The following is a 56,377-nucleotide window of genomic DNA, read 5'->3' as shown; positions in this document are numbered from 1 at the left end:
TCGCCGCCGTGCTGCCGCAGATCGCGGACGGCTACCAGGCGACGGACCGCTCGGTGCAGAACCTGTTCTGAGCCAAGCTCCGAAACCACGGCGGGCCAGGCACCTTCGGGTGCCGGCCCGCCGTTTTCGTTTTATGGGAAGAAATTCCGCGGTGCGCACGGGGTGCGCGACGCGGGTCAGTGCGGAGCGCCGACGGAATATTCCGGCTTGTCGTTGAGCACCCGCACGGTGACCTTCTTCGGCTGCCCGCCGACCTGCACCGTGCAGTCGAAGGTGGTGCCGTTCTCGATCGCCTGCCCCGACGGGCACGCGACGTTCTTCACGTCCGGCTCGCCGTAGTTCTCGTTCAGCACCCGGGAAACGCCGTCCTGCAACGACTTCTGGTCCAGCGTGTCCCCGCTGAACACTCCGGTCGCCCACGCGATCCCGCCCGCGGCGGCCAGCACCACGACGACCGCCCCGCCGATCAGGAACGGTTTCTTCGACCGCGGTTTCGCCGGCTTGGCCGAGGAAAACGCGCCGAGCCCGCCGTACTCGGACGGCTGGAACCCGCCGCCGTAAGCACTTCCGGACGGCTGTTGTGCCGGTTGTCCCGGCTGGGCCGGAGCCTGCTGGCCGGGTCCGGCGTAAGGCTGCTGTCCTTGCGGCTGGACCGGAGTGGGCTGGCTCTGCTGGCCGCCATAAGGCTGTGCTGGCTGCTGACCGTAAGGCTGGGCCGGGTAGCCCTGCTGCGGATACTGCGGCGGTGGAAACTGTTGCTGCGCAGGCGGTTGTGCCCACTGCCCGCCGGCAGGCTGACCGCCCTGCCAGCCGGAACCGTCCGCTCCGGACGGATAACCCGGCTGCTGCGGCGCGTTCGTCCCCGGCTGCCACCACTGCGGCTGCTGGTCGGGAGGCTGGGTCATCGGAGGTCACCTCGGGGGTCGATGGGCGCGGAAGCCGGCGGAAGGAGGCGCATCAACGCCCCTGCAGTTCGCCGAGCCGGCGGTAGAAGTCCTGCTTGGCCGCGCTGTCCGCGAGCACGGTGACCTGCGAGGCGTCCGGGACCGTCGGCAGGTCCGACGTGGTGGCCTCGCCGGTGAACTTGAACTCGTAGCGCAGTTCGACCTTGTGGCCGTCGCCCTCGAACTTGGCCGCCATCGTGAAGGCGGCGAGCGAACCGTCCTTCCGCAGGGTGATCGTGCTCGGCACGACGGCCTTGCGCAGTTCCGGGCCGACCTTGCCGAGGAGCTTGTCCGGCAGCAGTTCGACGCGGCGGTCGAGGAAGATCGAGAACGGCACGTTGACGGTGAGCTGTTCGGTGCCGTCCGCGGAACTCTTCGCGCCGCGCAAAGCCTTCTTGTCCGCCTTGTACGAGCTGTCGACCGCGTCGCCCATCTTGCACGCGATCTGCACCCCGCCCCACGCGCACGGCTGCACGAGCCCGGCCTCCGGCTTGGGCATCGACACCCACGGCGTCGGCGCGAGCGTCTTGTAGGCCGGGCCGAGGTAGAGGTACTCGACGGTGCCGTCGGCCGGGGTGAACGAGTCGAGGAACTCGTTGGGGTTCTTCTGCGACCGGTTGTGCACGATGCGGCTCTCGGGGCTGCCGGTGCGCGCGGAGGTGACGATGTTGTGCAGGTACTTGTCGTCGAACTTGAAGTACCGGTCCGCCGAGTTGGTCACGTTGCGCGGTTCGACGATCGTGTCCGCGAGCTTCGACATGGCCTTCTCGAACTTCCCGCCGACGTACGCGGCGGCCTGGTCGCCGTCGGGCACCGCGGTTCCGGCGCGGGCCTGGCCGCACGCCGTCGCGAGTGCCAGCACGGCGACGGCGGCGCACACCGTCCGTACGGGTCGGGTCGTCCTCGCTCGTGTCTTCAACTGCTGTCCCCAGGTGCTCGTCGTGCTCGCGCGGCCGCGCGCCCGAATCGTCTCATCCCGACCCGACGCGCGCGGCGGTGTGGTGGTTCCGGCCAACCCATCGGGTACGCTGTGACCGGCCGACGAGGCGTCTTCGCACCCCCGCTGCAGAGCAGGGGGGACCACAGGGGTATCTTCATATGTCGTTGTGCGTTGCGGCGCGTCAGCGCTCGGCCCGCACATTACCCACACGCAATGACGACGAGGTAGACCCTTGCCCACGTACAGCCCCAAGCCCGGCGACGTCACTCGTGCCTGGCACGTGATCGACGCCGAGGATGTCGTGCTCGGACGGCTCGCGACCGAGGTCGCCACGCTGCTGCGCGGCAAGCACAAGCCGACCTACGCCCCGCACGTGGACACCGGTGACTTCGTCATCATCGTCAACGCCGAGAAGGTCGCTCTCACCGGTAACAAGCGCGAGCAGAAGTTCGCGTACCGGCACAGCGGCTACCCCGGCGGCCTGCGGAAGCGCTCCTTCGGCGAGCTGCTCGACACCAAGCCCGAGCACCTCGTGGAGAAGGTGGTCAAGGGCATGCTGCCGAAGAACAAGCTCGGCCGCGCCATGGCCAAGAAGCTGAAGGTGTACGCCGGCCCGCAGCACCCGCACGCCGCGCAGCAGCCGCAGGCGCGCGAGATCACCAAGATCGCGCAGGTCGCGCAGTGAGTGAGGAACAGTTGACCAGCACCGAGACCGAGGTCGTCGCTTCGACCGAGACCCCCGCCGAGGCCGTGGCGACCAGCGAGTCCGCCGCCGCCCCGCGCCCGTCGCGTGCCGCCGGTGGCAACGCGCAGACGGTCGGCCGCCGCAAGGAGGCCGTGGTCCGCGTCCGCGTCGTGCCGGGTACCGGTGAGTTCAAGCTCAACGGCAAGTCGCTTGAGCAGTACTTCCCGAACAAGGTGCACCAGCAGCTCATCCGCGAGCCGCTCGTCACCGTCGAGAAGCCGGACTCCTTCGACATCTTCGCCAACCTCAAGGGCGGCGGGATCTCGGGCCAGGCGGGCGCGCTGCGTCTCGCCATCGCCCGTGCGCTGGTCGAGGTTGACGCCGACGACCGCCCGGCCCTGAAGAAGGCCGGCTTCCTGACCCGTGACGCGCGCGCCACGGAGCGGAAGAAGTACGGCCTCAAGAAGGCCCGCAAGGCTCCGCAGTACAGCAAGCGCTGATTTTTCAGCAGGCGCAGCAACCCCGGAAGCGCCCATCCGTCCATCGGATGGGCGCTTCCGGCGTTTTCCGGGACCGTTGACGCGTTCTCTTCCGCCGACGCGACTGTCTTGGGGTAGGGCAGGGGATCGCTCCTGCCCGGTCCGGCGCTAGGTTTGTCGAGGCCGGGCGCGCCCCGAGGCTGGTGAATCAAGACAAGGAGGTCGAGATGGCTCGACTGTTCGGCACCGACGGGGTACGCGGTCTGGCCAATGCCGACCTGACCCCGGAGCTGGCCCTGTCGGTCGCGGCGAGCGCCGCCCGAGTGCTGGCGGCGCACGACCGTTCGCACCGCCCGGTGGCCGTGGTCGGCCGCGACCCGCGCGCCAGCGGCGAGATGCTGGAGGCCGCCGTGGTGGCGGGCCTCGCCTCGGCCGGTGCGGACGTCCTGCGGCTCGGAGTGCTGCCGACCCCCGCCGTCGCGTACCTCGTTGGCGCGCTCGACGCGGACCTCGGCGTGATGATCTCCGCCTCGCACAACCCCATGCCGGACAACGGCATCAAGCTTTTCGCCGCCGGCGGGCACAAGCTGCCGGACAGCATCGAGGACGAGATCGAGTCCGGCCTCGACGCGACCGGCGTCACCCGCCCGACCGGCGACGGTGTCGGTCGCGTCACCGACGTTCCGGACGCGCTCGAGAAGTACATCGAGCACCTGGTCGCCGCGACGCCGCACCCGCTGACCGGCCTGAAGGTCGTGGTGGACTGCGCGAACGGCGCGTCGTCCGCGGCCGCGCCGGAGGCGTACCGCCGGGCCGGCGCCGAGGTCGTGGCCCTGCACGCGGAGCCGGACGGCATCAACATCAACGACAGCTGTGGCTCAAACCACCCCGACCTGCTGCGCGCGGCGGTCGTCGAACACGGTGCCGACCTCGGCATCGGCCACGACGGAGACGCCGACCGCTGCGTGGCCGTCGACGCCGCCGGCGAGCTGGTGGACGGCGACCAGATCATGGCCGTCCTGGCGCTGGCGCTGGCCGAGGAGGGCGCGCTGGTGAAGGACACCCTGGTCGCGACCGTGATGAGCAACCTCGGCCTGCACCTGGCGATGAAGGCGCACGGCATCAACGTCGTCACGACTGCGGTGGGTGACCGGTACGTGCTGGAGGAACTGCGCGCCTCGGGCCTGGCCCTCGGCGGCGAACAGTCCGGCCACGTGGTGCTCCCCGCGCACGCCACGACCGGCGACGGCCTGCTGACCGCGATGCGGCTGATGTCCCGGATGGCCGCCACGGGCAAGCCGCTGGCGGAGCTGTCCGCCGTGATGAACCGGCTGCCGCAGGTGCTGGTCAACGTCCCGGTGGCGGACAAGGCGGCGGTCGCCGGGTCCGCCGAGGTCCGCGACGCGGTCGGCGAGGTCGAAGCGGAACTCGGCGAGGAGGGGCGGGTCCTGCTGCGCCCCTCGGGCACCGAGCAGCTCGTGCGGGTGATGGTGGAAGCCCCGGCCCACGCGACCGCGCAGGCCGCGGCGGATCGGCTCGCCGGGGTGGTGTCCGCGGTCTCCTGACCGAAATCTGGTGAATACTCTGCGCCACCGGTGATCCGGCGGGTAGATTCCGCGATGCGGGATCAACCGGGGGAGGGGCGATGTACGACCAGAGTGAGGTGCCTCCGCATTTCGCCAGAAGCCTGGCGGCGATGGAAGAGGTGCGCGCCCAGTACAGCGCCGACCACGAGCGGGCGATCGCGGACGACGAGGCAAGGCAGGCGGCGTTCGCGAAGCTCGTCGAGGACCACCGCGCCCAGGACGAACAGTCGCAAGCCGACCGCGAGGCCGCGCTCGCCGCTGCCGCCGCCGAGGGAACCGGGGAAGACCGGGCCGCGTCGGAAGAAGCAGAACGGACAGCCCAGCGGGTGGCCAAACAGGTCGCCGAGGACGACGCGGCCGCCGCGATGTTCCGGGTCGAAGACGACACCGAACCGCCCGCGCCGGCCGCACCAGCACCAGCCGCTCCGCAGGCGGCGCCTCCTCCGCCCGCTTCGGCCGCCCGGCACCGGGCATGGGAGGACGACGACTTCTCGGCCACCAACTGGATCGACGCAGAGTAGCCGCGGGCGCGAGGGGAGAGGGCGACGATGGCGAAATTCCACATTGAGCCGGAGCAGGTCAAGAAGGTCGCGAACGACGTCTCGACGATGAGCACCTCGTTCAAGGAGATCAAGACTTACACCGCGCAGTCCCAGCTGGCGGCGGCGCATTTCGGCAAGATCCCCGGGCTGTCCGAGGCAGCGGGCGCGTATGTCGCGAAGATGCAGGCGCTCGGCGACTCCGCGGCGAAGGGCAGCACCTTTCTCGGCGGTTTCGCCGAACGGCTCAACACCTCGGTGACCTTGCACAGCGAGAACGAGCAAGAGAACGCCTGGGGCGTCACGAACGCCGGCAAGGGAGCCTGACCGTGACTCCTCCGGCGGACCAGGGCACGGGTCGTCTCGGCGACACGATCATCGCCCCGCTGCAGCCTCCCGCGGACGTCCGTCTCGACGACACGTCCGACAACATTCTCAAGCCGCTGGCCGGTTTCCGGGAAAAGATGACCGGGAAACTCGTGCAGCCGTACACCCGGTGGATGGGGCATCCGTCGCGGAACCTCGGCCTGCGGTTCGCCCCGCCGTACGGCCAGGGCGACGAAGAGAACCGGATGCTGAACGAACTCGGCGGGTTCGGCTTCGGCTACTTCTGGGGCGCGCAGGGCCGCGCGGCGAACCTCGGCAAGGCGGCGAAGGCCGCGCAGGACGACACCGCACAGGTCAAACAGGGCCTCGCCGCGGCGTGGCAGGGCAAGGCCGCCGATTCGGCCGCCGAAAAGCTGGACGACTTCAGCAAGGCGTCCGGCGAATACCTCGGCACGGTGAACGGGTTCAGCCAGCTGTTGCAGCAGTTGTGGCAGACGGTGCGCAAGCCGATCGTCGATTTGGGACAGCTGCCCGAAAACGGCGGACAGGCGCCCAAGAAATTCCTGGACTCGCACAAGCCCGAGGACACCGACGGTCTGCTGATGTTCATGGACCGGCTCGACGAGGCGATCAAGTGGGGCAGGCAGAAGTCGTCCGAGGCAGGGATCGGGGACATGAGCCTCCCCCACGTCGGGAACGCTCGAAACAGTTCGGAAGTGGCGCGCAGCCAAGATGACGGCACCGGGCCGATCAACGCGCAGGACATCCGGGGCATGTCGGTCGACCTGGACACCGGCTACGACTCCAAGTGGTCTGACATGTTCTGCCGTCAGATGGACGAGTACTGCCAGCAGTACTCGGACGCGATGGAGTGCTTCCGGCAGTACATCCGCAACGCGCACACCGCGGCGACGAACGGGCTCCGCGCGTTCTCCGACGGCCTGAACGTGCCGACGGATCCGTTCGGCCGACTGCAGCTCGGTGCCGACAAGGGCACCGGCGGGCGCGACACCGGCAAGGGCGGCGGCGGAGACAGCAAGCCGCGCTCCTCCGGCGGCGGTGGCGATACGAAGCCGCAGGAGGCCACCGTGCCTCCGCAGGTCGGCCCGCCCCCGGCCGCGCAGCCGGATCCGAACCAGAATCCGGTCACGCACAAGCCGCTCGAGGTGGATCCGGAGACCGGGCAGCCGTATCCGATCGACCCGAAGACCGGGGAAGCGGTCAAGACCGAGCACGAGGCGCCGGACACCGTGACGGTCCAGCACGGCGATCACAAGATCACCATGTCGGAGCCGGACGACCACGGGAAGATGGCGGTCTCGGTCGGCGACGGGACTGGGCACGACAAGGCGTACCAGCTCGATTTCGGCGACCAGCCCGACAAGGCTCCCGGCGGGCACAGCGACCCGGCCGCGCGTGACGAGGATCCCGCTGGCAAGCCGCACGACGCCCCGGTCCAGAAGCAGCCGGACGGCACCTCGCCGACGACCGACCCGAACCAGGTGCACCGTCCTGGCCCGGACGGCAAGATCCACATCGAGGACGGCAACCTCAAGATCACCGCCGAGCGGCCGAGCGGGCCGGACGGTCCGACGGTGGTCACGGTGGACGACGGATCCGGCGAGCCGACCAAGTACACCCTCGACGACCACGGCAAGATCGACCCGGCCACCGGCAAGCCGATCGACGGAGTGACCGCGCAGCAGCACGGTGGCGGCGCAGCGAGCCCGGCGGCGCACCCGAACGAGCTGCCCGTCGACCAGGTCCGCGACGGTCGGCATGTCGCGGCGGACGCTGCCCAGACTGGACAGCAAGCCACTGGCGACGCAGCGCACGCCGGGCAGCAGGTCACTGGCGACGCAACCCACACCGGGCAGCAAGCCACCGGCGACCATGGGCAGGCCGCTGCTGCCGCACACGGTCAGCCGGTGCAAGCTCACGTGGATCAAGCGGCCGTCGCACACGGTCAGGCAACCGCGCAACCAGCCGCGGACGGCCACGACCAAACCACCGGCGATCAGGCCGGCCGCCACCACGCCCAGCCAGTCGCCGCACAGGCGGACGCGGCGACCCCAGCCCACGGCACGCCCATCGCGAACGGCCCGGACGAATCCACCACCGCACAGTCGGTCCTGGACCCGTTCAGCAGCGATCCCGGGCTCGGCCATGTCCCGACGGACCCGGGGCTCGGGGATCCGGCAGTCCCGGCTGGCTGGCAGCAGGACGAATCCGCGCATCCGTCCGAACTCGGCACCGCGCCCACTACCACCGATCAGCAGCAGGGCCAGTCGATGGGCATGATGGGCAGCCCGCCGATGGGCGGCGGGCAGGGCAACTCCGGCGACCAGGAACGCGGGACCAGCGGTTACCGGGTCGACGGCGGGCTGTTCGGCACCGCGCCGGGCGGCAGCCGGATCAGCGGGTCGCTCGCCGAGGAGGACGAAGGGCGGCGCTGATCAGGCGGCCGGTTCCTCGTCCTCCGGCACGTCGATCGGCGCGCGCTTCACGTCCGCGTCCAGCAGCGGCAGGTACTTTTCGGTACCGGTCAAATGGGTCAGGAAGAACGCCGTAAACAGCGCTTTCGTCAGCTGCTGAGTCGCGCGCTGCGGTTTGCCCTGCAGCAGCAGCTGGCTCCAGTGCCTGCCTTCGGTCACCGCCAGATGCGACGACTTCGCCAGCGTCCGCAACTGCACCGGACCGGCCCACGACTGCGCGATCGCGTCCGCGTGGCCGACCGCCGGGGCGACCAGGTCGCCGTCGACCGCCAGGTGCAGGCCGGGGGCGCTGATCACCTTCGCGGCTTCCGTCGCGGGCGGGAACGTCTGCGCCGCGGCCACCGTGGCGACCGCGCGGACCTTCGGGCGGGCGTCGTCGCCGGCTCCGGCGGACTGGGCGGCTGCCAGCACCGCCGAACCGCCGCCGGTGGAGTGGCCGGCCAGGCCCAGCTTGCCCGGGTCGACGCTGATGCCGTCCGGGCCGAGGCGGACCGTGGTGATGACGTCGAGCGTGGTCAGCAGGTCGCCGGCCAGCAGGCGGTGCGACGGCAGCGGGCCGAGCTGGGTCGCGGGGGCCGCGGCGACCACGCCCCAGCTCGCGAGGTGGTGCAGCAGCTGCCGGTAGCGGGTGGCCGGCTGCATCCAGCCGTGCCCGAACGCGATCGCGGGCAGGCCTAGACCTTGGCGCGGGGTGAACACGACGCCGGGCAGTCCGACCAGGGCGAGGTTGCCGCGCAAAACCTCGTGGGGTCCCGGGTGGGACAGCTCCGTGAGCAGCTGCTTGGGCTTGCTGGCCATGCGCGTGACCTTACTGCCCGTGCCCCATCGCGGCCCGGCGCGCCACCCCGAGCTGTTTAGGGGTCCGCCGCCACACCGCGCCGATACCCGGTCAACGGTTGTCCGGACGGCCGCTCGCCCAGCTCAGCGGCACTGAAAACCCCGCTCTAGGGACCGGAGTAGGGGACTGGACTTGTCTCGTTACGCTAGTTCGCGTGTGTGGAATCGTGGGATACGTCGGACACCGCCCGGCTCTGGACGTCGTGCTCGGTGGGCTCCGCCGCATGGAATACCGGGGCTACGACTCGGCGGGCGTGGCGGTGCTGGACGGCGCCGGCGCGCTGACTGTCGAGCGCAAGGCCGGCCGTCTGGCCAACCTGGAAGCCCGGCTCGACGAGGTCGGCCGCGACGCGTTCGAGGGCACCGCCGGCATGGGCCACACCCGCTGGGCCACGCACGGGGCCCCGATCGACCGCAACTCGCATCCGCACCGGGACACCACCGGTCGCGTCGCGGTGGTGCACAACGGGATCATCGAGAACTTCGCCGCGTTGCGCGCGGAGCTTGAGGCCGCGGGTATCGAGATGGCCAGCGACACCGACACCGAAACCGCCGCGCACCTGGTTTCCCGCGCCTACACCGAGGGCGACACCAAGGGCGACCTGCCGGCCAGCGTCGCCGCGGTCTGCCGACGGCTGGAGGGCGCGTTCACCCTCGTCGTGACGCACGCCGACGAGCCGGAGACGATCGTCGCCGCGCGCCGGTCGTCGCCGCTGGTGGTCGGGGTCGGCGAGGGCGAGCACTTCGTCGCTTCCGACGTCGCCGCGTTCATCGAGCACACCCGCGAGGCCGTCGAGCTGGGCCAGGACCAGCTGGTTGTCATTACTCGCGAGGGCTACCAGGTCACCGACTTCCACGGCGACGCCGCGCAGGCCAAGCCGTTCACCGTCGACTGGGACCTCTCCGCCGCGGAAAAGGGCGGCCACGAGTACTTCATGCTCAAGGAGATCGAGGAGCAGCCGGAGGCGCTGGCGAACACGCTGCGCGGGCACTTCGAGGCCGGCCGGATCATCCTCGACGAGCAGCGCATTTCCGACCAGGACCTGCGGGACGTCGACAAGGTCTTCGTCGTCGCCTGCGGTTCGGCGTATCACTCCGGCCTCGTCGCCAAGTACGCCATCGAGCACTGGTGCCGGCTGCCGGTCGAGGTGGAGCTGGCGTCGGAGTTCCGCTACCGCGACCCGGTCCTCGACCGTGACACGCTCGTCGTCGCCGTCTCCCAGTCCGGCGAGACCGCGGACACCCTCGAAGCCGTGCGGCACGCGCGCGAGCAGAAGGCCCGCGTGCTGGCGGTCTGCAACACCAACGGCGCGCAGATCCCGCGCGAGTCCGACGCGGTGCTGTACACGCACGCCGGGCCGGAGATCGGGGTCGCCTCGACCAAGGCGTTCCTCGCGCAGATCGCCGCGAACTACCTCGTCGGCCTGGCGCTGGCGCAGGCGCGCGGCACGAAGTACCCGGACGAGGTCGCCCGCGAGTTCGGCGAACTGGAAGCCATGCCGGCAGCCGTGCAGAAGGTGCTGTCCACTGTGGACCAGACGCGCGAGATCGCGCGGCGGATCTCCGATTCCCGGGCGGTGCTGTTCCTCGGCCGGCACGTCGGGTTCCCGGTGGCGCTGGAAGGCGCGCTGAAGCTGAAGGAACTCGCGTACATGCACGCGGAGGGCTTCGCGGCGGGTGAGCTGAAGCACGGTCCGATCGCGCTGATCGAAGAGGGCCTGCCGGTCGTCGTCGTGATGCCGTCGCCGAAGGGCCGCGCGGTGCTGCACTCGAAGCTGGTGTCGAACATCAGCGAGATCCAGGCGCGGGGCGCGCGCACGATCGTGATCGCCGAGGAGGGCGACGAGACCGTGCGCCCGTTCGCGGACGAGCTGATCGAGGTGCCCGCGGTGCCGACGCTGCTGCAGCCGCTGGTCTCCACGGTGCCGCTGCAGGTGCTGGCCGCCGAGATCGCGAGTTCGCGCGGGTACGACATCGACAAGCCGCGTAACCTGGCGAAGTCCGTCACTGTCGAGTAGCCGGGGGCCGCCGTGCAAGGAATCTGGACTACACAACGGATTCGCGCGGCGGAAGACCTGCTGCTCGCGCGCACTCCCGACGGCGAGCTGATGCGCCGGGCCTCCTTCGGCCTTGCCGCCCAGATCGCCGGGCTGCTGGCCGAGGAGACCGGCGGCGTCTCCGGCCGCCGGGTAGTGCTGCTGGTCGGTTCAGGCAACAACGGCGGCGATGCCTTGTGGGCTGGCGTTTTCCTGCGTCGGCGCGGAGTAGCCGTAGCTGCGGTATTGCTGAATCCGGAGAAGGCGCATCCGGCCGGATTGGCCGCACTGCGCCGATCCGGTGGTCTGGTCGTGTCCGTGGTGGACAGTCCACAGTGGATTGCCCGAGCTGACGTCGTCGTCGACGGCATTGTCGGCATCTCCGCCCGTGGTCCGCTGCGTCCGGAAGCGGCGAAGCTGGTCGCGCAGGTCGAAGCGCCGGTCGTGGCGGTGGATCTGCCGAGCGGCGTCGACCCGGACACCGGCGCGGTCGAGGGTCCGCACGTCACCGCCGCGCGCACCGTCACGTTCGGCGCGCTCAAGCCCGTGCACGCGCTGGCCCCGCAGGAATGCGGCGAGGTCGTACTGGTGGACATCGGTTTGCGGCCGTGGCTGGAAGAACCGGACCTACAGCGCCTGGAGCTGGCCGACGTCGCCGAGGTGTGGCCGATTCCCGGCCCGGAGGACGACAAATACACCCAAGGCGTCGTTGGAATCGCGGCCGGATCGGCGACGTACCCGGGAGCCGCAGTGCTCGCGTCCGGCTCAGCGGTGCGGGCGACGGCGGGCATGGTCCGCTACGCCGGACACGCCGCGGATGTCGTGCGTTCGCGCTGGCCGGAGATCGTCGCGACCGGCTCGGTCACCGATGCGGGACGGGTGCAGGCGTGGGTCGTCGGGCCGGGCATCGGCACTGGCGGGGAAGGCCGGGAGATCCTGCGGCACATCCTCGGTCAGGGCGTCCCGGTGTGTGCGGATGCCGACGCCACCACGATCATCGCGCACACCCCCGAAGTCCTCGACGCCCGAGACCCGGACACGCCGCTCGTGCTCACCCCGCACGCCGGCGAGTACGAACGCCTGATGGGCCGCCGCCCGGGCACGGACCGAGTCGCGGCGGCGCGGGACGCGGCGAAGAAGTACGACGCTGTCGTGCTGCTGAAAGGCCACTGCACGGTCATCGCCGCTCCGGACGGCCGCGTCGCCGTGAACACTCCGCGCGGATCGTGGCTGGCCACTGCGGGTTCCGGCGACGTGCTCACTGGTCTGGTCGGCTCGCTGCTGGCCGCGCGGCTTGACCCATGGCTGGCCGCCGCGGCTGCCGCTCAGGTGCATTCGCTGGCGGGCGCGCTCGCCGCCGAGGAGGTGCCGACGTCAGCGTCCGGTCTGGTCGACGCCATCCCCGCCGCGCTTCGGCTGATCCGCGCCGCTTCCCGCTGACCAGGCCCCGCCCCAATGTGGCATTGGGTGCTCCATCCATGCCCCCGCCACCACCCTCAACGGAGGCGCTGCGCGCCGCTGGCTCCCTCAACGCACCCAATGTGGCGTTCGGTGCATCTCACGCACCCAATGCCACATTGGGGCGCTTTGAAGGTGACCCAGGAGTTATCGAGTTACGTGTTAACTCGGCTCGGGATATCTGGTAAGAACGACATGTGAGTCGAGACACGCCAGGACGGCCGAAGACGCGCCCGTCCGATGCCGCGGTGGAGCAGCGGCGGCACGAGATCCTCGATTACGTCATTGACCAGGGCGAAGTCCGGATCGACGACCTCACCGCCCGGTTCGGCGTCAGCCTTATGACGATGCACCGCGACCTCGACGACCTCGCCGACAAGCGGCTGCTGCGGAAGCTGCGCGGGAAGGTCGAGGCCTATCCGGCGCTCACCATGGAGACCGCGAGCCGGTTCACGCTGCACTCGGTCGAGAAGGAAGCGCTCGCCGATCTCGCGATTCAGCAGGTCGAGCCAGGCCAGACGGTGTTCGTGGACGACTCCACCACGCTGTTTCCGCTGGTCGAGCGGCTGGCCCAGCTCGAACGCCTCACCGTCATCACCAACTCGCTGCAGGCAGCGCGGCTGCTGGGCAGCGGGGTCGAGGTCGTGCTCGCCGGCGGCCATTACGACCCCGAATACGACTCCTGCTCCGGTCCCGACGTGCTCGCGCTGCTCGAACGCATTCGTGTGGACATCGCGTTCGTTTCGGTGAGCGCGGTCGCGGTGGGCAGGCTGTTCCACCCGGTCCGCGACTACGCCGAGCTGAAGAAGGCCGTGCTGCGCGCCGCGAACCGCAATGTGCTCGTGCTCGACCACTCGAAGTTCGGCCGCACCGCGACGTACGCGCACGGCACCGTCGGCGATTACGACCTCCTGATCACCAGCGAAGCCACTCCGACTGAGGAGATCGAGGCGGCGCTGAACGAGGGAACGGCGGTCGAGGCCGCGGAGTACGTCGAGGAGGGGCAGCCCTATGACAGCTGAGCTGGTGGCCGGGGTCGATTCGTCGACCCAGTCGACCAAGGTCGTGGTCTGCGACGCGCGCACGGGCGAGATCGTGCGCACCGGCCGGGCACCGCACCCGGACGGCACGGAGGTCGACCCCGCAGCGTGGGCGCAAGCGTTTGCGGACGCCACTCGCGACGTCCTCAACGGGGTCAAGGCCATCGGCGTCGGCGGTCAGCAGCACGGCATGGTCACCGTCGACGAGGCAGGCGAGGTGGTCCGGCCCGCGTTGCTGTGGAACGACACCCGCTCCGCGCAGGCGGCCAAGGACCTGACCGACGAACTGGGCGGACCTGGCGTGTGGGCGAAGTCGGTCGGGCTGGTGCCGGTCGCCAGCTTCACCGTCACGAAGCTCCGCTGGCTCGCCGAGCACGAGCCGGAGAACGCCGACCGTGTTGCCCGTGTCCTGCTGCCGCACGACTGGCTCACCTGGCGGCTGCTCGGCCGTCCGGAAACCGCGGTGACCGACCGTGGCGACGCCTCCGGCACCGGCTACTTCTCGCCGACGGACAACGCTTATCGCCCCGACGTCCTCGCGCACGCGTTCGGCGGCCGCACCCCGGACCTGCCGACGGTCCTCGGCCCGTCCGACGTCGCCGGGCACACCAGCGACGGCATGCTCGTGTCCGCGGGCACCGGCGACAACATGGCCGCCGCGCTCGCGCTCGAACTGGCCCCGGGCGACGCGGTGATCTCGATCGGCACCAGCGGCACGGTTTTCGGGGTCACCGAGACCGGCGCGGCCGACGCGAGCGGCCTGGTCGCCGGATTCGCCGACGCCACCGGCCGGTTTCTCCCGCTGACCGCCGCCCTCAACGCGGCCCGCGTGCTCACCGCGGGCGCGGCGATGCTCGGCGTCGACCTGGCCGAATTCGACCGGCTCGCGCTGTCCGCCGAACCGGGCGCGGGCGGGCTCACGCTGCTGCCGTACCTCGACGGCGAGCGCACCCCGAACCTGCCCGGCGCGACCGGTTCGCTGCATGGTCTGACCAGGGCGAACATGACGCCGGAGAACGTCGCGCGGGCGACCGTCGAGGGCATGGTGTGCGGGTTGGCCGCCGGGCTCGACGCGGTGCGCGCGCAGGGCATGGCCGTGAAGCGCGTGCTGCTCATCGGCGGTGGCGCGCAGTCCGCCGCGGTGCGGGCGATCGCGCCGATCGTGCTCGGCCTGCCCGTGGTGATTCCCGAGGTCGGCGAGTACGTCGCGCTGGGGGCAGCCCGGCAGGCTGCCTGGGCGCTCGCGGGCACCGCCGAGCCGCCGGTGTGGCACGGAACCGAAAACCGGCTCGAACTGGACGAGCCGACCGGGGCGCCGCGCGCCGCGGGCCTGGAGATCCAGCAACGCCACCTCGAGGCGCGCGAGGCCGCGCACGGGGTTTCCGCGAAATTGGGAGAGGACTGACCGATGGCCAGCATCACCTACGACAAGGCGACCCGGCGCTACTCCGGGACCGAGCGTCCCGCGGTCGACGCGCTGGAACTGGAGATCGCCGACGGCGAGTTCCTGGTGCTGGTCGGGCCGTCGGGCTCGGGCAAGTCCACCGCGCTGCGGATGCTCGCGGGCCTGGAGGACATCGACGAGGGCGCGGTCTGGATCGGCGACCGCGACGTCACGCAGCTGCCGCCGCGTTCGCGCGACATCGCCATGGTGTTCCAGAACTACGCGCTGTACCCGCACATGACGGTCGCGCAGAACATGGGCTTCGCGCTGAAGATCGCCGGTCGGCCCGCGTCGGAGATCAAGCAGAAGGTGCTCGACGCGGCGAAGCTGCTGGACATCGAGCAGTACCTGGACCGCAAGCCGAAGGCGCTTTCCGGCGGTCAGCGGCAGCGCGTCGCGATGGGCCGCGCGATCGTGCGTGAGCCGCAGGTCTTCCTGATGGACGAGCCGCTGTCGAACCTCGACGCGAAGCTGCGCGTCTCGACCCGTACGCAGATCGCCGCGCTGCAGCGCCGGCTCGGCGTCACCACCGTGTACGTGACCCACGACCAGGTCGAGGCCATGACGATGGGTGACCGCGTCGCGGTGCTGTCGGACGGTCTGCTGCAGCAGTGCGACACCCCGCGCGCGCTGTACGACCGGCCCGCAAACGTTTTCGTCGCGGGCTTCATCGGCTCGCCGGCGATGAACCTGGTCGCCGCGAAGCTCACCGCGGACGGTGCCGAGGTCGGCGGCGTGCAGGTGCCGCTCAAGCCCGAGGTCCGGTCCGCGGCCGACGGCGACACGGTCACCATCGGCTTCCGCCCGGAGTCGCTGGAGGTCACCACCGACACCGACGGCGCGCTGCCGATCAAGGTCGAGCTGGTCGAGGAGCTGGGCTCGGACGCGTACGTCTACGGCAAGCTCGGCACCAGCGTCGAGGAGACCGCCGAGGGGTCGTCACGCAACGTGGTCGCGCGCGTCGACCCGCGGACGCCGCCGGGCATGGGCGACACCCTGCACCTGCGGATCCGCCCGGACGAGCTGCACGTGTTCTCCGGCACGTCCGGCCTGCGTCTCTCTTGAGCCGATACTGCGCCGACTATTGCCAATCCGACCACAGCCACGGCCGAATGGCTTCGTAGCAGCGGTTACGTGCCGCTGTGGGGTCGGCCTACTTTTGGCCGGATTGGCAACGTGGGAAACTGGCAGTCGTTATGACTGCCAGTTCTCCGCACGCCGAGACCGTGGTCGATCTCGGCGCAGTGCGCCACAACGTTTCCTTGCTGGCCGCCCGGGCACCCGGCGCGGCTGTGATGTGCGTGGTCAAAGGCGACGCGTACGGCCACGGCGCGGTGCCTGTCGGCCGCGCCGCGGTCGAGGCCGGGGCGACCTGGCTCGGCACCTGCTCGCTGCAGGAGGCTCTCGACCTGCGGGCCGCGGGCCTGTCCGGACGGCTCTTCAGCTGGCTGGACGTGCCGGAGCTGGATTTCGTCCCCGGCATCGAGGCGGACATCGACCTCGGCGTCAGCTCCCTCGGCGAGCTGACCCGGGTCGCTGCCGCGGCGGAACGCACCGGGAAGCACGCCCGCGTGCACCTCAAGATCGACACCGGGCTGGCGCGCAACGGCTGCCCGCCGTCGGCCTGGCCAGAGCTGGTCGAGGCGGCGGCCAAGGCACGCGGCGTCGAGGTGGTGGCCGTCTGGTCGCACCTGGCGTGCGCGGACGAGCTGGGGCACGCGTCGATCGACGCCCAGGCGAAGCTGTTCGACGAGGCGTACGACGCGGCCCGCGCCGCCGGTCTCGACCCGATCCGGCACCTGGCCAACTCCGCGGCCACGCTCACCCGGCCCGACCTGCACTTCGACCTGGTCCGCCCGGGCATCGCGATGTACGGCCTCAACCCGGTCCCCACCGACGACGACCTGCGTCCGGCGATGACGTTCCGCTCCAGCGTGGTCCTCACGAAGCCGCTGGCCGCCGGGGAGTCCGTCTCCTACGGGCACACCTGGACCGCGCAGGAGGACACCACGCTCGCGCTCGTGCCCGCCGGATACGCCGACGGGGTGCCGCGCACGCTGTCCGGCCGGATGGATGTCTGGCTCGGCGGGCGGCGGCGTCCGGTGGTCGGGCGGATCTGCATGGACCAGCTCGTGGTCAACGTCGGCAACGAGGACGTGCCCCGGGTAGGCGACGAGGTCGTGCTGTTCGGCTCGGGCCGGTCCGGCGAGCCGACCGCGCGCGAGTGGGCGGACAAGCTCGGCACCATCGACTACGAGATCGTCACCTCGATGTACCGGCCGCGCGTACGCCGTCGGTACGTGGGGGAGCGGGCGTGACTCCCTCCGCACGGCTGTGGGCGATCGTCGGCGGAGTCGGAGCAGTGGTCACGGGCGCGGCAGCGGCAGTTGTCGCGTCGCAGCAACGCAAACCGACCGAGGACCCGTTCGTCGACGAGCCGCTGGGCGAGCTGAAGCCGGACCGGACGTCCACTGTCGCGGCTGAAGACGGTACGCCGCTGTCGGTCGAGGAGATCGACCCTGAGGACGGCGAAGCGCCCGAGCTGACTCTCGTCGGAGTACACGGCTTCGCGCTTTCGCGGCGCTCCTGGCACTTCCAGCGTCGCGACGTCGCTTCGCTGCGGCTGCCGCGCGTACGGCAGGTCTACTACGACCATCGCGGCCACGGCCTGTCCGGAGTCGCGTCTACCGAGTCGTCAACGATCGAACAGCTCGCGCACGACCTCGACAGCGTGCTGCGCGCGATGGTGCCCGAGGGACCGATTGTCCTCATGGGACATTCCATGGGCGGCATGGTGATCATGGAGCTGGCCGCGCAACGGCCAGACCTCTTCGAGGACCGCGTGTGCGGCGTCGCCTTCATCGCGACCGCGGCGGGCGAAGTGGGCGCACACGGGTTGCCGAGGCCGTTGCTGTCCAAGTACAACCCGCTCACGCGCGGCGTCGGCGAGCTGGCTGGATGGCAACCCGGGTTGGTGGAGTTCGTGCGCGCGGCCGGCGGTCAGCTGACCCGGCAGGCGGTGCGCCGGCTTGCGTTCGGCAGCCGCGACGTCTCGCCGCGGCTGGTCGACTTCATGCTGGAAATGCTGGCTGTCACACCGGTACGCGGACTGATCAACTTCGTGGACACTCTCGGCAGCCACAATCGCTACGCTGTGCTGGCCGGGCTGAAGCACGCGCAGGTGCTGGTCATCGGCGGAGACTCGGACCGCTTCACGCCGTTCGCGCACGCCGAGCGGATCGCCGCCGAGCTGCCGGACGCCGAGCTGGTGCGCGTGCGCGGAGCCGGGCACATGGTGCAGCTCGAACAGCCCGAGCTGGTGAACAGCCATCTCATCGACCTGCTGCAGCGCTGTGGTGGCAGCGCCGCGCCGAACCGGCGAAACTGGTGGTGGACAAGGTGATTCTGGAAACCCCCGACGACACGATGGCCTTCGGGCGGACGCTCGGCGCGGCGCTGCGCGCGGGCGACCTGGTGCTGTTGGACGGTCCGCTCGGGGCCGGGAAGACGACGCTGACCCGCGGCATCGCGGACGGTCTCGGCGTCGGCGGCCGGGTCAGCTCGCCGACCTTCGTGCTCGCACGAGTGCACGCCGCGGGCGGGGCCGGGGTGCCGCTGATCCACGTGGACGCGTACCGCCTCGGCGGCGATCTGACGCAGCTGGACGACCTCGACCTGGACACTGACCTGGAGTCGTCCGCGGTGGTCGTCGAATGGGGCGAGGGCAGCGCAGAGCGGCTGTCGGAGGATCACCTGGTGGTCCGCCTGACCCGGCACGACGACGACACCCGGACCGTCGTGCTGGAGCCGCACGGCTCCTGGACCGACCGCGTGAACGAGCTGCAAGCGGCCTGAAAGCGCTGAAGGGCCCCTTGAACGAATCAAGGGGCCCTTCGCGGCTTCTAGACGGTTGCTAGCCGGCCTTGGCCGCCGCCTCCTCCGAAGTGGACAACGACGGAGCCGAGCCAGGCAACGGCTTCTTCGCGGTCTCCTTCAGCTTCACCAGCGTGATCACGCCGACCACGCCGGCGATCATCAGGTAATACCCAGGCCACTTGAGATCCCCGGTGGCCAGCACCAGCGCGCTCATCACCAGCGACACCGTCCCCGCGAACGCGGACACGAAGATGTTGAACGAGATCGACAGCCCGCCGTACCGGACCTCGGTCGGGAACAGCGCGGGCAGCGTGGACGGGCAGGTCGAGGAGAAGCAGATCAGCAGAAGTCCCATCAGGACGAGGCCGAGCAGCACCGAAATCAGCGAGCCGCTCTTGAGCAGCAGCACCATCGGAAGGCCGAGCACGATCAGCCCGCCCGCGCCGACCCACAGGATCGGCTTGCGGCCGTAGCGGTCGCTGAGCTTGCCGAGGAACGGGATCAGCAGCACGCCCAGCCACAGCACGCCGATCTGCAGCCATTCCGCCGCGGTGGCCGAGATGGCCTGCCCGCCGTTCGCGGACATCGTGCGGTCGTCCTTCAGGTAGGTCGGCATGTAGCTGGTGAGCATGTAGTTGGTGACGTTCCAGGTCACCACGAGCCCGCCGGCCAGCAGCATCGTCGGCCAGTACTTCGCGAAGATCGTGCGGACCACGTGCTTGGCCTCGGCGTCCTCGCGCTTGCCGGACTCGTCCAGCAGCTGCTGGAACGCCGGGGTCTCCTCGAGCTTCGTCCGCAGGTAGACCCCGACGATGCCGAGCGGAAGCGCCACCATGAACGGGATCCGCCAGCCCCAGGTGTCCATGAAGGCCGGAGTCGAAACCAGCGGCAGCACCGACGACACGGTCGCGCCGAGCGCGTAGCCGATGAAGGTGCCGAACTCCAGGAAGCTGCCGAAGTAGCCGCGGCGGCGGTCCGGGCTGTACTCGGCGATGAACGTCATCGCGCCCGCGTATTCGCCGCCGGTCGAGAAGCCCTGCAGGACCCGCGCGCAGACCAGCAGGATCGGCGCGGCCAGCCCGATCGACGAGTACGACGGGATCAGTCCGATGAGGAAGGTGCCGGTCGCCATCAGGATCACCGTCACCGCGAGCACCTTGGTCCGGCCGATCTTGTCGCCGAGCGGACCGAAGAACAGGCCGCCGAGCGGACGCACCAGGAACGCCACCGCGAAGGTCGCGAAGGTCGCGAGCTGGGCGAGCGCCGGATTGCCGGGCGGGAAGAACTGGGCCTCGATGGTCGTGGAGAGGTAGCCGTAGACCCCGAAATCGAACCACTCGGTGATGTTGCCGACCGCGGCCGCGCCGACCGCCCGGCGCATTGTCGCGTCGTCCGTGACCGTGGCGCCGCCCGACGGCCCCCTCCCGTCTGCTGCCTCTGTCACATCGCTCCTTTCGCGTTTTCCAGGACTCACTGCGCAGAGCCCCCGACATCACCTACCGCGATCGGACTGAAGCCTAACGTGATACGTCTCACTCCCGCACGGGGGTAGCGGAGGTAACGCGGAGCGGGGACGATGCGTTGTAGCAGGTAGATACCTGTTAAACCCCATCAACCCGCACGCGTCGGCCAGCGGATCATCCGGATTCGCCGACGGCTTTTTGACGCGCGCAACCCGTGAGGAGGAGCCGCAATGACGGCAGTATTCGTGGCCATCGCAAGCTGTGCAACCGCGGGAGTCGCTGTCGCGGCTACCCTCGCGTCCTACGCGCAGCGCAAGTGGCGGGTCCGGGCCGAGGCCTGACCGCTACTCCGGTTTGACAATCCCGGCTGCCAGGCCGAGGCCGACCAGATCCTGCGGGCGCAACCGCAGCTGGTCGGCCACGGCCGGCACGTCGGTCATCGGGCGCTTCAGGATCGCCGCCGCCGCTTCCGGTGAAGTGACCGAGAAGTAGGCGTCCGGGGCGATCCAGGTCGCGCCCGCGGCGGCGAACGCCAGCGCGCCACCGGAACCGCCTTCGCCGATCACGAGTGTCGTGACCGGCACGGCGGCGGTGGCGATCGCCTCGAACAACTCCGCGATCGCTGGTCCGACGCCGCCTTCTTCCGCTTCCGCGTCGTTTGCCGCGCCGGGAGTGTCCACAAGCGTCAACACGGGAATCCCTAGCCGGGACGCCAGCCGCACGAGCCGCGCCGCAGTGCGGAAGCCTGCGGGACGCGTCGCGGTGCCGCACTGTGCTGCGTACGCGATAGTGCGGCCTTCTCGCCAGCCGAAGCCGCATTGCACGCCTTCATCGACGTGACCGGCGCGGTCGCCTTGTACGTTCTCTCGCCAGTCGAAGTACGCGTCGAGGTACTCGGGGGCGCGGGCTCGCTTGGACGCCCGCGCCGTCCGTACAGCGTCCCAGCCGGTTTCAGGCAGCGCGGCGTCGCGACGGGCTGCGGGCGGGGGCGCGGGTTCTGTCGACGGCGAAGCCAGCAGCTGCAGCCAGCGCGCGAGTACGTCACCTAGCTCTTCTGTCGCAACGAGACGGTCGACCTGTCCCCACTCCAGCTTCGCCTCGACGCTGTACGCCTCAGCTGGCGAAGTGGCTGGCCGTACACGGGAACCCGCGAAGCCGACCTGTGCGTTCGGCAGTCCTAATACGACGTCGGAACCGGCACCGAGCGTTGCCCAGCCGCCGCCGGTCGACGGGTCGCGCAGGACGGAGATTTGCGGCACGCCTGCCGCGCGTGCGTCTGCCGAGGCGCGCGCGATGCGTTGGAGCTGAGAAAGCGCGCGCATGCCGTGCTGCATCCGGCTGCCGCCAGTCGCGACCAGCGACACCACGGGCAGCCCACGCTCTTTCGCGTGCGCGAAGGCAGCCTCGACACGATCGCCGGTCTGCTGTCCGATCGAACCGCCGAGGAACCCGAACTCCCAGGCGATCAGCACCGTGGGCACGTCGCCGATCCGCGCTTCCCCGACGATCACCGACTCGGTCTCGCCGGTGCGCGCCGCAGCCGCCGCCCGCGCCTCCAGATATCCCGGCCAGACGAGCGGATCGTCCGCCGGAGTGTCCGCCCGCGGCAGGTCGGTGAACCCAGCGGAGAGGCCGGTCAGCAGCTCGCGCGCGGTGGTGCTCATCCCAGCGCTCGCTTCATGACTTTGCCCATGTCGTTGCGCGGCAACGCATCCAGGTACCGCACGACGCGCGGCCGCTTGTGCGGAGCGAGCAGCTTGGACACGTGGTCGGCGAGTTCCTCGACCGTCGGGCGCGCGCCGTCCGGGACGACCCAGGCGACGATCCGCTCGCCGAGGTCGTCGTCCGGTTCGCCGGTCACCGCCACCTCGGCGACGTTCGGGTGCTCCAGCAGTGCGTTCTCGATCTCGCCGGCACCGATCTTGTAGCCGCCGCTCTTGATCAGGTCGGTGGCCTTGCGGCCGACGATCCGGACGTAGCCGTCGGGGTCGCGGGTGGCCATGTCGCCGGTGCGGAACCAGCCGCCGTCGAGCGCGGCGGCCGTCGCGTCCGGCCGGTTGAGGTACTCGGTGAACAGATTCGGCCCGCGGACCTGGATCTCGCCGACCGCTTCCGGGTCGCTGACTTCGGCCCCGGCCTCGTCGACCAGCCGCAGCTCAACCCCGCCGAGCGGAACTCCGACCGAGCCTGGCTTGCGCTCGCCGTCAGCGCGGACGCTGGTGTTCATCAGCGTCTCCGTCATGCCGTAGCGCTCGACGACCTGCTGCCCGGTCGCGGCGGTGATCCGCTGGTGGTCGTGCACCGGCAGCGCGGCCGAGCCGGACACCAGCAGCCGCGCGGTCTTGAGCGCGGTGGCGAGGGCTTCGTCGGTCGCGACCGCTTCGGCGATCCGGTGGTACATCGTCGGAACGCCGAAGAGCATCGTCGCGCCGTTCGCGAGCTCCTCGGTGACGCCTTCGAGGGAGAACCGGCCAAGGTGGCGCACCGTTCCGCCGCGCCGCAACGGACCGAGGATGCCGAGGATCAGGCCGTGCACGTGGAACAGCGGCAGCCCGTGGACGAGCACGTCGTCAGCCGTCCATTGCCAGGCGTCCTCAAGCGCGTCGAGCGTGCTCGAGATCGCGCGGCGGGGCAGCACGACGCCCTTGGGCGGGCCGGTCGTGCCGGAGGTGTAGACGACAAACGCGGGGGCTTCAGCGTCCGGCTCGCTGGCTGGCGGCGTCCCTTCGCCCGTCAGCGGAATGTCGCGACGCGGCAGATCAAGCGCGGCCGGCAGCTCGATGCCCGGTTCGGCGAGCACCAGCGCGGGCTCGCTGTCAGCGAGGATGTGCCCGAGTTCGCGTTCGCCGATCTTGGGGTTGAGCGGCACCACCGGAACCCCGGCGAGCAGCGCGGCGACCACCGCGACGCTGGTGTGCAGCGTCGGCGTCGCCCACACCGCGACCCGGCCCGTGGGCAGCTCGGCGGCCAGCGCCCCGGCGACCGCGCCGAGTTCCGCGTAGGTGAGTTTTTGGTCGCCGAAACGCAGCGCTTCCTTGCCGGATCCGGCGGAGACTGCGGGAAACAGCGGATCGGGCACTTCGCGGACCTCCTGCGTCGCCGGCACCTGGAACCGCACCGTACCGCCTCGTGGTGGCCGACACCTGCGACGCGATTCACAGCTCCCGATTGTCAGGGGTACCCAGGTTCAGGCGAGATTATCGAGCAGCGCGCGCACCCGCTCGACCATCGTTTCGTAGCGGGCGGGCGCGACGTTCACCCACCGCTCGCCGCCGTCGGTCTCGGAGAACGAGAACAGGTAGCGCCCGTGCTCGGTGTCGTAATACGTGCAGATGTCGCGCCCGCTGATCCGCCGCCCGCCAAGCCCGTCGCGGACGCCCGCGGTGATCTGGCCGCCCCCGACACGAGGCAACGCCGCGACATCCAGCAGATGCCGAACGTCCTGCCGCGCCGGCCCGCCGTCGATCGCCAGGTTCAACGCCGACTCCGGCACCGACACCGCCTGCCCCTCCGCCGGCCGGACTCGCGGCAGCTCGCGGATCAAGTCCTCAGCCAGCGCCTCGGGCCGGGCCGGCCGCAACACGACCGTGCTGGTGGACGGCATGTGGCACGCGAGCACCGCGTCCTTGCCCAGCGCCGCGACAACCAGCCGATAACGCCGATCCCGCCCGCTTTCGACGGTCGCCGACAGTTCGCTGGCCCCACGACAGAGCACGGTCATGGTCCGGACGAAGGTCTCGTCCAGTCCGCCGCGCCCCCAGACGCCTTGGTCGGCCATCGCGCTGACCGCCGCTTCGCGGTAAGCACGGGTCTCCTCGGGGTCGCGCCACAGCGGCTCGGGCGCGAGCGCCGTCGGGAGCGAAACCCCCGCCAGATCCGCCGCGAGGGGCAGGCAGTCGGCAGGGAGCACCACCTCACGGGCGAGCACGAGCATCGTCAGAGGCCGATCACCGGCGGAACCGCCTTGGGCAAGTCACCGATGAGCGCGGCGTCCGGGTCCTGCTCGACGAGGTAGTCGGCGGTCTCGTGGACGAGGTCCTCCTCGCCTTCGCCCTTCTGCCCGCGCCCCATCGCGCCCGCACCCATGCCCGACGCCCCCGCACGCCCATTGGCCGCGGCGGCTGCCCCTCGCGCGGCTTCGCTGTTGCCGAACGTCCCGGTGCCGGTCCCTCGGCCTGCGTTATTGCCCGGGTTGCCTGCGTTGCTTCCGCCGTTGCCACCCGCGCTGCCGCCTCGGCCGCCGCCCAGGTCGCCTTGGAACCCAGGCCCGTAGAGATTGCTGCTGCCGCCGCCGTTGGGGCTACTGGTGTTAGGCGACCAGGTGCTGGGGTTGCCGGGGTGGTAGGGGTTGTTGGTGCCGGTCAGGTCCGGCGGAACGTAGCTGGACGTCCGAGTGTCATCCGGCACCGTCGTGTGCGGCGGGACATGCCGATCGGGCGTCTCAGGCGGGTTGCCGGTCGGCGGGTTGCCCGGGCCCCACGGGTGGGTATCCGAAGGAGGCGTAACCCCCGGCGGCCCAGTGAGATCGTTGGTGTGGTCGCGGTGGCTGGTGTTGCTGCCGGTGCTGTTGTCGCCGGTGTTGCCGGTGTAGCCGCCTTCGGAGTAGGTGCTGCCGGTGCCGCCCGGCCCGCCCGGGGTGTAGTGGGTGGGCAGGTGCGCGGTGCCGGTGCCGCCGGGCTGGGTGATGGTGAAGTCCCCACCGGCGGAGGGCATGGCTAGCTGACCGTATTGCGAGGGATTCGCCCAGTGCGCGGAGTTCTCCGTCGATTCCCCGTGGTACGACTGGTAACTGTTGACGACTTCTTGTGCCTTTTTGTTCCAGGCGTCGATTTCGTCGGCCCGGTTGGACAGGAAAGACAATGGGGTGTCGCTGACCCAGTCGTCCGCGGGCTTGTTCCCGAGATCGCCGACCGCAGAGATCTTGTTGCGCAGTCCGTCGAAGGAACCGCCCTGGCCGGAGTAGAGCGCCTGGGCCTGCGCGAGGTGCTGACCACTGGTCTGCGACGCCTGGACCAGCGGACCAGCCCCGACGTAAGCCCGCCCGGCGGCGTCGCCCTTCCAGTATTCGTCCATCGCGCCCTGAAGCTGCCGCATTTCGTTGGCGATGTCCTCGTGCTGCTTGGAGAGCGCGGCCGACTGGTCGGAACCGTGGAACATGCCGCGGGAACCCTTGCCCGAGTTGACCAGGTGAACGATTTCCTGCGGGGAGAGGTTAGCCATCAAGCACCGTCCTTGATCGTCGTGATGGCGGCCGCGGCCGTTTTGACTGCCAGCGAGCACGGATCCTGATAGAGAGGCGATGGCGGCTGGAGCAGGATCGAACTGGTGAAGGCTTCGTCGTCGGCGATACCGACGATGGCCTGGCAGCCACCAATCTTCCGGCTGTCGGTCGTTCCGGACAGCACCGCCGGGTAACCATTGATGCCGGGGATCGCTTCAAAGTAGCCAGACTGGCTGTCCTGGTGTTGGTACGCGCTGGCCAAGCCACCCTGGCGCGGGAGAAGACCGAGTCCGATCCGGTTGCCGTCGGCGTCGTACCAGCTGCAGATGGGCGCGACGGCACCTGCGGCCTGGCGGTTGCGGACAGCGTTGATGAGTTCTGTGGCCTGGGCCTGGCTGAGCAGGGCGCAGGGGTTCTGCTCGTACTTAGTGGCGTCGAGCGGGTTGCTCACCTTAGGCACGCTGCGCGCGGTGCTCGTCGATGCCGAAGACGACTCCAGCGTCGCCTGGGCCGGCGTTTCGGGAGCGGACGAACAGGCCGCCATAGCAAGTAACAGGAAGCTGCCGGTCGTAGCGAGCGCGACGGGCTTCGCGGGTTCTGTTGCTCGGGGCAGACGGATGACGTCCAGCACGGTGCGGGTTGCCATCAAGCGCCTGCCTTGATCGTCGTGACAGCAGCTGCAGCTGTTTTCACCGCGAGCGAGCACGGGTCGTTGTAGAGGGGCGAGGTCGTCCGGAGCCTGACGGAACTGGTGAAGGTTTCGTCATCTTTGATTCCGACGGCGATTTGGCAGCCGCCGCGTTTCCGGTCGTCAGTCGTGCCCGCGAAGACGGCGGGGTAGCCGTTGACGTCTGGGGCGACCTCGAAGTAACCGGATTCGCTGTCGCTGTTGGTGTAGGCACCGGCGAGGCCGCCCTGGCCGGGAAGCAGTCCGAGGCCGACGCTGTTGTTGTCGGCGTCGTACCAGGTGCAGAGGGGCGCGACGAGGCCTTGGCCTTGGCGGTTGCGGACAGCCTTGATGACTTCGGTTGCCTGGGTTTGGCTGAGCAGGGCGCAGGGGTTTTGCTCGTATTTGGTGGCGTCGAGGGGGTTGCTCACCTTGGGCACGCTGCGCGCGGTGCTCGTCGGTGCCGAAGACGACTCGGGTGTCGCTGGAACCGGGGTGCCTGGGGTCGATGAGCAGGCAGTGACGGCGAGCAGAACGAGGCCGCCAGCCGCGGCGAGAGCGATGGGCTTCACCGGTTCATCCTTGCTTGCGCAGGCTGTTGGTGTTGGCGTGGTCTTGTTTCTCGTACTTGGCTATGGCGTCTTTCAGCTTGTCCGCGTAGCCCTGTGCGTAGGTCTGTTGCTGCGAAAGGCTGGCCACATACGCGTCGGCATGGCCGTCAGCGGCCTTCTTTTGCATCGTGCTGGCCGGGTCGTCGGCGGGTTGGGTCACGACTTTCAGTTGGTCGCCGACTCGCACCATGTCGTTCAGCTTGTCCGCGATCTCCTGCCACTTCGGCTGCAGCGCCTTCATCGCGTCGATGTCCATGTTGAACCCGCCGCTCGCCGCCGCGGCGTTGACCTTGGCGTCCTCGGCCGCGCGCTGCTGGTAGACCCGCGTGCCGGTGGAGTTCATCGCTTCGCCGTACTGCTTGTCCTGGCGGTCGCGCGTTGCCTGCTCCTCCGGGTCGACGTAGCCCGCGCGCCCGTTCGCCGGCTGGCTGCTGCTGGACGACTCCCCATTGCCCACGATGACGCTCCCCCTCGGCTCCCGGCGGCTCTGTCTGCGACGGCCGACGTTCTGACTCAGCTTAATCGGTCGAGGTTCCGCGCGTGGACAAAATCCCCCAAGCCGGGCAGGTGTCATGGACCTGTCTTGAGGGTGGTCAGAGCCGCTGCGGCGGCCTTGATCGCCAACGTGCATGGATCACGGTTTCGAAAAGGATGACCGAACTGGTGAACGCCCAGGAAGCCGTTTCGCTGTCGCTCCAGGCACAGGCCGGGGCGACGTTGCCTGCGATCTGGCGGTTGCGGACAGCGTTGGAGACCTGAGCAGCCCGGGCCGCCGCACCACAGCCAGCACAGACACCTTCATCACGGAGAGTATTCCCACTCAACCCGCCGCCCGCTCCCCAGCCTTCCTCGGGCCAGAGCTATCCTGGGAAATCGTGCTGGTATTGGCGATCGACACGGCTACTCCGGCGGTGACTGCGGGCATCGTCGCCGTTGATGAGGCTGAAGTCGTCACTCGGGCGGATCGCGTGACCGTGGATCCTCGCGCGCACGGTGAACTCATCGCTCCGCATGCGCTTGCGGCCGCCGAGGACGCGGGCGTCACGTTGCGTGAACTCGACGCGATCGTGTGCGGTGTCGGGCCTGGGCCGTTTACCGGGCTGCGGGCGGGCATGGCTACGGCGGCTGCGTACGGGCACGCGCTCGGCATTCCGGTGTATCCGGTCTGCAGCCTCGACGCGATCGCTGCTGACGTGGTGCGTACGGAGAAGCCGTTTCTCGTCTTCACGGACGCGCGGCGTCGTGAGGTCTACTGGGCTGCGTACGACGCTTCGGGCGCGCGCCTTGACGGTCCCCACGTACAGCGGCCCGCGGACGTTGAGACGGAGATTCGCGTGGCGGCGGGCGACGGGGCGTTGCAGTACGCCGCGGCGGTGGGTGTGGTGCCGATTGAGCCGCGGTTTCCGTCGCCGGCTGGGTTGGTGCGCGTCGCGCGTACGGCGCTTCTTGAGCGCGCGGAGCCGGAGCCGTTGACGCCGCTGTACCTGCGTCGTCCGGACGCTGTCGAGCCCACGGCGCGTAAGAGGGTGACAGTGCGGTGAAGCTCGACCAGTTGCGCCGCGCTGACGTCGCGAGGTGTGCGGAGATCGAGAAGATCCTCTTTCCCGGCGACGATCCGTGGAGTGCGCGCGCGTTTCATTCCGAGCTTGACCAGGGGCATTACTACCTGGCCGCCCGGTCGGACGACGGAGAGACCCTGCTCGGCTACGCGGGGCTCGCGGTGGTTGGCCGACGCGGGGACTACGAGGCGAACGTGCACACGATCGGCGTGGTGCCGGAGGCACAGGGGCAGGGGATCGGCAAGGCGCTGCTGCGTGCGTTGCTGACGCGCGCGGACGAGTTGCGCGCGGCGGTTTTCCTCGAAGTGCGTACGGACAACGACCCCGCCGTGACGCTGTATGAGGCGCACGGATTTCAGAAACTTGGCATCCGGAAGCGTTATTACCAGCCTTCCGGTGCCGACGCGTTCACCATGGCCCGCCCCGCGCAGGCCCCGGCACGAGACGAGGTGGCCGGCTGATGGCGCGCGTCATCATGGGCATCGAAAGCTCCTGCGACGAGACCGGAGTCGGCCTCGTCCGGCTGCACGACGACGGCACGGTGGAACTCCTCGCCGACGAGGTCGCGTCCAGTGTGGACCAGCACGCTCGCTTCGGCGGGGTCGTGCCGGAGGTCGCGAGCCGCGCGCATCTGGAAGCGATGGTGCCGACGGCGGAGCGCGCGTTCGCGACGGCTGGGCTGAAGCTGTCCGATGTGGACGCGATCGCTGTGACGGCCGGGCCGGGGCTCGCCGGTGCGTTGCTGGTGGGGGTTTCGGCGGCGAAGGCGTATGCGACGGCGCTGGATGTGCCACTGTACGGCGTGAATCACCTTGCCGGGCACATCGCGGTGGACACCTTGCAGCACGGGCCGTTGCCGTCGCCGGTGCTGGCTTTGCTGGTTTCTGGCGGCCACACGCAACTGTTGCGAGTGGACGACATCGCGTCGAGCATCACCGAGCTTGGGTCCACTGTGGACGATGCGGCGGGCGAGGCGTACGACAAGGTCGCGCGCGTGCTCGACCTGCCGTATCCGGGCGGGCCGCCGATCGACAAGGCGGCCAAGCAGGGCGACCCGAAGGCGATCGCGTTCCCGCGCGGGATGACGGGGCCGCGTGACGCGAAGTTTGACTTTTCCTTCTCTGGCTTGAAAACGGCGGTTGCGCGTTGGGTGGAGAACGCCGAGCGTGCGGGCGATGCCGTGCCGGTGAACGACGTCGCGGCGTCCTTTCAGGAGGCGGTCGCGGACGTTCTCACCGCGAAGGCGATCCGTGCCGCGCGTGAGCAGGGGATCGGCACGTTGGTGATTTCCGGTGGTGTGGCAGCGAATTCGCGGCTTTCGGAGTTGGCGGCGGAGCGGTGCGCGGAGGCGGGTATCGAGCTGCGCGTGCCGCGGCCCCGGCTGTGCACGGACAACGGCGCGATGATCGCGGCGTTGGGGGCGCATGTGGTGGCGGCGGGTCGGACGGTGGCGCCGTTGGACTTCTCGGCGAATCCGGGGCTGCCGGTTAACGTGGTGTCGCTTTAGGGGGTCGTGAGTGGCAATGCCGGTTCTAACCGGGATTGCCACTCACGAGGGCCTCAGCGGCGGACGACAGCCCTAACAACGTCTCGATCGCCAGCACCGAACGAGCCGCGGCCGAACCGTTTCCGTATGGATTCGCTGACGCGGCAGCGCTGATCTCCCCGCGAAGAATGCGCGCGGCGGTGTCAGCGATCAACTGAGTGTCGGTGCCGACCAGCCAGGCGCACCCGGCTTCGACGGCCTCCGGGCGTTCCGTGGTGTCGCGCAGCACCAGCACCGGCGTGCCGAACGTCGGAGCTTCCTCTTGTATCCCACCGGAATCCGTCAGCACGAGCGTCGCCAACCGCAGCGCGCGCACGAGATCCGGGTACTCCAACGGCTCGGTCACCGTCACCCGCGCGACCCCGCCCAGCACCTCCTCGACCTGCTCCCGCACGGCCGGATTCGGATGCACCGGGAACAGCACCTGCACGCGCGCATGTGCATCGACGATCTGGCGCACGGCGGTCAGCGTGCGCGTCAACGGCTCGCCCCACGACTCGCGGCGATGAGACGTGACCAGCACCAGCTGCTCGCCCGCCTCGGCGATTCCCATCTCCAGCAACGCAAGCGCGGGATCGCGGGCAGGCAGATCGCGCGCGGCCACCGCCAGCACAGCGTCGACGACGGTGTTGCCAGTGCGCGTGACCCGCTCCGACGGCACGCCCTCAGCCTGCAACGCCGCACCCGCGGCTGCCGTCGGGACCAAGTGCAGCGCCGCGATCCGCGAGATCATCTGCCGCGTGCCCTCCTCGGGGAACGGCGACGCCAGATCGTGCGTGCGCAGCCCGGCTTCCAGGTGCACCACCGGAATTCCGAGCCAGAACGCGGCGAGCGCGCCGGCCAGTCCGGTGGTGGTGTCGCCTTGCACGACGACCGCGGACGGCTGGTACCGGCGCAGTGCGGCGTCGAGCGCGGGCAGCAGACCGGACACCAGTTCCGCCTGGGTGCCGGACACCCGCGGCGGCACGTCGAGCCACGCGTCGATGCCGACTCCGAACGGGGCCAGCGCCTGTTCGACCATGCCCTGGTGCTGACCGCTGTGCACGACGAGCGGCCGCAGCCCGGGGCGGGCGTCCAAGGCCAGCGCGAGCGGCGCGAGCTTCACCGCCTCCGGCCGGGTTCCGGCCAGCAGCATCACGTCCAACGTTTTCACCCTTTCGAGTGTCCCGGAAAACCGGGCTGCCGGCGGGATCACGCCGGCAGCCCGGATTCTTCAGCCGTCCAGGCGGGAAAACCGCCGATTCCGGCGGCGGACGGCGATCAGCGCGGCGATCCCGAGGAGCACCAGCGCGACCCCGAGCGCGAGCCACCAGCCGACGTCGGCGCCGGTGGCGGCGAGGGTGCCCACGCCGCCGCCCGCGACGCCGACCCCGGCGCCAGGCATCTTGTACATCGATCCATCACCTCACCGGGGTCAGGCAGCCGAACGACGCCGGGTGAAGCGGATCCCGACCGGCACCGCGATCGCGGCGAGCACGCCGAAGCCGACCCACATGCCAGCTCCCGAGGCGAGCGGCATCGGCGGCGCGGCCGGACCGCAGGTCGCCGACGACAGGATCACGTCGCCCGAGCCGAGCGCGCCCAGCGCGTCGCCGCCGAGCAGCTTCAGGTGCAGGGCGTTGACGGTGAGGCTGCCGTCCTTGTTCTTGATCTGCTCGTTCAGGATCAGCGTCGCCACGTGCAGCGGGCCGACCTGGACCTTGAGCTGGGTGTTCGCCGCCGGGCTGGCGTCGACCTTGCCGAGGCTGCCGAGGTTCGCGCCGGCCAGCGTGCTGCTGCCCTTGACGCCTTCCTGGGTCGCGGTGCAGACGGCCTCGACCGCCTTCACGCCGACGTCGCCGGCCGCGGCCTTGAGCAGCGGCAGCCCGACGTCGGCGACCGACGCCTTCGCCGTGACCGCGCCGGAGTTGTCGTCGCGCACGGCGGACGTCTTGATCACGCCGGTGGTCAGCACGCCGGGCACGTTCGCGGAGACCGCGGTGCTTTCCGTCGGGCCATTGGTGTTCGCGGCCGCGAGCGGGCCGACGTGCACCGCCGGCTGGCCGAGCAGCGTCACGTTGACGTCGACGCCGTAGGCCGACCCGTCGCCGGGAGCGGCGCTGGCCGGAGCGGCTCCGGCCAGGGCGATGCTCGCCACGACAGCGGCGAGCAGGCCGCCTCGTCGCACGAGGTGTCTCTTCACTGGTCCTCCGATTTTTCTCAGGGCGAGCCGCTGCACGGACGAATCCCGGTGAGCAAGAGTCGGCACGCGGATCGGTTATCGCCGGACGTTTCTGAAATGGCACAGCTTTTTCCGGCGATCACCGGATCGAGTGATACGAATTCGGCTTTTTCCCAGGTTGCGCGAAGTATCACTCGAACGGACTAGCAAGCTTGGGTAAGAATATGCCGAAAGCTGCTCGGGTATCCCCGGAAAGGGGTTGCCCGGCGAAGGACGGAAACCGGCACGGGCACGATCGGCGCCGGGGTACGTCTCGGTACCGCTGGGGTTCGGTGGAGAGGGTTGTCGTGACAGCAGTCAACGCGCCGGTGTCAGGCGCATCCCGGTTTCCGCAGCGTATGGCGGTGTTTGGGGTGCTCGCCGCAGGGGTGGTGCTGGTGCTCGTGGAACGCGGGTACCGGGAACTGGAAGTACAGCTGGCCGGTGCGATCCTCCGGATCATCACCTCTTCGGGGGTCTATGTGGCCGGAAACCGGGAATCGGTCTACTTCGGGTTGTCCGGCGATACTCCATTCGGGTTGCGGATGACTCCGGAATGCTCTTCGGTCTTTCTTCTGCTGCCGTTGCTATTAGTAACCGCCGCACTTCTGTGGTTCCGGCCACAGAATGCCCGCAGGCTCTTTTTGTCGCTGGGAATTGCCGCGATCGCGGTGGTTTTGGTTAATCAGTTACGAATTCTCACCATCGTCGGGCTGGTGCACGGGCTCGGCACCGACGAGGGCTACTACTGGGGCCACACCCTGCTCGGCTCGCTGGTCAGCGTCATCGGCGGCGCGGTCTCCCTGGTGCTCTTCGTCTGGCTGGCGACGCGGAAGACGAAGGCCGAGAAGCAGGCCGCGGCGTGAGCGGCTCCAGCCTGAAGATCCTGCTGTCGGTCACCCAGGCGTTCGCGCTCACCATGAGCGTCGCGTTCCTTGTGTACGTCGTGGTGATCGTGGTGCCGTACCTGCGCCGCAAGCCCGCTCCGGTCGGCGATCCAGCCGACTTCTCCTGGCACTTCTTCGTCCCCTGCCGCGACGAGGAGGTGGTGATCCGCGAGACCGTGAAGTACCTGCGCGGCACCTTCCGCCGCGCGCATGTGTGGGTAGTGGACGACGACTCCGACGACCGGACCGCCCGCGTCGTGCGCTCGGTGTGGCGGCGCAACGGCGGCTACGACGCGAACCTGCACCTCGTCGCCCGTCAGCGCCCGGAAGCGCGCACTGGCAAGGGAGACGCGCTCAACGCCGCCTACCGCGAGCTGGACGACTGGCTCGGCCCGGATGCGGACCGCGACCGGGTAGTGGTCGTGGTGGTCGACGCGGACGGCCGTCCCGCGCCCAACTGTCTCGAAGTGTGCGCGGCGGACCACCTGTTCGGCGATGAGACCGTTGGTGCCGTTCAGCTCGATGTGCGGATGAGCAACGCCCGCAGCCGTCCGCCGGGCCGCACGTGGCTCTCCCGCGCGTTCGGGCTCAAGCTCGCCCAGCTGCAGGATCTGGAGTTCCGTACCGCGATCGCGGCGATCCAGACGTCGCGCGGCTTCACCGGCACGATCTCCATGGGCGGCAACGGGCAGTTCACCCGGCTGTCCGCATTGGACTCGATCGCCGGTGAGGAGCTGGCTCCGTGGCGCGGTTCGCTGCTGGAGGATTTCGAACTCGGCGTGCACCTGCTCACCGCGGGCTGGCGCACCGGGTTCACGCCGGATTCCCATGTGGCGCAAGAAGGGCTGTACAGCCTCCGCCGGTTCCTGGTGCAGCGCACGCGCTGGGGCCAGGGGACCATGCAGTGCATGCGGTACCTGCGCCGGATCTGGGACTCGCCGCACGTGTCCACTTTGGGCGCCGCGGAGATGATGTACTACCTGGCGCAGCCGTGGATGCAGCTGCTCGGCTCGCTGCTGTATCCGGTGCCGTTCGTCCTGCTGCTCGTGACGACCGCGGGCGATCCCGGCCAGGTGTGGACGTGGTTCACCGGCGGGGCTTGGATCCTCTTCGCGATCTACGGTTCGTTCGGGCTGCTGCCGTTCGTCGTGTGGGGCCCGATCTACCAGATGAAATGCTTGCGCAGCAAGAACATCTTCCGCGGCATCGGCATGGGCCTGCTGTACGCGGCCTACATCTACACCTTCTACATCACGTCCTGGCGTGCGCTGTTCCGGCTGGTGCGCGGGCGCAACGGCTGGGCCAAGACCCGGCGCAACACCGAGGCGAGCACCGGCGTGAAGGTGGCCCTGGACTCGTGAGTGGCTACGCCGGTTCGAACCGGCATAGCCACTCACGAGGCTGAGGTCAGGACGCCGGTTCGAGATCGACGTCGTCGCGGCTGACGTACGCCACGCGGTGGCCGAGCTGGATTTCCACGTACTTCGCCTTGCCCTTCACGACCTTGTTCGTCGCGACGTCGAAGGACGCTGAGTAGTACTCCGAGCCGGTCAGCCCGCCGACCGAGTACTTCTGGCCTGCGCCGAGCTGGTAAGGCAACGGCTTCAGTTCTTGCACCGGAACGTCCTTCGGATAGGCCGCGGCCTCCGGGTACGCGCTTCCGTAGACCGGCACGGTCGCCTTGCCGTCCTTGGGCGTCGCGACGAATCCGTCGACCGGATACGCGGTTGGCGCGTCGTCGGGGTTCCGGAACCAGCCCTTCTGGCCGAGATACCAGATCGCGGTCCAGTCGTCCTTGGTGTCCGCGACGGCGTACTTCTGACCGGTGGCCGCTCGGCTGCCGATGTCCGAGACGTCCATAGTGGACGGATTAGGCCCGTGCATGCCCACATCGGACAGCAGCGGCGCGGACTCGCTCGGCTCGGTGTGCAGCACGACGGACCCCGAACCCCGCTCCGGACAAGGGTTTCCGGAGCCGATCTTGTCGCAGCCGGTGAACACCGGGCGGTTGGCGGAGACCTCCGGCGCGATCATCACCAGGCCGGAATCCGGTGCGCCGTCGTGGTCGAGCGGCGCGCCGAGCAGGTCGAAGTAGTGCGCCCAGTCCCAGTACGGGCCCGGATCCCAGTGCATGCTCTTGATCTTGTCCGCGTTCGGGCCGGGCACGTTGTCGTGGCCGAGGATGTGCGCGCGGTCCAGCGGAACGCCGAAGCGGTGGGCGAGGTAACGCACGAGCTTCGCGGACTGGCGGTACATCGCCTCGGTGAACCAGGTGCCCTGCGCGGCGAAGCCCTCGTGCTCGACACCGAGGGATTTCTCGTTCACGTACCAGTTCCCGGCGTGCCAGCCGACGTCCTTGGTCGGCACGTGCTGGGCGATCTTGCCGTCCGAGGAACGGACCGTGTAGTGCCACGCGGTCTGGCCCGGGGTCTGGGCCTGCTTCATCACCGAGTCCCAGCTGCCCTCGGTGTCGTGGATGACGATGTAGTCGATCTTCTGGTCGCGCGGGCGGTCGGCCTTGTCGTAGTTGCCGTAGCTGGTGCCGATCTTCTGGAACGGCGCGGGCACCGATTCGCAGGCCAACGACCTCGGGCACTCGGTGGCCGGCGGCTTCCCGGCGCGCAGGCCCAGGCGGTCGGCCTGCGCGCGGTCCGGGGTGATGCCGGACGTCGCGGCGAGCTTGACGGCTTGGCCGTCGTCGGTCGTACGTGCGACGCCGCTGTCGATGGTGTTGAAGACCTCGTCGGCGAAGGTGCGCGCGCCCGTGACGTCCTCGGAGCCGCTGTATCGCGCGACGGCTCCGTACCAGTCCTTCGCGCTGTCGCTCTTCACGCCTAGCTGTCGCTGGTACTCAGCGAGCAGCGCCGCGCCGCCTCGGATGTTCGCTTCGGCGTCCGTACGCAGCTTCGCGGCGTCGGTGTGCAGTAGCTCGGCCGCCTGGTCGATGGTCTGGCTGCCGGGCGGGGGAGTCGGCGGTTCAAGCGCCTTCAGCCGCAGCGTCGGGCGCGAGTCGTCGCCGCGGGGGTCTTCGTCGGGATTGTCGAACTCGCTGGTCCGCAGGCCGGTGGTGCGGACGTCGGTGAGGTGCATCGGGCCGTAGCCGGCGGCGGTGCTGGGCGCGCCGGAATGCGTGTCCCAGCGGGATTCCAGGTACGAAACGCCGAGCAGGACGTCGAGCGGCACGTTGAATTCGCTGGCGGCGTCGGCGAAGGCACGCTGGCGGGCTTCGTTGGCCGGCTGCGCGGAGGCGGGAACGGCGACCGAGATCGCGGCCAGTGCCAGCAGCCCGGCGGTGGCAGCGGCCAGGCGCCACGGGAGTGAGCGGGGCATAGGGACTCCAGGAGTGAGATGCCTGTCTGTGCGGATCCAACCAGGAGCCGGGGGATTTGGTGGGCTTTATCCACCGGATGCGGACCGATCGGGCACGCGGCGGTGCCCTGGGCGCCTGCCGCCCGGTGCCGGGCGTCCGCACGGGGCCTGGAACAAACTGGCCGGTCAGCGGCTTCCGCCTGCCGTTTCGCCCGGTGTGACGGACCCTCCTTGCGAAGCTGGCACTCACGTGGCTAGAGTGCTAAATGAACGGCCCGGACACGCCCCGGCACCCGCGACGGCGGGGGTGGTATGAGCCGTAACCAGTCATCATGCCGACGCTTTCGACGACCGTGGAGGTCAACCCGGTGAGCGTGAACATCAAGCCGCTCGAGGACAAGATCGTTGTCCAGACGAGCGAGGCCGAGGAGACGACCGCTTCCGGCCTCGTCATCCCCGACACCGCCAAGGAGAAGCCCCAGGAGGGCAAGGTTCTGGCCGTTGGCCCGGGCCGCATCGACGACAAGGGCAACCGCGTTCCGCTGGACGTGGCTGTCGGCGACGTCGTCATCTACTCCAAGTACGGCGGCACCGAGGTCAAGTACAACGGCGAGGACTACCTGATCCTCTCCGCCCGCGACGTGCTGGCCGTCATCAACTGACGCGTCACTCGCAGCGCAAGGACGCCCCGGGCCCCGCTCATGCCGGGGTGCGGGGCGTTTTGCGTCGCACGACAACCGAAAGGTAAGCGGAAAGCGTTATGCCCAAGCAGATCAGTTTCGACGAGGACGCTCGTCGCGCGCTCGAGCGCGGGGTGAACAAGCTCGCCGACGCGGTCAAGGTCACCCTCGGCCCGCGCGGTCGCCACGTCGTCCTCGACAAGAAGTTCGGCGGTCCGACGATCACCCTCGACGGCGTCACCGTCGCGCGCGAGGTGGAACTCGAGGACCCGTTCGAGAACCTCGGCGCGCAGCTCGCCAAGAGCGTCGCCACCAAGACCAACGACGTCGCGGGCGATGGCACCACCACCGCCACGGTGCTGGCCCAGTCGCTGGTGAAGCACGGCCTGCGCAACGTCGCCGCCGGAGCCAACCCGACCGCGGTCGGCAAGGGCATCGAGGCGGCCGCGGAGAAGGTCATCGAGGTCCTCAAGGCCAAGGCCACCCCGGTCAAGGGCCGCGACAACATCGCCCAGGTCGGCACCGTCACCTCGCGTGACGCGACGATCGGCGCGCTGCTCGGCGAGGCCGTCGAGCGCGTGGGCGAGGACGGCGTGATCACCATCGAGGAGTCGTCCACGCTGGCGACCGACCTCGTGATCACCGAGGGCGTCCAGTTCGACAAGGGCTTCCTGTCGGCGCACTTCGCGACCAACCCGGAGGACCAGAAGGCGACCCTCGAGGACGCCTACATCCTGCTGCACCGCGAGAAGATCTCGGCGCTGGCCGACCTGCTCCCGGTGCTGGAGAAGGTCGTCGAGGCGAAGAAGCCGCTGCTCATCATCGCCGAGGACGTCGACGGCGAGGCGCTGTCCACCCTCGTGGTGAACTCGCTGCGCAAGACGATCACCGCGGTCGCGGTCAAGGCCCCGTTCTTCGGCGACCGCCGCAAGGCGTTCCTGGACGACCTGGCCATCGTGACCGGTGCCGAGGTCATCTCCGCCGAGATCGGCCGCAAGCTGTCCGAGGTCGACCTCAGCTCGCTGGGCAAGGCCCGCCGGGTCGTCGTCACCAAGGACGACACGACGATCGTCGACGGCGCCGGCACCAAGGACGACATCGCCGGGCGGATCGCGCAGATCCGCAAGGAGATCGAGACCACCGACTCCGACTGGGACCGCGAAAAGCTGCAGGAGCGGCTCGCGAAGCTCGGCGGCGGCGTGGCCGTGATCAAGGTCGGCGCGGCCACCGAGACCGAGCTGAACGAGCGCAAGCACCGCATCGAGGACGCCGTGGCTTCGACCAAGGCGGCCGTCGAAGAGGGCATCCTGCCCGGCGGCGGTTCGGCGCTGGTGCACGCGGTCAAGGAGCTCGAGGGCGACCTCGGCCTGACCGGCGACGAGGCGACTGGTGTGCGCATCGTCCGCGACGCGCTCACCGCGCCGCTGCACTGGATCGCGACGAACGCGGGCCACGAGGGCGCGGTCATCGTGAACAAGGTCCAGGAGCAGAGCTGGGGCCAGGGCTTCAACGCGGCCACCGGCGAGCTGACCGACCTGATCGCGGGCGGCATCGTCGACCCGGTCAAGGTGACCCGCTCGGCCGTCGCGAACGCGGCGTCCATCGCCCGGCTGGTGCTCACCACGGAAAGCTCCGTGGTCGAGAAGCCGGTCGAGGAGGAGCCCGAGGCCGCAGGCCACGGACACTCGCACTGACGCGGTTCGCTTTTGGGCGGGGCGGCACTCCCTTGGGGAGTGCCGCCCCGTTTCGTTTTGGCCTCTGCGACTCCGCGGCCGCTTCCACACTCCGCGGCTGCCTCCGCAGCTTCGCGGCTGCCTCCGCATTCTGCGGCTGCTTCCGCAGCTTCGCGGTTGCCTCCGCATTCTGCGGCTGCCTCCGCAGCTTCGCGGTTGCCTCCGCATTCTGCGGCTGCTTCCGCAGCTTCGCGGTTGCCTCCGCATTCTGCGGCGGCCTCCGCAGCTTCGCGACGGCCTCCACAACTCCGCCTCGTGTTGGCTTCCACAACTCAGTTCCGCGGCTGCCTCCACAACTCCGCGGTGCTGTGGACAACTGCGGTCGAGGACCGGGTCCCGGGTCGCGGGGCCGATAGAATTGGGCTGGGGCGTCCCCCCGTGGAGGGTGGGGGCGCAATGCCGGGGACTTGAGCCGGGCGGCCCCAGCCTGCTGACCCTCCATAAAGGACATTCACGTCGGCGATATGCCTGTTTAACGCCAGCGTGCCTGTTTATTCAAGTCTGTGAGGGTTCCCCTCGCAGACTCTGATTCCCTCAGGGTGCCCCTCACGGACGACACACCCAGCTCCGCCCGCCCGCGCGGCCGGAGCAAGCCAGCCCGGTCCGCCAGTCGCTTCCGCCTGGGCGGACACGCTTCAGCTGCACCCATGACGCCGCCTGAAGTCCCTGGCATTTGGGCCCGGTCAGGCCGTGAAGCCGCCGTCCACCGTGATCGACGTTCCCGTCAGGTACCGGCCGTCCGGGCCGGACAGGTACGCCACCGCCGCCGCGATGTCCGAGATGTTTCCGTAGTGGCCCAGCGCGATGTGCGCCAGCTGGTCCCCGGAATGCGGGCCGTCCGCCGGGTTCATCTCGGTGTCCGTCGAACCCGGGTGGACCACCGTCGCCGTGATGCCGCGAGCCCCCAGGTCCCGCGCCAGTCCCTTGGCCATCCCGTTCAGTGCAGCCTTGCTCGCCGAGTACAGGCTCATCCCGACGAACGGCGTGCGTTCGGCCAGATCGCTGCCGATCGACACGATCCGCCCGCCTCGTTTCATGTGCCGCACCGCCGCCCTGGCCGCCACGAGCGGTGCCTTGACGTGGATCGCCAGCGTGCGGTCGATCATCTCCGGCGTCAGGTCGTCGATCGGCGCCGCCGGGAACACTCCGGCGTTGTTCACCAGCACGTCCAGCCCGCCGAGTTCGGCCGCGGTCTGGTCGACCGCGCCGGTCATGGCGTCCGCGTCCGCGGCGTCGGCCCGCAGCGCGAGGCCGCGGCGGCCGAATTTCTCGATCGACGCGACCACCTCCGCCGCCCGGTCCGCGGCGCGTTCGTACGTGATCGCGACGTCCGCGCCGTCCTCGGCCAGCCGGAGTGCGATCCCCGCGCCGATCCCGCGGCTTCCGCCGGTGACCAGTGCGACCTTGCCGTCCAGGGTGCCCATGCCCCCACCTCTTTCTGTAGTGATGACTAAATAAATAGCCGCGTACGATGGGCTGGGTCAAGACTTCTGTATCGCTCACTAAAGAAGGTGGTCCATGTCACCCCGCGGCCGCCCGCGTGCGTTCGATCGCGAGCACGCGCTCACTCAGGCCATGTTCGTGTTCTGGGAGCGCGGCTACGAGGGTGCGTCGCTGGCGGAGCTGACCGAGGCGATGGGGATCAAGCCGCCCAGTCTGTACGCGGCCTTCGGGGACAAGGAGGCGCTGTTCCGCGAAGCGGTTGCGCACTACCAATCCGCATATGGGCAGCACACGATGCGCGCGCTGACCGAAGAGCCGACAGCGCGCGCGGCGATCGAGGCGATGCTTCGCGACAACGCTTGCGCGTACGTGGAACCTGGCCACCCCAAGGGCTGCATGGTGGTTCTCGCGGCTACCAACTGCACGCCGGCCAATGCGTCCGTGTGGGAGTTTCTCGCTGCTTCGCGCGACGAAGTGCGACGACAGCTCTTCGCACGCCTTCGCCGCGGCGTGGAAGAAGGCGACCTCGCGGCCACTGTGGACATTGACGCGTTCGGCGAGCTTTACGCGACTGTCTTTTATGGACTGACCATGCAGGCGCGGGACGGCGTCAGCCTTGCCTCGCTGATGGCCGTGATCGATCTAGCTCTTTCGCTGTGGCCCGAAAACGGCGGAGGGGCGACGTCCACTGTGGACATCGCCCCTTCCGCGCCGTGAGGGAAGTCAGATGTGCGCCATGGTCAGCGCGCGTTTGTCCTGTTTGATGATGTGGTCTCGTTCCGATTCGGACAGTCCGCCCCAGATGCCGTAGGGCTCGTGCACGGCGAGCGCGTGCTTGCGGCACATCTCCAGCACCGGGCACGACAGGCAGATCGCCTTGGCCCTGGCCTCGCGCCGCGCCCTCGCCGGTCCCCGCTCTCCGTCCGGGTGGAAGAAGGATCCGCTGTCCATCCCCCGGCACGACCCCTCCAGCTGCCAGTCCCACATGTCTGCGTTGGGGCCGGGGAGCCTGCGCGTGTCTGCCATCCTGACCGCCTCCGTCATCCGGTCGATGCCATTAGCTGCTCTGCTGTGGTGCCGATACTCCATTCGGTGCAACGGCGGTAACGTTAGAAGCGCGCCAATAGTTGTTCAATAGATCGGCGGCGATTCAGCCGTTAGGCATCCCCCAGATGTGTGAGCAGGGCTTTTGGCTCGGGTTGCCGGGACCGCGAACGGCCTGGATATTGACCGGGTGGGATCCGGATCGAGCGATGGAGAACCCACCCTGCCGGTGGCCTCGGTCGCCCGCCGGCTCGGTGTCGCGCCGTCCACCCTGCGTACTTGGGACCGGCGCTACGGTCTCGGTCCCAGCCGGCACACCGACGGCAGGCATCGCCGCTACGGCAGCTCCGACATCGGCCGTCTCGAACTGATGCAGCGCGCGTTGCTTCGCGGAGCTTCAACCGCGGAGGCCGCGCGGTACGCCCTGGAGCAAATGCCGCGCGCGGACGTCGTGCCCGCGCCTGCGGAGCCCGCGGACGCAATGGAAGCGAAGGCGGCGGCTGACGACCTCGAAGTCCCTTCGCGACTCGCGCGTCGCCTGAGCACGGCGGCGTTGGCCATGGATGTCGGTGCGGTGCAACGCATGCTCGTTGACGCCATCGGCGAGCTAGGCGTGCTTCAAGCGTGGTCCGGGGTGATTGACCCAGTACTCACTGCGCTCGGCGCGCGGTGGCGAGGCGTGCACGCGGGCGCGGAAGTGGAGTACCTGCTCGCCGAGTGCGTGTACGCGGCGTTGGTGCGCGCGACGCCGGTTCTCAACGAGCCTCGCAACCAACGGCCGGTTCTTCTCGCGTGCGTGCCGGAGGAACGGGACAACATGCCCGTGTACGCGCTCGCGGCTGCTCTCGCGGGACGGCGGATCGGCGCGCAGCTCTTCGGCATCGCGCTGCCGCAGGAGGTACTGGCGGTAGCGGTACGACGAAGCGCGCCGGCCGCGGTGGTGCTGTGGGCGAATCGCGCGCCCGCGGACCCGAGGCTCTTCGCACGCGTGTCCCGCGGACGGCAGCGGACCCGGCTGTTCGCCTGCGGTCCCGGCTGGGATCCCGCGCTGCTGCCGCCGAAAGTCGAACTGCTGGCAGATCTTTCCGCGGCGGCGGACCGCGTGGAGCACGTTCTTGTCGGTGCTCCACGCTAGAAAGGTCTGGTGGACGAAGAAGCGCTGACGGCCCTCGCGTTCGGCTCGTACGCCGGGCCGGCGGACCCAATACCTCGCGACGGCTCGCCAAGGCAACGCCTCCTGGCGGCAATCGTGCTGGGTGCCCGCGGCCGATACGCGGCGGCTGCGGAGTTGCTCGACCAGCTTCGGCGGGGTCGGGATCCGTTGATGGCTTCGCTGGCGGCGAGCACGCTCGCGTCGCATCGGCGGCAGTTGGGCGGGCATGTGGCGGCTCGGAAGCTGGATGGGGAGGCGTTGCTGGCGGTCGGACTGCGCGGGCCGGGGGAGCGCAGGCCCGGGACGGCTGGCGGAGGCTCGGGAACGGCTGGCGGCGGTTTGGCCGCTGGCTCGGGCGGAACTGGCGCTGGTCGCTCGGACCGGGTTGATGCTGGAGCGGATTCGACTGCTGCGGGCTCGGGCTCGCGGGCGGCTGGTGCTGGCTCGGGCTCGCTTGGCGGTGGCTCAGGTTCGGCTGGCACCGGAGCTGGCTCGGCTCCTTCCAGCGCCAATCCAGCAGCCACCGATCCACAAGCACCAACCCCACCCACCGCAGGCCTCACAGCAAGCCCCGCCAACCCAAGCCCCACTGCCCCCGGCGAAGACCCCCACGGCCTAGACCTCCAGGGCGCAAGAGCCGACGCCCTCCTCGGCCTAGCCGCCGACAACCTCGCCCTCGGCCGCATCTCCGCCGCTCGCCGCCTGGCCGTCCGGGCTGCCCAAACCGACCGGCGCTGGCGGGCGACCGTCCGGGGCGGCTGGGTCGGTGCCGAGATCGAACTCGCCGCCGGACAGCCCGAAGCCGCCGTCGCTCCGGCCCGCCTCGCCTACGAGACCGCCGTCGCCCGTCACGCTCAGCGACACGTCGTCAAGTCCGGCATCGTCCTCGGCGTCGCCCTGCTCGGCGCCGGAAAACCAGGCGCGCGCGAACTCGTCCTCGCAGCCCTCGCCGACGCCGAAAAACATGAACTCGATTCACTTACCTGGGTGGCCACGCGCGTCGCCGCGGACCTGGAACCCGACCGGGCCGAGGAGTATCGATTCAGGAGCCGTCAGGTGTTGCACGCAGTGTTACGGCACGCGGATCCTTGCGTGATGCGCGTCGCACACGAATCACCGTGGGTGCCCGTCGGGCCCGGGTAGGCCTGCGGGAACGGGCGTTCCGGCATCCGGGCTAAGAAACTTCAAAAAAAGCCACCGGATCGTGTCAAGGTTCGGACTAAAGCGTCCGATAGGGGAAGTGGAATGTCACCCGGCTGCAGGAAGGAAACCCCGTGACGACGGTCTTGATCTGCGACGACCGACGCAGTGTCCGCGAAGGGCTCACCCGTGTGATGTCCGCGGTGCCTGGGGTCAGTCGCATCGACTGCGTAGCGCACGGTGACGAGCTGCTGGCCCGGTACACCCGTCAGCCGGTCGACGTCGTGCTGGTCGGGACGCAACGCGCGGTCCCGACGGGCGTCGAGGCCACCCGCCGGCTCGTCTCCGCGAATCCCCAGGCGAACGTCATCGTCTTCGGCGCCCCGGACGACGCGGGCAGCATCGCGGCCGCCATCGCCGGCGGAGCGCGCGGCTACCTGCGCTGGGACGCCTCGCGGCCCGAGCTGGTCGCCGCGCTGGCGCACACGCTGGCCAGCACCTCGGTGCCCGCGCCGCGCCAGCCGTCCGACCCTGGCGTGCAGCTCACCGAGCGCGAGCTGCAGGTGCTGCGCGGCATGAGCCAGGGCAAGAGCAACGGCCAGATCGGCCGCGAGCTGTACCTCTCCGAGGACACGGTCAAGACGCACGCGCGGCGGTTGTTCCGCAAGCTCGGCGTCCGCGACCGCGCGCAGGCCGTCGCGCACGGCTTCCGCCGCGGCCTCGTGTCCTGACCGACTACGAGCAGGCCAATACGGGACTTCCGATCCGGTTCCCGCGGTGACGAACGGGCCAGGGCGCGCTAGCCCTGGCCCGTACCTGTTGTCCTGGCCCGCTCCTGTCGTCGCCCGCGTCCCCACCGCGTGACGGCACTGCCCCGCACCCCGTCTGCCTGCGACAATCGCCGCCCGGCCGCGCCCGGCGCGCCGGTCACCACCTCTGGCGGTTGTCTGGTAGGACTCCGACGGTACGGTAGCTGTGACCGGCGCAGGACGGGGACGACCACGCGCCGGATTCTTTGCACGCCTACACGTAACGCTGGGACTGTTGTCTGCGATGGCCACTGTGGGGGATGGACTGGACGAGCCGGTCGCCGCCGCTGTCGAGGGAGACCCTCAGGCAGTGGAGCGGTTGCTGGCGGCCATTCGTCCCCTTGTGGTGCGGTATTGCCGTGCCAGGGTTGGCAGGCAGGAGCGTTCGTTCGCTTCGGCAGACGACGTTGCGCAGGAGGTGTGTCTCGCGGTGCTTACGGCCTTGCCTTCGTACCGTGACCAGGGCCGCCCGTTCCTGGCGTTCGTCTACGGCATCGCCCAGCACAAGGTCGCCGACGCGCACCGCGCCGCGGCTCGCAACCGGGCGGAGCCGGTCGCCGAGATCCCCGACGAGATCGAGGGCGGCGTCGGTCCGGAACAACGCGCTCTGCAGGGTGAGCTGAACGAGCGGATGGCGCAGTTGCTGCAGGTGCTGCCGGACAAACAGCGGGAAATCGTCGTCCTGCGCGTCGTGGTGGGGCTGTCGGCGGAGGAGACGGCGGAAGCCGTCGGATCGACGCCCGGCGCGGTCCGCGTCGCTCAGCACCGGGCACTCGCCCGGCTGCGCAAGGTGCTCGCCGCCGAGGAGGTGATCTGAGTGACTGATCGCGAAGACCGGGACAGAGACAGAGACCTGTCGCCTTCCGCGCAAGCGAGCGGACTGACCGGGTACGAGGCGGAAGCCGACGGGGACCTCACCGCGATCCAAGCCGACGACGCGCTGCTCGACGCGCTCGGCGGGACTGATCCGGCCGTTGCCGACGGGCTCGGAGACCAGGAACTGAACGCGCTGTTGCTCGCGTGGCGCCGCGACATCGACAGCGAGCCGCTCGCCGAGCTGGTCGACGTCGACACCGCGGTCACCACGGTGAAGACCGCGACGCTGGCGCGCAAATACCAAAGCCGCGGCCGTCGCCGCCGCTATCTCGTCCCGGTGGCCGCCGCCTGCGCCGCCGCGGCCATCGCCTTCACCGGCACCGGCCTCGCGGCGCGCGACGCCCAGCCCGGAGACACGCTCTGGGGCCTCACGAAGGTCCTGTACGCCGATCACGCCCGCTCGGTCGAGGCCGCCGCCGCGGCGAAGCTCGACCTGGAGAAGGCGAATCTGGCACTGGCCGACAACCGGCTCGCGGACGCCCGGCGCGCGCTCGCCGACGCGCAGGCCGCGCTCAACCAGGTCACCGACCAGGACAACCGCAACCAGCTCCTGCAGCAGCACCGCGAACTGGCCGCGCAGCTCGGCCAGCCGACGGCCCCGCCCGCGGATCAGAAGCCGTCGCCGCCGCCCGCCGCTTCACAGCCGCACGACCCGGTCAGCAGCGCTGCGCAGCCGCCCGGCCAGTCGACGTCGCTGCCGGGCACCGGGGGCGGTCACACGAACCCGCCGCCGGTCACGTCGGTCACGCCGCTTCCGCCGGTGACGTCCACGCCGAGTTCGCCGCCGCCCTCGCCGAGCGCCACGCCGAACGATCCAGGCACCGGCAGCAGCCCGCGCAACGAGTCGTCGCAGGGCGCGCAGGCACCGAACACCAGCGGCTCATAGGTTTCCCAGAAGGTCCCGGCACGGACAGTGCCGGGACCTTCTTCGTTTGCGGCGAGAGTCAACGGGAGAGGTGCGGTGCTGGTTTTCGGAGAGCCCTACGAGACGACCCACGGCACGGTGCTGATCACGGTCACCCGGCAAGGCCGTCGCGGCGGGCCGGGGCGCGCGGTCGGGCTGTACACGATCACCGCGGACGGCGTCACGTGGACGCCCGCGGTCGACGAGGGCCGGATCGCGCTGATCGGCGTGTGCACCGGTTTCGTGGCGGCGGCGTTCGCGACGCTGGCGATGGTGCACCGTCCGCCGTGGCCGAACCTGACCGAACGCGCGATGATCGCCCAGGCCGAGAGCATGAAGTACCGCCGTTGACGACGGTTGTCCACAAGTCGACACAGCTGTGGACAACCCCTGTGGACAACCTGGTCGGCGCACATGAAGAAGGTCCTGGTGGCCAAGCTCACCAGGACCTTCTTTTCAAGGCTGTTCAGGACCGAACGGTCAGTACGCGCTCTCGTTCGCGGTGACCCCGTCCGCGAAACCGCGGCAGTAGTCCCAGCTCACGTAGTCGGTCGGGTTCGGGTCGAAAGCCGGCTCGTGCGGGCGCATCCGGCCGTCGGACAGCAGCTGCTCCAGGCTCGCGCGCAGCAGAGTCCAGTCGTGATAGTGGGGTTCGTCGCACTCACCGCAGTCGACCACGATGCCGCGAACCCCGCGAGGCTCCAGCAGAGCCTGGTACACGGCGAGGTCGGACAGGTCGGCCAGCAGCTCGGTGCGCTCGTCCGCGCTGATCGGCTCTTCCAGGTGGTCGTCGGGGTCGGGGATGGCCCGGGCCGGATCGTCCGGGTCGTCCGCGAACGGATCGGGGGGCAACACATCGTGCGGCACGGCCTGCACGCTACCCGGCGGGCCACCCACCCGGGCCAGGGCCCCGGCCCGGATATCATGAGGGGAAGGCCCGACCACCCTCGGCCCACGCCAGGCACCGCTGCCCGCGACTCCAGCCCACTCCCGCCAGGAAGGCCCTTCGCCCCTCATGACCAGCGAAAGCATCACCCCCGCAGTGCCCAGCAAGTTCGCGATGCTCGGCTTGACCTTCGACGACGTGCTGCTGCTGCCCGCGGAATCGGACGTGGTGCCCAGCGCGGTGGACACGAGCACGCAGCTCACCCGCAACATCAAGCTCAACGTTCCGCTGGTCTCCGCCGCCATGGACACGGTCACCGAGGCGCGGATGGCGATCGCGATGGCCCGCCAGGGCGGGATCGGCGTGCTGCAGCGCAACCTGCCGATCGAGGAGCAGGCGGCGGCGGTCGAGGTGGTGAAGCGGTCCGAGGCGGGCATGGTCACCGACCCGGTCACCTGCGCCCCGGACGACACCCTCGCCGAGGTCGACGCCCTGTGCGCGCGGTTCCGGATCTCCGGCGTCCCGGTCACCGACGCCTCCGGCGCGCTCGTGGGCATCATCACCAACCGCGACATGCGGTTCGAGGTCGACCACACGCGCCTGGTGAGCGAGGTCATGACGAAGCCGCCGCTGGTGACCGCTCAGGTCGGCGTCACTGCGGAGGCCGCGCTCGGGCTGCTGCGCAGGCACAAGATCGAGAAGCTGCCGATCGTCGACGGCGCGGGCAAGCTGCGCGGCCTGATCACGGTCAAGGACTTCGTGAAGACCGAGCAGTACCCGCGTGCGTCGAAGGACCCGGACGGCCGGCTCATCGTCGGCGCCGCGGTCGGCGTCGGCCCGGACGGGCACAAGCGCGCGATGGCGCTGGCCGAGGCCGGCGTGGACGTGCTGATGGTCGACACGGCGCACGGCCACTCGCGCGCGGTCGTGGACACGGTGCGGCTGCTGAAGAAGGAACTGGGCGACACCGTCGACATCGTGGGCGGCAACGTGGCCACGCGGGCCGGGGCGCAGGCCCTGGTGGACGCGGGCGTGGACGGTGTGAAGGTCGGCGTCGGCCCGGGTTCGATCTGCACCACGCGGATCGTCGCGGGGGTGGGCGTGCCGCAGATTTCCGCGATCTACGAGGCCGACCAGGCCTGCCGTCCGGCGGGCGTCCCGGTGATCGGCGACGGCGGCATCCAGTACTCCGGCGACATCGCGAAGGCCATCGCGGCGGGCGCGTCCTCGGTCATGCTCGGCAGCCTGCTGGCCGGCACCGCCGAATCGCCGGGCGACCTGATCCTGGTGAACGGCAAGCAGTTCAAGGTCTACCGCGGCATGGGCTCGCTGGGCGCCATGCAGTCGCGCGGCGAGGCGAAGTCGTACTCCAAGGACCGTTACGCCCAGGACGACGTGCTCAACGAGGACAAGCTGGTGCCGGAAGGCATCGAGGGCCGGATCCCGTTCCGCGGCCCGCTGTCGAACGTGGTCCACCAGCTCGTCGGCGGCCTGCGCGCGGGCATGGGCTACGCGGGCGCGGAGACCGTCGCGGCGATGCAGGAGGCGCAGCTGGTCCGGATCACCGCGGCCGGGCTGAAGGAAAGCCACCCGCACGACATCACGATGACGGTCGAGGCCCCGAACTACACGACCCGCTGATCGACCCTGTTCGCCCGCGTCCCCTTCCCGCCACACTGGATCTCCAGGTGACGGCGAGGGGAGCGGGCGAATGCGGTTTTCCCGGAGGTTCGTGCTGACGGCGGCTACCGCGATGGTGCTCGGGGGAGGGGTCACGGCTGCTTCCGCGGCTACGACGGCTTCGCCGGACAGCTCGCTGTGGAAACGCACTGAGCTGTACTTCGGCACCTCGAAGCCCAACGGCGGCGAGGTGACCGACAAGGAGTTCGCGGACTTCTCGGCGAAGGACATCACGCCGCGCTTCCCGGACGGCTTCACCCAGTTCGCGGCCACCGGTCAGTGGCGCTCCGGCAGCGGCGCGATCACCAAGGAGCGTTCGATCGTGCTCGTCGTGCTGTACCCGCCGACGAACCAGCACGCGAACGCCGACCTCGAGGAGATCCGCACCGACTACAAGCACCTGTTCGATCAGGAATCCGTGCTGCGGACCGATTCCACCGCGCGCGTCTCGTTCTGAGCGCGGTTCCATCCGAGCAGCAGCAACGGCGTCGCCAGCATCAGCGCGCCCGCGAGCCCGAGTGCGCCGCGCGTTCCCAGCCAGGTCGCGACCAGGCCCCAGAGGAGGGTCAGGCCGGCGGTGCTGGCGCCGTTGCTGATCCGCCACGCGGACAACATCCGGCTCACGTACCCGTCTTCAGTCTCTTCGAGCCGGTACGTCGCGAGGACGGTGCTGTACGCCGCTGCGGAGACGATCAGGCCGAACTCCACCGCCATTACCCAGAACAGCCCGCCGATCCCGGTCGGCACGAACGCCAGCAGCACGACCCAGCACGTCCGGACCGCGCCGAGGATCGGCAGCAGGCGGACCCGGCCGTAGCGCGGCACCAGCTGGCGGGCGAGCCGGGAGCCGATCAAGCCGCCGAGGCACGGGACGCCGAACGCGAGCCCGTACTGCCAGGTCGGCAGCCCGAGTTCGCCGAGCAGCAGCACCGCCAGCAGTGGTGAGGTGGCCATGATCAGGCCGTTGACCAGGCAGGAGCTGACGAACAGCTTCCGGAGCCGGGCGTGCCGGAAGACGTAGCGCCAGCCCTCGACGAGGTCGGCGGATCGGAAGGCGGCAGGGCGGGCTGGTTTGGGCTCGCGGGTGCGGATCGTCGAGAGCGAGAACGCGGACAACAGGTAGCTGAACGCGTCGAGAATCACTGTGGCGAGCGGGCCGAAGAACCCGATCGCCGCGCCGCCCGCCGGTGGGCCGAGCGCGGTCGCGGTCCACAGCGTGGTCTCGAACCGGCCGTTGGCGGTGAGCAGGTCTGGACCAGCGGCGAGTGATTTCAGATACGCCCCGCTCGCCGAGGTGAACGCGATGTTCGCCGCTGCCACGATCACCGACACCGTCACGAGCTGGGCGAAGGTCAGCACGTCCAGCAGGTACGCGGGCAGCAGCGTGAGCAGGGCGGCGAACCGGACCAGGTCCATCGCGATCAGCACTGGCCGTTTCCGCCGGAATTCCACCCACGGGCCGAGCGGGAGCGCGGCCAGCGAACCCACCGCGAGCCCGGCTCCGGCCAGCAACGACACCTGCGCGGCACTGCTGTGCAGCACCCGTACCGCGATGATCGAGAAGGCGTCGAGAGCGAAGTAGGTGCCCGCGATGCTGACCGCGTACGCCAGCCAGAGCCGGTGAAAGTCCTTGCCCAGCGCCAAATCCGTCCCCCTCGTCCAGCGGGGGAGCCAACCATCCGGTGCCGCCGGTGGCAAACAACCGCGCGCACAACCGGTGGTTGTCGCCACGGCAACGGTCCCCCGCGCGCAGGTCACCCGTGCCGACTCGCGACAATGGACCGCGAAGGCGTCAGGCGCGAGAAGGGACATCACGTGCGGGATCTGGTCGAGATCGGCATGGGCCGCACCGCGCGGCGGGCGTATGACCTCGATGACGTGGAGATCGTGCCGTCGCGGCGGACGCGGTCCTCGTCAGTGGTGTCCACTGCCTGGCAGATCGACGCGTACCGGTTCGACCTGCCGCTGGTCACTCACCCGACGGACGCGATCGTGTCGCCGGGGACCGCGGTGGCGGTCGGCGAGCTTGGCGGCCTCGGCGTGCTCAACGCCGAAGGGCTGTGGGCCCGGCACGCGAACGTCGAAGAAGCGATCTTCCGGCTCGTCCGCGCGGCCGAGGACAGCGAGGACCCGGCCGCGGTCGTGCGCGAGCTGCAGGAGCTGCACTCCGCGCCGATCCGGCTCGACCTGCTGACCGAGGCGATCAAGACGGTCCGCGAATCCGGCGTGACGGTCGCCGCGCGGGTCAGCCCGCAGCACGCCGCCGAGCTGACGCCGGACCTGATCGCCGCGGGCGTCGAGATCCTGGTCGTGCAGGGCACGATCATCTCCGCCGAGCACGTGCAGCGCGACGCGGAACCGCTCAACCTCAAGGAGTTCATCGGCCGTCTCGACGTGCCGGTGATCGCGGGCGGCGTAAGCGACTACCGCACGGCCATGCACCTGATGCGCACCGGCGCGGCGGGCGTCATCGTCGGCCACGGTTACACCGAGGGCGTCACCAGCACCGACCGCGTGCTCGGCATCGGCACCCCGATGGCGACGGCGATCGTGGACGCGGCCGCCGCCCGCCGCGACTACCTGGACGAGACCGGCGGCCGCTACGTGCACGTCCTCGCCGACGGCGGCATCACGACGTCCGGCGACATCGCGAAGGCGATCGCCTGCGGCGCGGACGCGGTGATGCTCGGCGCCCCGCTGGCGACCGCGTCGGACGCCCCGGGCCAGGGCCTGTACTGGACGGCCGCGGCCGCGCACCCGTCGCTGCCGCGCTCGCGCGTGGTCGCCGGCCCGGACTCGGACTACGCGGTGGACCTGAAGACGCTGCTGTTCGGCCCGTCCTCGGACGCGGAGGGCGTGGTGAACCTGTTCGGTGCGCTGCGCCGCGCGATGGCTAAGACGGGGTACTCGGACCTGAAGGAGTTCCAGCGCGTGGGCCTGACCGTCCGCGGCTGACCTGCGCTCGGCTGTCCGTGAGGGGAACCCTGAAGGACTCTGATTCCCTCAGGGTTCCCCTCACGGACTTTGCCCAGGTGATGTAACCCGTCAGTAACTTACCTCTGGTCTGGCGGGTGCCTGGGGGTTACCCTCTTATCTGTGACTGCCAGTAACACCACCACCGCGCGGCAAGAACCCGACTACGACGTCCTCGTGGTCGGATCCGGGTTCGGCGGCAGCGTCGCGGCGTTGCGGCTGACCGAGAAGGGCTACCGCGTCGCGGTGGTCGAGGCGGGCAGGCGCTTCGCCGACGACGAGTTCGCCAAGACGTCCTGGGACCTCAAGCGCTACCTCTGGGCCCCGCAGCTCGGCTGCTACGGCATCCAGCGCATCCACATGCTCAACGACGTGATGGTGCTGGCCGGCGCTGGCGTCGGCGGCGGTTCGCTGGTGTACGCGAACACGCTGTACCGGCCGCTCAAGCCGTTCTACCAAGACCGGCAGTGGGCGCACATCACCGACTGGGAAAGCGAACTCGCGCCGCACTACGACCAGGCCAGCCGCATGCTCGGTGTCGTCACGAACCCGACGATCACGCCGTCCGACGTGGTGATGCGGGACGTCGCGAAGAAGATGGGCGTCGAGGATTCGTTCCACGCCACGCCGGTCGGGGTGTATTTCGGCAAGCCCGGCGAGACCGTGAAGGACCCGTTCTTCGGGGGTGCCGGACCGGATCGGGTCGGCTGTACCGAATGCGGTTCGTGCATGACCGGATGTCGGGTCGGCGCGAAAAACACGCTGGTGAAGAACTATTTGTACCTCGCGGAGAAAGACGGCGCGAAGGTCATTCCGCTCACCACGGTGACGTCGGTGAGCCCGCGCAGCAACGGTTACGCGATCACGCTGCAGAAGACCGGCACGCGTTCGCGGCGCTTCCGGACCACGGTCACGGCGACGCAGGTGGTGTTCGCCGCCGGCACCTGGGGTACGCAGAACCTGTTGCACCGCATGAAGGACACGGCCGCGCTGCCTAAATTGTCGCAGCGGCTCGGGGAATTGACGCGGACGAATTCCGAGGCGATTATCGGCGCGGCCCGGACCACTGTGGACGAAAACCGGGACTTCAGCCGCGGCGTCGCGATTACCTCGTCGATCCATCCGGACGAGAACACGCACATCGAACCGGTGCGCTACGGCAAGGGCAGCAACGCGATGAGCCTGCTGCAAACCGTGGCCACCGACGGGTCTTCGAGCGTTCCGCGCTGGCGGCAGGCGGTCACGTTCCTGGTCAAGCACCCGGTGCAGTCGGCGAAACTGCTGAACGCGTACCGGTGGAGCGAGCGCACGGTGATCCTGCTGGTGATGCAGAGCCTCGACAACTCCATCACCACCTACACCCGGCGCGGCCTGTTCGGACGGCGGAAGTACACGTCGAAACAGGGCCACGGCGAACCGAACCCGAGCTTCATCCCGGCCGGGCACGAGGCGAACGTCCTGACCGCGGAACGGATCGGCGGCATGCCCGGCGGCACCTGGGGCGAGGTGTTCGACATCCCGCTCACCGCGCATTTCATCGGCGGCGTGCCGATCGGCGACAGCGCCGACAGCGGTGTCATCGACCCGTACCACCGGGTGTACGGCTATCCCGGATTGTCCGTTGTGGACGGTTCGGCGATCACCGCGAACCTCGGGGTGAACCCGTCGCTCACGATCGCCGCGCAGGCGGAGCGGGCGTTCTCGTTCTGGCCCAACAAGGGCGAGGACGACCAGCGGCCGGAGCAGAGCAACGGGTACGCGCGGCTGGAGCCGGTCGCGCCGAAGAACCCGGCGGTTCCGGCGAACGCTCCCGCGGCGTTGCGCCGCTGATTAAGCTCGCCCAGTGACCACTACGGCGCTGGAGCGAATCCGGGAACTGCACGACGAATGGACACGGGTCGCCAAGGCGATGCCGGAGGCGGCGTTCGGCGAGCCGAGCGCGTTGCCCGGCTGGACGCGCGCGCATCTGCTGACCCATCTGGCGCGCAACGCCGACGCCCTCGGCAACCTGCTGACCTGGGCCGAAACCGGGGTCGAACAGTCGATGTACGGCCCCGGCAACGCCCGTGACGACGAGATCGACGCCGGTGCCGGTCGTGCTCCGGCGGAGATCGTGGCCGACCTGGCTGCGTCCGGGAAGCGGATGACCGACCACGCCGCGCGGCTGCCGGACGAGGTGTGGTCGGCACGGGTGCGGCACCGGCACGGCGGCGAGATGACCGGCGCGGACGTGCTCACGTTGCGGCTGTCCGAGACCACGATTCACCTCGCCGACCTCGACGCCGGCCACGATTTCGACAGCGCCACCTCATTGCTCGGCGAGCATCTCGACGCGGTAGTCGCCACCCTGATCCGGATGTGCCCGCGTCCGCTGCCTTCGTTCCGCATCACCGACGGCGTGCGCACCTGGACCCTCGGAGACGGCGGCGAGCTGGTCACCGGCACGCCGGGCGCGGTGCTGGCCTGGCTCACCGGTCGCGGCGACAGCTCCGCGCTTTCCGGGCCGGTGCCGGAGATGGTGCCGCTGATCTGACCTCAGCCGGACTGCCGGGCGGCGGCGAGTTCGTCGTCGTCGCCGACGATGCCCAGCTGCTGCAGGAGGGCGAGCCGGTCGGTCTGGATGTCGAGGTCGCAGATCCGGCCGCCGGTCACCCGCGCCAGGAGGAAACCGCGCCACGTTCCGCTTTTGCCGGTCGCGAAGCCTCTGCGGTAGTAGCCGGTGTTGGTGGCGGTGAGCGTCACCGTGGCGGCGGCCCGATCGCCTTCGGCGAGCACGGAATCGAGGTCGACGCGCAGGTCCGGGAACGCGGTCAGCATCTGCGTCCAGCCGGCGCGGAAGGCGGCCAGCCCGCCGGTCGGCGCGTCGACCACGACCGGGCCCGCCTCGGTCACGTCTTCGGCCACCACGGTGTCCAGCTCGCTGAGGTCGTGGCTGTTGACGATCGAGACGAAACGGCGCAGGACGGTCTTGGGGTCAGTCATGGTTCCTCGATTCTTACGCTGTAAGAGACGACTGTAGTGGTACCTTACGGCGTAAGAAACGTCAAGGGGGACCGGTGGCCGATCGGAGGGCCCGGCCGCGCGCCGGGCTGACCAGGGAGCGGGTCGTGGACGCCGCGCTCGCGTTCGCGGACGAGCACGGCGTCGCCGCGCTGTCGATGCGCAAGCTCGGCGCGGAACTCGGCGTGGAGGCGATGACGCTCTACCACTACGTCCCGAACAAGGAAGCGCTGTTCGACGCGCTCATCGACCGGCTCGTCTCGGCGCTGGCCGGGATCGAGCCGGAGCCGGGCGAGCGCGGGCAGCAGTGGCTGGGCCGGGTGGCACGGGCGTACAGGGAGCAGCTGCTCGCGCATCCGGGCGTGCTGCCGCTCGCCGCGACCCGCCCCGCGGTCAGCCCGGACTCGCTGCAGGTGATCGAAACCGCATTGCGGCTGCTTGAGTTGCCGCCGGCGCGCGGACTCGACATGGTGAACGCCGTGATGACTTTCGTCCTCGGCCACACGCTCGCCGAGGCTGGCCGGACACCCGGCACTCAGTCCGATGTGGACAGTCTGGAACGCCTGGACGCGGACCGCTTTCCGCTGCTCGCGCAAGCGCTGCGGGACGGGGCCCGGCACGGCGAGCGGTTCGAATTCGCCCTTCGGGCATTACTGGCCGGACTCTTCGCAACCGACCCGCGGTCTGAGGCGTCTGAATGAACATGACACTGGGGAGAAGGACGTTCTTGCGCGCCGCCGGGCTGACGGCGGTCGGCGCGGTGGCCGCCGCGTGCACGACGAAACCAGGGCCGCCGGTGCCGCAGACCAGCCCGACGTCGAGAGCGTCTGTACCGCCGAGCACCAGCTCGAAGCCGTCCGGGCCGCCGGACTGGAACGCGTTGCGTGCCAAGCTCTCCGGGGACCTCGTGGTGTCCGGCGACAGCGGATTCGCCACCGCGAAGCGGGCGTTCAATCCGCTTTTCGACGGGCATAACCCGGCTGCGGTCGCGAAATGCGCGAAACCGGAGGACGTGCAGGCGTGCGTTGAAGCTGCTGGCGGACGGCTCCCGCTGGCCGCGCGCAGCGGTGGGCACAGTTATGCCGGGTACTCGGCTCCGGATGGCGGATTGGTGATCGACGTCGGCGGCATGGCCGGGGTGGACGTCCAGGGCGACCAGGTCGTGATCGGCGCGGGCGCGAAACTCGGCGACGTCTATTCGGAGCTGGCGAAAGCGGGCCGTTGCCTGCCCGCGGGTTCGTGTCCGACGGTCGGCATCGCCGGGCTCGCACTCGGCGGCGGTATCGGCGTATTGACCCGCAAATACGGTTTGACCTGCGACCGGCTGCAGTCCGCGCAGATCGTTACGCCGGACGGCAAGCTGCGTACGGTGAGCGCGCAATCCGACGACGACCTGTTCTGGGCGCTTCGCGGCGGCGGGGGCGGAAACTTCGGCGTGGTCACGTCGTTCACCTTCTCCACCGTGGAAGCGCCGACTATCACGGTGTTTTCGCTGAAGTTCCCGTCCGGTTCGGCGAGCGACGTGGTCGACGCGTGGCAGCGCTGGCTGCCGGGTGCGCCGCCCGAATTGTGGTCCAATTGCGTGGTTTCCGGCGGTTCGAGCGGGGCTTGCCGGATCGGCGGGGCGTTTGTCGGCAGCCAGTCGGGCCTGACGTCGGCGCTCAGCGGATTGTCCGTGACGCCGTCCAGCCGCACGATGAAAACCCTCGGCTACGGCGGGGCGATGAACTATTTCTCCGGAAGTTCGGAACGGCAGACGTTTGTGGCATCGTCGCGGATCATCACCGATCCGGTGGACGGAGGGAAGGTCGCGGATCTCGCGTCCGGGCACAAGGGAATGGACCTGCTCATCGACGGTCTCGGCGGCGCGGTGGGCGAACTCGCGCCGACCGCGACGGCCTTCCCGC

The 56,377-nt window shown here is 69.7% G+C and carries 56 protein-coding genes (2 of these 56 cut by a window edge); 35 read left to right on the top strand and 21 right to left on the bottom strand.

Annotated features, from left to right (window positions below; translation table 11 throughout):
- Positions 1-71, top strand: the end of a protein-coding gene (locus ACFSVL_RS05250; protein WP_378300983.1) for a WXG100 family type VII secretion target. Its footprint begins 220 nt before the window's first position; 71 of the gene's 291 nt are visible here — the last part of the coding sequence; its start codon lies off the left edge, out of view; it ends in the stop codon at positions 69-71.
- Positions 72-176: 105 nt separating this feature from the next.
- Here ACFSVL_RS05250 and ACFSVL_RS05245 read toward each other — a convergent pair whose 3' ends face one another.
- Entirely contained in the window at positions 177-905 is a 729-nt protein-coding gene (locus tag ACFSVL_RS05245) for a DUF4333 domain-containing protein (protein WP_378300981.1), read from the bottom strand.
- Positions 906-957: 52 nt separating this feature from the next.
- Positions 958-1,824 carry a hypothetical protein gene (locus ACFSVL_RS05240; RefSeq protein WP_378300979.1) on the bottom strand — a complete coding sequence of 289 codons (867 nt, stop codon included), beginning with the start codon at positions 1,822-1,824 and terminating at the stop codon, positions 958-960.
- A gap of 292 nt (positions 1,825-2,116) precedes the next feature.
- Here ACFSVL_RS05240 and rplM point away from each other — a divergent pair, with 292 nt between their 5' ends.
- From rplM to ACFSVL_RS05210, 6 genes are all read left to right on the top strand, one after another.
- Positions 2,117-2,569: a 50S ribosomal protein L13 gene (gene rplM, locus ACFSVL_RS05235; protein WP_009072361.1), complete on the top strand. Its 453-nt coding sequence runs from the start codon at positions 2,117-2,119 to the stop codon at positions 2,567-2,569.
- Between the two features lie 11 nt (positions 2,570-2,580).
- Positions 2,581-3,069, top strand: coding sequence for a 30S ribosomal protein S9 (rpsI, locus tag ACFSVL_RS05230; RefSeq protein ID WP_009072362.1), 489 nt, complete (start codon positions 2,581-2,583; stop codon positions 3,067-3,069).
- 206 nt (positions 3,070-3,275) lie between these two features.
- Positions 3,276-4,613: a phosphoglucosamine mutase gene (gene glmM, locus ACFSVL_RS05225; protein WP_378300976.1), complete on the top strand. Its 1,338-nt coding sequence runs from the start codon at positions 3,276-3,278 to the stop codon at positions 4,611-4,613.
- A gap of 80 nt (positions 4,614-4,693) precedes the next feature.
- Complete coding sequence (locus ACFSVL_RS05220) at positions 4,694-5,155, top strand: hypothetical protein (protein WP_378300974.1); 462 nt, start codon at positions 4,694-4,696, stop codon at positions 5,153-5,155.
- Between the two features lie 27 nt (positions 5,156-5,182).
- Positions 5,183-5,500, top strand: a complete 318-nt coding sequence (locus ACFSVL_RS05215) for a hypothetical protein (RefSeq protein ID WP_378300972.1) — start codon at positions 5,183-5,185, stop codon at positions 5,498-5,500.
- Between the two features lie 2 nt (positions 5,501-5,502).
- A complete protein-coding gene (locus tag ACFSVL_RS05210; protein WP_378300971.1) occupies positions 5,503-7,956 on the top strand; it encodes a hypothetical protein in 2,454 nt (817 codons plus the stop codon).
- On the opposite strand, the gene ACFSVL_RS05205 is transcribed toward ACFSVL_RS05210, so the two are convergent.
- Positions 7,957-8,793, bottom strand: coding sequence for a dienelactone hydrolase family protein (locus ACFSVL_RS05205; protein ID WP_378300969.1), 837 nt, complete (start codon positions 8,791-8,793; stop codon positions 7,957-7,959).
- 194 nt (positions 8,794-8,987) lie between these two features.
- Here ACFSVL_RS05205 and glmS point away from each other — a divergent pair, with 194 nt between their 5' ends.
- The 8 genes from glmS (at position 8,988) to tsaE (ending at position 18,665) form a co-directional block, all read left to right on the top strand.
- Positions 8,988-10,850, top strand: a complete 1,863-nt coding sequence (glmS, locus tag ACFSVL_RS05200) for a glutamine--fructose-6-phosphate transaminase (isomerizing) (protein WP_378300967.1) — start codon at positions 8,988-8,990, stop codon at positions 10,848-10,850.
- 12 nt (positions 10,851-10,862) lie between these two features.
- Positions 10,863-12,308, top strand: coding sequence for an NAD(P)H-hydrate dehydratase (locus ACFSVL_RS05195; protein WP_378300966.1), 1,446 nt, complete (start codon positions 10,863-10,865; stop codon positions 12,306-12,308).
- 215 nt (positions 12,309-12,523) lie between these two features.
- Positions 12,524-13,348 (top strand): DeoR/GlpR family DNA-binding transcription regulator, encoded by an 825-nt coding sequence (locus ACFSVL_RS05190; RefSeq protein WP_378300964.1) that lies wholly within the window; start codon positions 12,524-12,526, stop codon positions 13,346-13,348.
- Positions 13,338-14,771 (top strand): xylulokinase, encoded by a 1,434-nt coding sequence (gene xylB / locus ACFSVL_RS05185; RefSeq protein WP_378300962.1) that lies wholly within the window; start codon positions 13,338-13,340, stop codon positions 14,769-14,771. The genes ACFSVL_RS05190 and xylB overlap by 11 nt, the downstream gene beginning before the upstream one ends.
- Before the next feature lie 3 nt (positions 14,772-14,774).
- Positions 14,775-15,875: an ABC transporter ATP-binding protein gene (locus tag ACFSVL_RS05180; protein ID WP_378300961.1), complete on the top strand. Its 1,101-nt coding sequence runs from the start codon at positions 14,775-14,777 to the stop codon at positions 15,873-15,875.
- Positions 15,876-16,006: 131 nt separating this feature from the next.
- Positions 16,007-17,128 (top strand): alanine racemase, encoded by a 1,122-nt coding sequence (alr, locus tag ACFSVL_RS05175; RefSeq protein ID WP_378300959.1) that lies wholly within the window; start codon positions 16,007-16,009, stop codon positions 17,126-17,128.
- A complete protein-coding gene (locus ACFSVL_RS05170; protein WP_378300957.1) occupies positions 17,125-18,213 on the top strand; it encodes an alpha/beta fold hydrolase in 1,089 nt (362 codons plus the stop codon). Before alr ends, ACFSVL_RS05170 begins: the two co-directional genes overlap by 4 nt.
- Positions 18,210-18,665 carry a tRNA (adenosine(37)-N6)-threonylcarbamoyltransferase complex ATPase subunit type 1 TsaE gene (gene tsaE / locus ACFSVL_RS05165; protein WP_378300955.1) on the top strand — a complete coding sequence of 152 codons (456 nt, stop codon included), beginning with the start codon at positions 18,210-18,212 and terminating at the stop codon, positions 18,663-18,665. Before ACFSVL_RS05170 ends, tsaE begins: the two co-directional genes overlap by 4 nt.
- Before the next feature lie 58 nt (positions 18,666-18,723).
- Here the strand turns inward: tsaE and ACFSVL_RS05160 are convergent, their stop codons facing one another.
- From ACFSVL_RS05160 to ACFSVL_RS05125, 8 genes are all read right to left on the bottom strand, one after another.
- Positions 18,724-20,130 carry an MFS transporter gene (locus ACFSVL_RS05160; protein ID WP_378300954.1) on the bottom strand — a complete coding sequence of 469 codons (1,407 nt, stop codon included), beginning with the start codon at positions 20,128-20,130 and terminating at the stop codon, positions 18,724-18,726.
- A 363-nt stretch (positions 20,131-20,493) separates the two neighbouring features.
- A complete protein-coding gene (locus ACFSVL_RS05155) occupies positions 20,494-21,813 on the bottom strand; it encodes a carboxyl transferase domain-containing protein (RefSeq protein ID WP_378300952.1) in 1,320 nt (439 codons plus the stop codon).
- Positions 21,810-23,228, bottom strand: a complete 1,419-nt coding sequence (locus ACFSVL_RS05150; protein WP_378301980.1) for an acyl-CoA synthetase — start codon at positions 23,226-23,228, stop codon at positions 21,810-21,812. Before ACFSVL_RS05150 ends, ACFSVL_RS05155 begins: the two co-directional genes overlap by 4 nt.
- A gap of 108 nt (positions 23,229-23,336) precedes the next feature.
- On the bottom strand, positions 23,337-24,083 hold the full coding sequence (locus ACFSVL_RS05145; protein WP_378300950.1) for an ESX secretion-associated protein EspG: 747 nt from the start codon (positions 24,081-24,083) through the stop codon (positions 23,337-23,339).
- Between the two features lie 2 nt (positions 24,084-24,085).
- Positions 24,086-25,369, bottom strand: a complete 1,284-nt coding sequence (locus ACFSVL_RS05140; protein WP_378300948.1) for a hypothetical protein — start codon at positions 25,367-25,369, stop codon at positions 24,086-24,088.
- A complete protein-coding gene (locus ACFSVL_RS05135; RefSeq protein ID WP_378300946.1) occupies positions 25,369-26,016 on the bottom strand; it encodes a DUF3558 domain-containing protein in 648 nt (215 codons plus the stop codon). The genes ACFSVL_RS05140 and ACFSVL_RS05135 overlap by 1 nt, the downstream gene beginning before the upstream one ends.
- Positions 26,016-26,609 (bottom strand): DUF3558 domain-containing protein, encoded by a 594-nt coding sequence (locus ACFSVL_RS05130; RefSeq protein ID WP_378300944.1) that lies wholly within the window; start codon positions 26,607-26,609, stop codon positions 26,016-26,018. Before ACFSVL_RS05130 ends, ACFSVL_RS05135 begins: the two co-directional genes overlap by 1 nt.
- 4 nt (positions 26,610-26,613) lie before the next feature.
- A complete protein-coding gene (locus ACFSVL_RS05125; RefSeq protein WP_378300942.1) occupies positions 26,614-27,105 on the bottom strand; it encodes a hypothetical protein in 492 nt (163 codons plus the stop codon).
- A gap of 418 nt (positions 27,106-27,523) precedes the next feature.
- On the opposite strand from ACFSVL_RS05125, the gene tsaB reads away from it, so the two are divergent.
- From tsaB to tsaD, 3 genes are read left to right on the top strand one after another with little or no spacing between them, the layout of a single operon-like run.
- Complete coding sequence (gene tsaB / locus ACFSVL_RS05120) at positions 27,524-28,189, top strand: tRNA (adenosine(37)-N6)-threonylcarbamoyltransferase complex dimerization subunit type 1 TsaB (RefSeq protein ID WP_378300940.1); 666 nt, start codon at positions 27,524-27,526, stop codon at positions 28,187-28,189.
- Positions 28,186-28,668: a ribosomal protein S18-alanine N-acetyltransferase gene (gene rimI, locus ACFSVL_RS05115; protein WP_378300939.1), complete on the top strand. Its 483-nt coding sequence runs from the start codon at positions 28,186-28,188 to the stop codon at positions 28,666-28,668. Before tsaB ends, rimI begins: the two co-directional genes overlap by 4 nt.
- Positions 28,668-29,714 (top strand): tRNA (adenosine(37)-N6)-threonylcarbamoyltransferase complex transferase subunit TsaD, encoded by a 1,047-nt coding sequence (tsaD, locus tag ACFSVL_RS05110; RefSeq protein WP_378300937.1) that lies wholly within the window; start codon positions 28,668-28,670, stop codon positions 29,712-29,714. Before rimI ends, tsaD begins: the two co-directional genes overlap by 1 nt.
- Positions 29,715-29,739: 25 nt before the next feature.
- Here the strand turns inward: tsaD and wecB are convergent, their stop codons facing one another.
- From wecB to ACFSVL_RS05095, 3 genes are all read right to left on the bottom strand, one after another.
- Positions 29,740-30,897, bottom strand: coding sequence for a non-hydrolyzing UDP-N-acetylglucosamine 2-epimerase (gene wecB / locus ACFSVL_RS05105; protein ID WP_378301978.1), 1,158 nt, complete (start codon positions 30,895-30,897; stop codon positions 29,740-29,742).
- 69 nt (positions 30,898-30,966) lie between these two features.
- Positions 30,967-31,146 (bottom strand): LPXTG cell wall anchor domain-containing protein, encoded by a 180-nt coding sequence (locus ACFSVL_RS05100; RefSeq protein ID WP_378300935.1) that lies wholly within the window; start codon positions 31,144-31,146, stop codon positions 30,967-30,969.
- A 21-nt stretch (positions 31,147-31,167) separates the two neighbouring features.
- On the bottom strand, positions 31,168-31,920 hold the full coding sequence (locus tag ACFSVL_RS05095) for a choice-of-anchor P family protein (RefSeq protein ID WP_378300933.1): 753 nt from the start codon (positions 31,918-31,920) through the stop codon (positions 31,168-31,170).
- A 392-nt stretch (positions 31,921-32,312) separates the two neighbouring features.
- Here ACFSVL_RS05095 and xrtP point away from each other — a divergent pair, with 392 nt between their 5' ends.
- Positions 32,313-32,819: an exosortase P gene (gene xrtP, locus ACFSVL_RS05090; protein ID WP_378301976.1), complete on the top strand. Its 507-nt coding sequence runs from the start codon at positions 32,313-32,315 to the stop codon at positions 32,817-32,819.
- A 53-nt stretch (positions 32,820-32,872) separates the two neighbouring features.
- Entirely contained in the window at positions 32,873-34,201 is a 1,329-nt protein-coding gene (locus ACFSVL_RS05085) for a glycosyltransferase (protein ID WP_378301974.1), read from the top strand.
- Between the two features lie 46 nt (positions 34,202-34,247).
- Here the strand turns inward: ACFSVL_RS05085 and ACFSVL_RS05080 are convergent, their stop codons facing one another.
- A complete protein-coding gene (locus tag ACFSVL_RS05080; protein ID WP_378300931.1) occupies positions 34,248-36,170 on the bottom strand; it encodes an N-acetylmuramoyl-L-alanine amidase in 1,923 nt (640 codons plus the stop codon).
- A 347-nt stretch (positions 36,171-36,517) separates the two neighbouring features.
- Here ACFSVL_RS05080 and groES point away from each other — a divergent pair, with 347 nt between their 5' ends.
- Positions 36,518-36,811, top strand: coding sequence for a co-chaperone GroES (gene groES / locus ACFSVL_RS05075; RefSeq protein ID WP_009072407.1), 294 nt, complete (start codon positions 36,518-36,520; stop codon positions 36,809-36,811).
- A 98-nt stretch (positions 36,812-36,909) separates the two neighbouring features.
- Positions 36,910-38,523 carry a chaperonin GroEL gene (groL, locus tag ACFSVL_RS05070; RefSeq protein WP_378300930.1) on the top strand — a complete coding sequence of 538 codons (1,614 nt, stop codon included), beginning with the start codon at positions 36,910-36,912 and terminating at the stop codon, positions 38,521-38,523.
- Positions 38,524-39,245: 722 nt separating this feature from the next.
- On the opposite strand, the gene ACFSVL_RS05065 is transcribed toward groL, so the two are convergent.
- Positions 39,246-39,986 carry an SDR family NAD(P)-dependent oxidoreductase gene (locus ACFSVL_RS05065; protein ID WP_378300928.1) on the bottom strand — a complete coding sequence of 247 codons (741 nt, stop codon included), beginning with the start codon at positions 39,984-39,986 and terminating at the stop codon, positions 39,246-39,248.
- A 94-nt stretch (positions 39,987-40,080) separates the two neighbouring features.
- Between ACFSVL_RS05065 and ACFSVL_RS05060 the strand changes: the two genes are divergently transcribed.
- Positions 40,081-40,722, top strand: a complete 642-nt coding sequence (locus ACFSVL_RS05060) for a TetR/AcrR family transcriptional regulator (protein WP_378300926.1) — start codon at positions 40,081-40,083, stop codon at positions 40,720-40,722.
- Positions 40,723-40,728: 6 nt separating this feature from the next.
- On the opposite strand, the gene ACFSVL_RS05055 is transcribed toward ACFSVL_RS05060, so the two are convergent.
- A complete protein-coding gene (locus ACFSVL_RS05055; RefSeq protein ID WP_037816439.1) occupies positions 40,729-41,031 on the bottom strand; it encodes a WhiB family transcriptional regulator in 303 nt (100 codons plus the stop codon).
- A 247-nt stretch (positions 41,032-41,278) separates the two neighbouring features.
- On the opposite strand from ACFSVL_RS05055, the gene ACFSVL_RS05050 reads away from it, so the two are divergent.
- Positions 41,279-42,184: a MerR family transcriptional regulator gene (locus ACFSVL_RS05050; protein ID WP_378300924.1), complete on the top strand. Its 906-nt coding sequence runs from the start codon at positions 41,279-41,281 to the stop codon at positions 42,182-42,184.
- Between the two features lie 672 nt (positions 42,185-42,856).
- On the opposite strand, the gene ACFSVL_RS05040 is transcribed toward ACFSVL_RS05050, so the two are convergent.
- On the bottom strand, positions 42,857-43,168 hold the full coding sequence (locus ACFSVL_RS05040; protein ID WP_378302031.1) for a hypothetical protein: 312 nt from the start codon (positions 43,166-43,168) through the stop codon (positions 42,857-42,859).
- A 308-nt stretch (positions 43,169-43,476) separates the two neighbouring features.
- Here ACFSVL_RS05040 and ACFSVL_RS05035 point away from each other — a divergent pair, with 308 nt between their 5' ends.
- The 4 genes from ACFSVL_RS05035 (at position 43,477) to ACFSVL_RS05020 (ending at position 46,282) form a co-directional block, all read left to right on the top strand.
- A complete protein-coding gene (locus tag ACFSVL_RS05035) occupies positions 43,477-44,073 on the top strand; it encodes a response regulator transcription factor (RefSeq protein ID WP_020662719.1) in 597 nt (198 codons plus the stop codon).
- A gap of 322 nt (positions 44,074-44,395) precedes the next feature.
- On the top strand, positions 44,396-44,968 hold the full coding sequence (locus ACFSVL_RS05030) for a sigma-70 family RNA polymerase sigma factor (protein ID WP_009072423.1): 573 nt from the start codon (positions 44,396-44,398) through the stop codon (positions 44,966-44,968).
- Positions 44,969-45,913 carry an anti-sigma-D factor RsdA gene (locus ACFSVL_RS05025; RefSeq protein ID WP_378300922.1) on the top strand — a complete coding sequence of 315 codons (945 nt, stop codon included), beginning with the start codon at positions 44,969-44,971 and terminating at the stop codon, positions 45,911-45,913. It begins immediately after the preceding gene.
- A 75-nt stretch (positions 45,914-45,988) separates the two neighbouring features.
- Positions 45,989-46,282, top strand: coding sequence for a hypothetical protein (locus ACFSVL_RS05020; RefSeq protein ID WP_378300920.1), 294 nt, complete (start codon positions 45,989-45,991; stop codon positions 46,280-46,282).
- 129 nt (positions 46,283-46,411) lie between these two features.
- Here the strand turns inward: ACFSVL_RS05020 and ACFSVL_RS05015 are convergent, their stop codons facing one another.
- Entirely contained in the window at positions 46,412-46,807 is a 396-nt protein-coding gene (locus ACFSVL_RS05015) for a DUF5319 domain-containing protein (protein ID WP_009072430.1), read from the bottom strand.
- Between the two features lie 139 nt (positions 46,808-46,946).
- Between ACFSVL_RS05015 and guaB the strand changes: the two genes are divergently transcribed.
- Positions 46,947-48,458 carry an IMP dehydrogenase gene (gene guaB, locus ACFSVL_RS05010; RefSeq protein WP_378300918.1) on the top strand — a complete coding sequence of 504 codons (1,512 nt, stop codon included), beginning with the start codon at positions 46,947-46,949 and terminating at the stop codon, positions 48,456-48,458.
- Positions 48,459-48,528: 70 nt separating this feature from the next.
- Positions 48,529-48,954: a DUF3574 domain-containing protein gene (locus ACFSVL_RS05005; RefSeq protein ID WP_378300917.1), complete on the top strand. Its 426-nt coding sequence runs from the start codon at positions 48,529-48,531 to the stop codon at positions 48,952-48,954.
- Here the strand turns inward: ACFSVL_RS05005 and ACFSVL_RS05000 are convergent.
- Positions 48,906-50,141: an MFS transporter gene (locus ACFSVL_RS05000; RefSeq protein ID WP_378300915.1), complete on the bottom strand. Its 1,236-nt coding sequence runs from the start codon at positions 50,139-50,141 to the stop codon at positions 48,906-48,908. The two genes, ACFSVL_RS05005 and ACFSVL_RS05000, sit on opposite strands and share 49 nt — an antisense overlap.
- A 171-nt stretch (positions 50,142-50,312) precedes the next feature.
- Here ACFSVL_RS05000 and ACFSVL_RS04995 point away from each other — a divergent pair, with 171 nt between their 5' ends.
- The 3 genes from ACFSVL_RS04995 (at position 50,313) to ACFSVL_RS04985 (ending at position 54,003) form a co-directional block, all read left to right on the top strand.
- A complete protein-coding gene (locus tag ACFSVL_RS04995; protein ID WP_378300913.1) occupies positions 50,313-51,452 on the top strand; it encodes a GuaB3 family IMP dehydrogenase-related protein in 1,140 nt (379 codons plus the stop codon).
- A 141-nt stretch (positions 51,453-51,593) separates the two neighbouring features.
- The gene (locus ACFSVL_RS04990; protein WP_378300911.1) at positions 51,594-53,300 is read left to right on the top strand and encodes a GMC family oxidoreductase N-terminal domain-containing protein; all 1,707 of its coding nucleotides are present in this window, start codon (positions 51,594-51,596) and stop codon (positions 53,298-53,300) included.
- A 13-nt stretch (positions 53,301-53,313) separates the two neighbouring features.
- Entirely contained in the window at positions 53,314-54,003 is a 690-nt protein-coding gene (locus tag ACFSVL_RS04985; RefSeq protein ID WP_378300909.1) for a maleylpyruvate isomerase family mycothiol-dependent enzyme, read from the top strand.
- A 2-nt stretch (positions 54,004-54,005) separates the two neighbouring features.
- On the opposite strand, the gene ACFSVL_RS04980 is transcribed toward ACFSVL_RS04985, so the two are convergent.
- A complete protein-coding gene (locus tag ACFSVL_RS04980) occupies positions 54,006-54,452 on the bottom strand; it encodes an ester cyclase (protein WP_378300907.1) in 447 nt (148 codons plus the stop codon).
- A 74-nt stretch (positions 54,453-54,526) separates the two neighbouring features.
- Between ACFSVL_RS04980 and ACFSVL_RS04975 the strand changes: the two genes are divergently transcribed.
- Positions 54,527-55,171, top strand: a complete 645-nt coding sequence (locus ACFSVL_RS04975; protein ID WP_378300905.1) for a TetR/AcrR family transcriptional regulator C-terminal domain-containing protein — start codon at positions 54,527-54,529, stop codon at positions 55,169-55,171.
- Positions 55,168-56,377 carry the 5' portion of an FAD-binding oxidoreductase gene (locus tag ACFSVL_RS04970; RefSeq protein WP_378300903.1) on the top strand. Its footprint extends 254 nt past the window's final position, so the window shows 1,210 of its 1,464 coding nt (coding positions 1-1,210); the start codon lies at positions 55,168-55,170; its stop codon lies beyond the right edge, outside the window. Before ACFSVL_RS04975 ends, ACFSVL_RS04970 begins: the two co-directional genes overlap by 4 nt.

Origin of the sequence: Amycolatopsis silviterrae, assembly GCF_042684085.1 — a bacterium.
GTDB lineage: Bacteria > Actinomycetota > Actinomycetes > Mycobacteriales > Pseudonocardiaceae > Amycolatopsis > Amycolatopsis silviterrae.
Note: the sequence above shows the minus strand (reverse complement) of the source record. Positions and strands in the feature narration are given on the sequence as shown.

What these genes read in the sequence shown, in the direction of transcription:
- tsaD (WP_378300937.1), top strand. Translation starts at nt 28,668, where the DNA reads ATGGCGCGCGTCATCATGGGCATCGAAAGCTCCTGCGACGAGACCGGA.
- ACFSVL_RS04980 (WP_378300907.1), bottom strand. Translation starts at nt 54,452, where the DNA reads ATGACTGACCCCAAGACCGTCCTGCGCCGTTTCGTCTCGATCGTCAAC.
- ACFSVL_RS05180 (WP_378300961.1), top strand. Translation starts at nt 14,775, where the DNA reads ATGGCCAGCATCACCTACGACAAGGCGACCCGGCGCTACTCCGGGACC.
- ACFSVL_RS05040 (WP_378302031.1), bottom strand. Translation starts at nt 43,168, where the DNA reads ATGTTTTTCGGCGTCGGCGAGGGCTGCGAGGACGAGTTCGCGCGCGCC.
- alr (WP_378300959.1), top strand. Translation starts at nt 16,007, where the DNA reads ATGACTGCCAGTTCTCCGCACGCCGAGACCGTGGTCGATCTCGGCGCA.
- ACFSVL_RS05080 (WP_378300931.1), bottom strand. Translation starts at nt 36,170, where the DNA reads ATGCCCCGCTCACTCCCGTGGCGCCTGGCCGCTGCCACCGCCGGGCTG.
- ACFSVL_RS05205 (WP_378300969.1), bottom strand. Translation starts at nt 8,793, where the DNA reads ATGGCCAGCAAGCCCAAGCAGCTGCTCACGGAGCTGTCCCACCCGGGA.
- glmM (WP_378300976.1), top strand. Translation starts at nt 3,276, where the DNA reads ATGGCTCGACTGTTCGGCACCGACGGGGTACGCGGTCTGGCCAATGCC.
- ACFSVL_RS05140 (WP_378300948.1), bottom strand. Translation starts at nt 25,369, where the DNA reads ATGGCTAACCTCTCCCCGCAGGAAATCGTTCACCTGGTCAACTCGGGC.
- ACFSVL_RS05215 (WP_378300972.1), top strand. Translation starts at nt 5,183, where the DNA reads ATGGCGAAATTCCACATTGAGCCGGAGCAGGTCAAGAAGGTCGCGAAC.
- groL (WP_378300930.1), top strand. Translation starts at nt 36,910, where the DNA reads ATGCCCAAGCAGATCAGTTTCGACGAGGACGCTCGTCGCGCGCTCGAG.
- ACFSVL_RS05145 (WP_378300950.1), bottom strand. Translation starts at nt 24,083, where the DNA reads ATGCTCGTGCTCGCCCGTGAGGTGGTGCTCCCTGCCGACTGCCTGCCC.
- ACFSVL_RS05005 (WP_378300917.1), top strand. Translation starts at nt 48,529, where the DNA reads ATGCGGTTTTCCCGGAGGTTCGTGCTGACGGCGGCTACCGCGATGGTG.
- ACFSVL_RS05030 (WP_009072423.1), top strand. Translation starts at nt 44,396, where the DNA reads ATGGCCACTGTGGGGGATGGACTGGACGAGCCGGTCGCCGCCGCTGTC.
- xrtP (WP_378301976.1), top strand. Translation starts at nt 32,313, where the DNA reads ATGGCGGTGTTTGGGGTGCTCGCCGCAGGGGTGGTGCTGGTGCTCGTG.
- guaB (WP_378300918.1), top strand. Translation starts at nt 46,947, where the DNA reads ATGACCAGCGAAAGCATCACCCCCGCAGTGCCCAGCAAGTTCGCGATG.
- xylB (WP_378300962.1), top strand. Translation starts at nt 13,338, where the DNA reads ATGACAGCTGAGCTGGTGGCCGGGGTCGATTCGTCGACCCAGTCGACC.
- ACFSVL_RS05060 (WP_378300926.1), top strand. Translation starts at nt 40,081, where the DNA reads ATGTCACCCCGCGGCCGCCCGCGTGCGTTCGATCGCGAGCACGCGCTC.
- ACFSVL_RS05220 (WP_378300974.1), top strand. Translation starts at nt 4,694, where the DNA reads ATGTACGACCAGAGTGAGGTGCCTCCGCATTTCGCCAGAAGCCTGGCG.
- ACFSVL_RS05155 (WP_378300952.1), bottom strand. Translation starts at nt 21,813, where the DNA reads ATGAGCACCACCGCGCGCGAGCTGCTGACCGGCCTCTCCGCTGGGTTC.
- ACFSVL_RS05245 (WP_378300981.1), bottom strand. Translation starts at nt 905, where the DNA reads ATGACCCAGCCTCCCGACCAGCAGCCGCAGTGGTGGCAGCCGGGGACG.
- ACFSVL_RS05100 (WP_378300935.1), bottom strand. Translation starts at nt 31,146, where the DNA reads ATGTACAAGATGCCTGGCGCCGGGGTCGGCGTCGCGGGCGGCGGCGTG.
- ACFSVL_RS05055 (WP_037816439.1), bottom strand. Translation starts at nt 41,031, where the DNA reads ATGGCAGACACGCGCAGGCTCCCCGGCCCCAACGCAGACATGTGGGAC.
- ACFSVL_RS05065 (WP_378300928.1), bottom strand. Translation starts at nt 39,986, where the DNA reads ATGGGCACCCTGGACGGCAAGGTCGCACTGGTCACCGGCGGAAGCCGC.
- ACFSVL_RS05085 (WP_378301974.1), top strand. Translation starts at nt 32,873, where the DNA reads ATGAGCGTCGCGTTCCTTGTGTACGTCGTGGTGATCGTGGTGCCGTAC.
- ACFSVL_RS05135 (WP_378300946.1), bottom strand. Translation starts at nt 26,016, where the DNA reads ATGGCAACCCGCACCGTGCTGGACGTCATCCGTCTGCCCCGAGCAACA.